Here is a 57,671-nt window from a genome sequence, read left to right as displayed (position 1 = left end):
TTGGCCAAGAGCATGACCTGATTACGATTATGAAGCGTACGTCGGCGCACGAATTGCTCGACAACAGCTACACAATGGAAGTGTTTATTGAGTCTGAAGACCGCCCAGGTCTGACTGAAAAGTTTACTAAGTTCTTCGCGGATCAACAGATTGGTTTGGACTCTCTTAGCGCCCAAACTATCAGTAAGTCGAAAATTCAACTTGATGCCGACCAATTCCACATTGCGATTACCGCATCAGTAAGTGCGGATTGTAACTTAATGCAATTACAAGAAGATTTCGATGAACTTTGTCAGTCGCTCAACGTACAAGGTTCTCTGAATTTCATTAAAAACACACTATAAAGTAAAGGAAATCACCATGAATACGCTGACAGCAGGCTCGCCAGCGCCAGCCTTCTCTTTGCTCGACCAAGACGGAAATACCGTTTCTCTTGAAGACTTTAAAGGCAAGAAAGTACTTTTCTACTTTTACCCTAAGGCGATGACGCCGGGTTGTACTACACAAGCAAAAGGTCTTCGTGACATCAAAGCTGAACTCGATGCACACAACGTGGTGGTACTTGGCGTAAGCATCGACCCTGTAAAACGCCTAGGCAAATTCATCGAGCGTGATGATTTAAACTTCACCCTGCTTTCTGACGAAGATCATGCCGTTGCAGACCAATTTGGCGTTTGGGGCGAAAAGAAATTCATGGGTAAAGTATACGATGGTCTTCACCGCATTAGCTTCCTGATCAATGAAGAAGGCGTGATTGAACACGTGTTCAACAAGTTCAAAACCAAAGATCACCACGAAGTCGTATTAAATTACCTGAACGAAAACGCATAAGCGCGATCCGTTCTCAAATAACAAAAAGCCCAGCCAACTGCTGGGCTTTCTTTTGAGCATTGTACTTTGGTAACGCCTACTCTTGTTCGACTGGTTCGTTTTCTTCCGTACTTGGTAAGGCATGCCATACGGCTTTAACTAGTGTCGCCAACGGAATGGCGAAGAATACGCCCCAAAAACCCCACAAGCCACCGAAGACTAACACTGCCACAATGATGGCAACTGGGTGTAGATTTACCGCCTCAGAAAACAGAACAGGAACCAACACATTACCATCCAGCGCTTGGATAATACCGTAAGCAAGCAGCAACCAATAAAACGGAGGCGCAAGACCCCATTGGAACAGACCAACGATGGCGACAGGCACAGTTACAGCTGCCGCGCCGATATAAGGAATTAACACAGATAGACCGACAGCTACGGCAAGCAGCGCCGAATAGCGAAGATCTAAAATGGCAAAAGTCACGTAACTCACGCCACCCACGATTAAAATCTCTAACACTTTACCGCGAATGTAATTTGATATCTGCTCGTTCATTTCATGCCAAACTTTATTCGCCAATTTACGGTTTTTCGGCAGAATACCGCTTGCGATTCTCAGCATTTCTTCTTTGTCTTTAAGCAAAAAGAAGATAAGTAGTGGCACTAAAATCAGGTATACCGCTAGCGTCGCAATACTGACTAATGACGCAAGTGAGCCTTTTACTACACTCTCACCAAGTCCCAACGCTTGGTTTTTGGCATTTGTCACCACGGTTTCTACAATTTCTAAGTTTGCTAACTCAGGATGACGTTCTGGTAACGTGACAATAAACTTTTGTAACCCGTTGTACATGTTTGGAATATCGTTAATTAGATTACCGACCTGAGTCCAAATCGTCGGAACCAAACCAAACAAAGCGATCAACATCAATCCGACGAACATTAAGATCACGATGATGACCGACAAAGTGCGCGGCACGCCCATGCGACACATTTTTACGACTGGCCATTCAAGTAAATAAGCCAAAACGATCGCGACAAGCAATGGCGCAATCAAATGCCCAAAGAAGTAAATGGTGATAAAACCAAACAGCAAGATCGCGACGAGACTTACTGCATGAGGGTCTGAGAAACGTCGTTTATACCAACGACTAACCATTTCAAACATCTTATGCGGATTCCTTATTGAATACAGTCAATGTGTAGTGCTCTGATGTAGATTGGCAATCAACTGAGTACCCTTGGGCACTGAGATAGTACACAATGTCTCGTTTAGAGCTCTTATCCACCACTTGAATAACAAGTTGATGATACTGCTGCGTTTCTCCTTGAAAGACTTCAGCAGCGTGACGCTTTGCAAGTAACAGTGCCATAGGGCAACGTTGTTCACGCAAATCAAGTAACATGGATTCCATTGTATTGCTCTGCACTTATGATAGGGTTGTATTGTAACGGCTTTTTGAGCTGGTGCTAGCACTTCTGACATGATTTAACCACATGCTGAAATGACTCGGATATAAAATAATTTACGAAACCAATTCATTTATTTCCGGTCTTATTGCTAGCTTATATCCTCGCGGATAACCAAAACGCATGTGGCGCTGTTAAGAGGTTCTCAGCCTCTAACCACATGCTTATGTATTTTGGAGAACCTTTTAAACGTATGTTAAAACGCACTCGCTCGCTAGTTTGCTTATGTCTTGCAGCTGCAATCAGTTCGCCGACAACTTATGCCAATAGCATTGACTTGCCAGACATTGGCACGGCTGCTGGTGGCACGCTCTCAATAGACCAAGAGTTGATTTACGGCGACGCCTATATGCGTATGCTCAGAGCCAGTAAACCTATCGTTAATGATCCTGTTATCAATGAGTATATTGACGCTCTCGGGCACAGATTAGTAGCCAATGCGAACGATGTAAAAACGCCGTTTCACTTCTTTATGATTCGCGACCGCAATATTAACGCGTTCGCGTTTTTTGGTGGTTACGTAGCGTTGCACTCTGGGTTGTTTCTTCATGCGCGTTCAGAAAGTGAGTTGGCCTCTGTTGTTGCTCACGAGATTGCGCACGTCACACAACGCCACCTTGCGCGCAGCATGGAAGAGCAAGCACGTCGCTCTCCGGCCACATTAGCTGCACTCGCTGGCGCATTACTGCTTTCGATTGCCTCACCAGAAGCGGGGATGGCTGCAATTACGGCGGCAACCGCAGGTAACATGCAAAGCCAAATCAACTACACTCGCGCAAATGAGAAAGAAGCGGACCGCTTTGGTATTTCGACACTGGCAAAAGCTGGTTTTGATGTTCAAGCAATGCCACGTTTTTTTGGCCGTCTTGCAGATGAATATCGTTATGCGAGTAAACCGCCGCCAATGCTACTGACTCACCCACTACCTGAAGATCGAATTACCGATAGCCGTGCACGAGCAAGGACCTATCCACCAATGCGTGTTGTGCCTTCAATAGACTATCACCTAGCGCGTGCGCGCATTGTGGCTCGTTACGCTGGCATTGATGGACAAGCTGCTTTGGGCTGGTTTGAACGAACTCAAAAGAAAGCCTCTGCGGACATCACACCTGCTTTTGACTATGGGCGAGCACTCGTACATTTAGACAGCAAACGCTTGTCTCAAGCGGAACCTATTTTGAAAAAGTTGCTGGAGCAGGACCCAAGTAACCCGTTCTACCTGGATGCTATGACGGATTTATATATCGAGAAGAAGCAGCCAGAAAAAGCAACCGAGATGCTCCGTAAAGCGTTATCTCGGAACCCTCAAAATAAAGTATTGACCATTAACTATGCCAATGCACTACTTGAGGACAATAAAAACGATCAAGCCACGCGAGTTCTTCAAAGATACACTCATGATTATCCTGAAGATACAAATGGCTGGCACCTAATATCGAAGAGCTACCACGCGCTAGGACGTAGTGATGAAGAGTTGGCTGCGCGAGCGGAAATTTTGGCGTTGCGAGCAAACTGGAATAAAGCGATTCAATATTATAGTGAAGCAAGTAAAATGGCCAAGTTGGGCAGCTTAGAGCAAGCTCGATACGATGCCCGTATTGACCAACTCATGATCCAAAGAGATCGATTCATGGCATTACAATAACGAAATGGAGAAAACCATGTCAGTCGTGATTTATCACAACCCTCGTTGCTCAAAGAGCCGTCAAACACTTGAACTGCTTGAGCAAAATGGTGTTACACCGGAAGTCGTCAAATACCTAGACACACCACTTAACGTAGATGAGCTAAAAGCGCTGTACGCACAACTTGGCTTTTCATCTGTACGTGAAATGATGCGCACCAAAGAAAGCGAATACAAAGAACTTGGCCTAGGCGAAGACTCTGTTAGCGATGAGCAATTGTTCGAAGCAATGGCGAAAAATCCAAAATTATTTGAGCGTCCGGTGGTAGTTGCCAACGGCAAAGCGAAAATTGGTCGACCACCAGAGCAAGTGTTGGATATTCTATAAATGGATTGCCAGATCCTTATTTTGTATTTCAGCCGTCACGGCTCGACAAAACAACTGGCAAGACAGATAGCAAGAGGAGTCGAATCGACTCCTCAATGCCAAGCAATTTTGCGTACAGTTGAAGAATTGTCACCTCACTCACACTCCCCTTCTGATCCAATTGTTACTCTAGAGGAACTGAAAACGTGCGACGGTCTAGCGTTTGGCAGTCCCGTCTGGTTTGGCAACATGGCTGCGCCTTTAAAGCACTTCTGGGATCAGACTACATCTTTATGGGTCAGTGGTGACTTAATCGATAAGCCAGCTTGTGTCTTTACCTCTTCCTCTTCGATGCATGGTGGTCAAGAAACAACGTTACAAAGCATGATGACCCCTTTATTGCATCACGGGATGATGGTTTTGGGCATTCCTTATGCCGAACCAGAGCTACACACTACGCAGTCCGGAGGCACTCCGTATGGCGCCAGCAGTGTAGGCCATGAGGCAACCCTCAGCAGTGAAGAGATTCGTCTGGCACAACAATTAGGCAAAAGGCTGGCAACTGCAGCGTTAAAACTAAAAGTCTGTTAGTAAAATCAAGGATAGTTAATCGATGTCTGACTCTTTAGACCAAACACCACTCGGTACACAGGCTAAAACCTATCGTTACCTAGCTTTATTTGGCAACTTAGCCTTATTAGCCTGGGTCGCAATTTGGCAGCTTGCGTTGTCCCCTCACCCTCACCTTAGCAGCACAACACTTGCTATTGCTTGGTGTATTCCGCTATTACTTCCGTTGCCTGGTATTTTGGCTGGTAAGCCTTACACTCATGCTTGGGCTAACTTTGTTCTTATGCTGTATTTCTTGCATGCGCTGACCATCCTTTATGTGGATGGTGGAGAACGTTGGCTTGCGGCAGTAGAGTTGCTCCTGACTTCACTCGGTTTCGCTGGCAATATTTTGTTTGCTAGAGCGAGAGGCAAAGAGCTAGGTCTTAAGTTGAAGCGCCTCTCTCAAGTAGAAAAAGAAGAAAAAGCGAAATTCAATAAATAACGCCAATCGCAATCAATCACTGAGCATTGGTTCGAATACGAATTTAGAAAACAAAAAGAGTCGCTATTGCGACTCTTTTTTACGCTTACCACATTGGTGTTTGATCCTTGCGCTTTACGCCTGGAAAGCTATCAATGCGATTACGATGCCGAGCGCCACTCGTAGATCAAGTCATACTGTTCTCGGACAGGCTCCACAATCATCGGCTGAGTTGGGTGCGTTTCGTCCTTTGCTTCCGCCGCGATATCCGCAGGCACTTCAGACTGCACTTTTTCTACCATAGCTGTATCTTTAGCTTCATTCATCGGAGCAATTGGCTCTGCTTCTTGAGTTAAAGCTGGGGCATCAACTTCACCCAAAGGATCTTCAAAAACCATTAATTGAGAAATAGAAGAAGCTTCTTTCTCAAAAGCTTGTTGAGATGCCAAAAGATGGATGTTGAGCGTCAGCTCATCACCTTGGACACGCTTAATTTCCGTACCCGCAACCGAATTAAGTTGTTTTAACGCATTCTCTAAACGGAAGAAGTCCGTGGCAGACGTTACATTAAGGACTTTCACCGCCAACGCTTTTGAAGATTTTCCAGATACTACCACTGCGCTCTTACTCGCGTAGTAGTCAGCGATGCCATCAACCATCTCAGCAATGGCATTGGCGCCTGATGCGGAACCGTTACGCGGAGAGCGCTGTGCTTCAACAATTCTCATTGGTGATTGATCGTATAACGTCCAGCGAATTTGTTCACCTTGAGCGCGCACAACTAAAACGGCATCCGCTGGGTAGCGCTGGCTCGCTTGGCCAATTGGCTCAATAAAGCCGCCCCAAAGATCAGAAACATTAACACCAGTTACATCATCAAAATCACCAACCGGGATCGTGATCGGCAAGCCTCTCGATTTCGCAGCACTGCGAAGTGCTACAACGTTTGAAGAGTCGGAATGCTCCCAAGCAATATTACGATCGTAGCTCTGCTCTTCCACCATCCAAACCAAAATATTGGCGCGATTTGGCGACCAAGATGGCAATTGTGCTTGTGTTAAAAGCGAGCTGATTTGGTCACTGTTAAACAACATTTTTAAGCTCGCTTTTCCATCAACCTGCCCATAGCTCAGTTGGGAAATGTAACGCGCACTTGAACCAAGTGCCTTTTTAATCACTGGATTGCTTAAAGAGGATTGAGAACCGGTCGCTCGAACAATCACATCCTGCATACCTTGTTGACGAGCCAGAGACTCACCGTCGTTCTGCTCACTGTCGATAACCACTTCGGCACGATAGATATCCACCTGAGTTAATGCATATACTGGTAGGGACAACCAACCTATCAGTAAGAGAGCTAAATAGCGCATAGTTTTTATAATCCTCTGAACAAGAACCCGAATAATAAGCAACTATCAAATCTTGAGCAAGGTAAGTACTGAGTAAATTGTCTGTATTATGACCAGCTTTGTTAACTCGGGTCTCAACGAGCACTCTAGCGTTGTTTTTCATCGTCACGCAAGACTCGTAAAAGAGGCCAATTTGCAAGCAACTAACTCGCAAAAACGCTATTTATGGGAAAGATTCAATCGAAAGTTTGATCCATGCAACGTTGCAAACGATTGCTGGATGATAGTATTCGCCGGATTTGTCTGCGTATCTTGAAAATAGGGAATTATTATGAAAAACGCGTTACAAGGCGCTCAAATGCTCTTTGTCGCTTTTGGTGCTTTGGTGCTTGTGCCGCTGCTAACTGGCCTTGATCCAAATGTCGCCCTCTTTGGTGCCGGTGTCGGTACTCTCCTCTTCCAATTAATGACTAAACGTTCTGTTCCCATCTTCCTTGCCTCTTCTTTTGCGTTTATTGCTCCTATTATGTTCGGTATCCAAACTTGGGGTATCGGCGCAACGATGGGCGGCTTAATGGCAGCGGGCCTGGTTTATGTGGCTCTAGGGGCGATGATCAAAGTGCGTGGTGTTGGATTTATCCATAAAATTCTCCCGCCTGTTGTCGTTGGTCCTGTGATCATGGTGATTGGTCTTGGCCTTGCTCCAACAGCAGTGAACATGGCGGTAGGGAAAACCGGTGATGGTGCTGCACAGCTTGTTAATGGTGATGCTGCGATCATCATCTCGGCGGTCTCACTGCTCACAACCATTGTACTAAGCGTGTTTGCAAAAGGCTTTTTGAAGCTCGTTCCAATTGTCGGTGGTATTCTTGCAGGTTACTCTGTTTCTCTATTCTACGGGGTGGTTGATTTCACTCCAGTAGCACAAGCGGCTTGGCTAGCTATGCCAAACTTCACCGCGCCAGAGTTCAACATAAACGCAATCTTGTTCATGATTCCTGTCGCTATCGCACCTGCGGTAGAGCACGTAGGTGACATGCTTGCTATCTCAAACGTCACAGGTAAAAACTACCTGAAAAAACCTGGCCTTCATCGCACAATCGCAGGTGACGGGGTGGCAACTATCGTAGCCTCGATGGTGGGTGCTCCACCAAACACCACTTACAGTGAAGTTACAGGAGCGGTAATGCTAACCAAAGCATTTAACCCTGTGATCATGACTTGGGCTGCGATCACTGCAATCGTACTTGCATTGGTAGGTAAGCTAGGCGCGGTTCTTCAAACGATTCCAGTACCTGTCATGGGCGGTATCATGATTCTGTTGTTCGGCTCTATCGCCACAGTAGGCCTCAACACACTGATCAAGAATAACGTTGATTTACATAAGTCTCGCAACCTAGTGATCGTTGCCGTAACACTTGTATTTGGTATTGGCGGTATGGCTTTCGGTATTGGTGAGTTCAGCCTACAAGGTGTGAGCCTATGCGGTATCGTGGCAATTATTCTTAACCTTGTGTTACCAAACGATTTAGGTGAAAACCACGTTGTAGATAACGCACAAATGGAAGAAGAGAACGCGAAATAGTGCGTCTGCGCTGCTTTACTGAGTGGCGCATTTTATTCTTCTCGTATTATAGATATAAAAAAAGGCTTGGTTTTCACCAAGCCTTTGTTTTTTCTGTTCAGTCGTAGTAATACATTAAAGAATTACTTAGTACCGAAGATCTTATCACCTGCATCACCTAGACCCGGTACGATGTAGCCTTTGTCATTTAGCTTCTCATCGATTGCCGCAGTGTATAGCTCCACATCTGGGTGTGCTTTTTCTAGCGCTTCAATACCTTCTGGTGCAGCAACAAGTACCAACACTTTGATTTGGTTACAACCTTTCTCTTTTAGAAGATCAATCGTAGCAATCATAGAACCACCCGTTGCAAGCATTGGGTCAACAACAAGCGCAATACGCTCATCGATGTTAGAAGCAAGCTTGTTGAAGTAAGGAACTGGCTCAAGTGTTTCTTCATCACGGTAAATACCAACAACACTGATACGTGCGCTTGGCATGTGCTCAAGAACACCGTCCATCATGCCTAGACCTGCACGTAGGATTGGTACTACGGTTACTTTTTTACCTTTAATTTGGTCTACTTCTACCGGACCGTTCCAACCATCAATGGTCACTTTTTCTGTTTCAAAGTCTGACGTTGCTTCGTAAGTAAGTAGGCTACCGACCTCAGTCGCTAACTCACGAAAACGTTTTGTGCTGATGTCACCTTCTCTCATTAGACCAATTTTATGTTTTACTAGAGGGTGCTTTACTTCAACAACTTTCATGTCCATCTCCGGCTATAGTTGGCAATATTTAAACAAACCTTCAGATTATACATGATTTTTACAGGGATATCAGGATAAATCACTAAAGAAAAAAACAGACGCAAACGTTTGCTATCTATGTTTAAGCACTGTTAGAATAGCGCCGTTTTCATATCCAACTTAATACCGAGGACTTCCCTGTGAGTGGTAACAACTCTTCTCTTAGCTATAAAGACGCTGGTGTAGATATTGATGCAGGCAACGCGCTTGTGGATCGTATTAAGGGTGCGGTAAAACGTACTCGTCGCCCTGAAGTTATGGGTGGTATCGGTGGTTTTGGCGCGCTATGCGAATTGCCAACCAAATACAAACAACCTGTACTGGTTTCTGGTACTGATGGCGTAGGTACTAAGCTTCGCCTAGCACTGGATATGAACAAGCACGACACTATCGGCATCGACCTTGTTGCGATGTGTGTAAATGATCTTATCGTGCAAGGCGCAGAGCCACTGTTCTTCCTAGATTATTACGCAACAGGCAAACTAGACGTTGATACCGCAGCGGATGTTGTTTCAGGTATCGCTGAAGGGTGTGTTCAAGCAGGTTGCGCCCTAATTGGTGGCGAAACTGCGGAGATGCCTGGCATGTATGAAGGCGAAGACTACGACGTTGCTGGTTTCTGTGTTGGCGTAGTCGAAAAAGAAGACGTGATCGACGGCACGAAAGTCGCTGCTGGTGATGCACTTATCGCTGTTGGCTCAAGCGGCCCACACTCAAACGGTTACTCCCTTATCCGTAAAATCCTAGAAGTATCTGGTGCAGATAAGAACGAAGAACTAGCAGGTCGCACTATCGGTGAGCACCTACTAGAACCAACTAAGATTTACATCAAATCAGCACTTAAGATGATTGAGAAACACGACATCCATGCGATTTCTCATATCACTGGTGGTGGTTTCTGGGAAAACATCCCACGTGTGCTGCCTGAAGGCACAAAAGCAGTTATCGATGGTAACAGCTGGGAATGGCCAGTGATCTTCAAGTGGCTACAAGAGAAAGGCAACGTCGACACACACGAAATGTACCGTACGTTCAACTGTGGTGTGGGTCTAATCGTTGCACTACCTAAAGACCAAGCGGAAGCCGCGGTTGCTCTTCTTCAAGAAGAAGGTGAAAACGCATGGGTGATTGGTCAAATCGCGCAAGCAGACGCGAATGAAGAGCAAGTTGAAATCCAATAATTTGCAAATCGAGCCCACAAGATAAAAAGAATGAGGACACTAGATGACTAGGTCCTCATTTTGCTATCTAGAACAATAAAAACCATTCTATTAGTAGGTAGTTTAGAAGCTACATAACTCTAACCTACAATACCAAGGCACTCTCGACATCATGAAAAACCATACCCTAAAAAACATTGTGGTCCTCATCTCGGGTAACGGAAGTAACCTGCAAGCTATCTTGGAAGCTTGCGAAAACAGCATGCCAAACGCACGAGTAGCAGCCGTGTTCTCTAACAAAGCCGATGCTTTTGGTTTAGAACGTGCAAAAAACTTTGATGTAGACGGTCACTTTGTCGACCCTAAAGCATTCGACTCGCGTGAAAGCTTTGATGCAGAGCTAATGAGTCAAATCGATGAATACCAACCAGACGTGATTATTCTGGCGGGCTACATGCGTATTCTGAGCAGCGAGTTTGTTTCTCATTACATGGGTAAGATGATCAATATCCACCCTTCTCTTCTACCAAAATATCCTGGGCTACACACACACCAGAGAGCAATTGATGCTGGCGACAAAGAACATGGTACGAGTGTGCACTTTGTAACGGAAGAGCTTGATGGTGGCCCTGTCATACTGCAAGCAAAAGTTCCGGTGTTCGAAGACGATAATGCTAGTGTACTTGCAGCACGTGTTCAGGCTCAGGAGCACCGAATCTACCCTATGGTGGCTAAGTGGCTGGTAGACGAGCGGTTGATCATGAAGGATGGTAAAGCCTATTTAGATGGCGCAGAACTTGGCGCACACGGTTACGCCTCCGATGAGTAGTCCTGAAACCAAACTCCAAACACAAAAGAGCAGCCTGAGAGCTGCCTTTTGTTGTTTTGAAACTTATAAACTTGATTCAAGAAAGCCGCAGTGCGACTAGAAACCTAAAACCCAACATTCTAAAAAATCCCATAACCACTTGAGTAACACAACACTCGGAAAGTAAATTCTGAATCTGGTTCGTTCCTCACCGTTCAGAATGACGTGGTGTTTTATGAGAAATTTCTATCCATTTACGTCTTTCCGGCAAGCCTTAGCAAGACTAGGAAGCTAGAAAGTATGAGAGTTCACCAGTATCCGCATTCGGTTGAAAACGTATAAAAATAAAGCTCGCGATTAAGCGAGCTTTACGAGTTGTTCCGAATTAACCGCTATTCTAACGGCTCAGTTGGCGCCTGATTGCCCGGTTTCGCCGCTGCAAACGGCACATTCACCAGTTCAGAGGCATTGTTTTTCACTAGTTCACCTAGGTGAAACAAGCCGTACTCGCCAGGTTTCATCCGCTGCCAAGCTTCGTTACCCGTTAAAGGTTGAGTCGCGATCACAGAAACAATGTCATGTGGCGTTGTTTCTTCTTGGAAGTTAATTTCCACATCTTCATCAAGCAAAGCGGCTTTACCAAACGGTGCGCGTCTCGTGATCCAATACAAGTGATTGGTGCAATACGTCATTACATACTCACCATCACTCAGAAGCATGTTAAATACACCCTTCTCTCTTAGCTCATCACAACATTTAGCAACATATAAGAATACCGATTCCATGTCCTTTGGCGGCTCAGGATATCGATCTTCCATTTGCTTCAGTAACCAACAAAAGGCCAGTTCGCTATCTGTCTCGCCGACAGGTCGGTGTCGACCCGTATGTAAGTCTTGATAACCTGAGAGCTGACCGTTGTGCGCAAACGTCCAATACCTCCCCCACAGCTCACGTGTAAAAGGGTGAGTATTTTCTAAATTAACGCCGCCACGATTCGCCTGTCGGATATGGCTAACGACAGCGCGACTTTTGATAGGATAATTTTGCACTAACTCTGCAATTTGCGACTCACAACTTGGCTTGGGATCTTTGAAAGTTCGAAAACCTTTCCCTTCGTAGAAGGTAATTCCCCATCCGTCACGATGTGGGCCAGTTCGACCTCCACGCTGCATGAGCCCGGTAAAACTGAAACAAATATCCGTCGGAACATTAGCGCTCATACCGAGCAATTCACACATGATTTAAAAAACTCCCTAACAACACAGCTCGAAAAGGTGGCCGTGAAACGACTATTCCATCTCTTTTTCAATCAACTGAATGATGATATGAATAATCTTAATATGAATTTCCTGAATGCGGTCCGCATAACCAAAGTGTGGCACGCGGATTTCAATATCGGCAAGCCCTGCCATTTTGCCGCCATCTTTGCCTGTTAGTGCAATCGTCTTCATGCCTTTCGCTTGCGCCGCTTCAATCGCTTTCAGGATGTTACCTGAGTTACCTGAAGTCGACAGACCAAACAGTACGTCACCTTTTCGACCAACGGCTTCTACATAACGGGAAAACACGAAGTCATAACCAAAGTCATTACTCACGCAAGAAAGGTGACTTGGATCTGAAATAGCAATACCAGCATAGCCAGGACGGTTTTCTCGGTAACGGCCTGTTAANTNTTCGGCAAAGTGCATCGAATCACAGTGANAACCACCGTTACCACATTGACAGTACTTTACCATCTTGCTTGAATGAGTCAGCAATCATTTTCGCCGCTGCTTCGATTTGCGCAATGTTATGGTCATCGCTTAAAAATTTGTTGAGCACTTCAGCAGCTTCGTTTAATTCACTTCTAATCAGATCATGGTACATAAGACGTTCTCTTTATTATTTCGGCTTCAGTCAGTCCTAGATTCACTGAGCAAATTGTTCTGATACCAATTTGGTATCGGACATTTCATAAACCTGAACTCGGGTTTGATTACTCTGAGTTTACCCACAAACGAGAATTAGTGTCGATAGTGAACCAACAGATTTAGATTGGTGATGGTAATAAACTTGTCAACTTGCTCATGAAACCATCACTCAAATCGCAACTTTAGAACTTTAACTCTACTTAGATCACTTTTTATCCAATCTTATGTTTTACATTTCCTTAATATTTTGATTACACTTAAACCAACTGGTTAGACCTCTTACCTAACATACAGACGTACAACACTTATAAAGTCTGAAAAGGAAAATACATATGGACATCTTGCTCACAATCATCACGATGACGGTCGTGCTAGGCATTACGCTCTACCACCGCATGTCTCTCGTGAAATCTATTAGTTTACTCACAGCAGCTATGTTAGCGCTCACAGTAATAGGCGCGGTTGGCGTTACTGGTTGGACGATTTACATTCTTACTGCCGCTGTATTCGCGGTTCCTGGCGTACGTCAGTCTTTGATAAGCCGCAAAGCATTAACGCTTTTCAAGAAAGTGCTGCCAGCTATGTCTCAAACCGAAAAAGAAGCGTTAGACGCAGGTACCGTCTGGTGGGAAGCCGAGCTATTTAAAGGCAAACCAGAGTGGCAAAAGCTTCACGCAATTCAAGCACCTAAATTAAGTGCAGAAGAACAAGCCTTTTTAGACGGTCCAGTGAATGAAGTGTGTGCCATGGTGAGCGATTTCCAAGTGACTCACGAACTCGCAGACTTACCGCCAGAAGTATGGCAATACCTGAAAGATCACAAATTCTTCGCCATGATCATTAAGAAAAAGTACGGTGGTCTTGAGTTCTCAGCATACGCTCAATCACTAGTACTACAAAAACTAACGGGTGTTTCTGGCGTTCTATCGTCTACCGTTGGTGTTCCTAACTCTTTGGGCCCTGGTGAGCTACTGCAACACTACGGTACTGAAGATCAGAAAAATCATTACTTACCGCGCCTAGCTGAAGGTAAGGAAATCCCTTGTTTCGCCCTAACGAGTCCAGAAGCAGGCTCTGACGCTGGCTCTATTCCAGATTACGGTGTGGTTTGTAAAGGCGAATGGGAAGGAAAAGAAGTACTGGGTATGCGCCTGACTTGGAACAAGCGCTACATCACCCTAGCGCCAGTCGCAACGGTACTAGGCTTAGCATTTAAACTTCGAGATCCTGAAGGTTTGCTAGGCGACAAAGAAGATCTTGGCATCACTTGTGCGCTTATCCCAACTGATGTCAAAGGTGTTGAGATTGGTAACCGACACTTCCCGCTCAATGTGCCTTTCCAAAATGGCCCAACGCGCGGTAAAGACATCTTTGTTCCTATCGATTTCATTATCGGTGGTGAAAAAATGGCGGGCCAAGGTTGGCGTATGCTGGTTGAGTGTCTATCGGTTGGTCGTGGTATCACGCTACCTTCAAACTCAACAGGTGGCATCAAAACTGCGGCAATGGCAACGGGCGCTTACTCACGCATTCGTCGCCAGTTCAAACAACCTATCGGTCACATGGAAGGCGTAGAAGAGCCATTGGCACGTCTTGGTGGTAATGCTTACGTGATGGATGCAGCAAGCAACTTAACCGTGGCAGGTATCGACTTAGGTGAAAAGCCATCAGTAATCTCAGCTATCGTGAAGTACCACTGTACTCATCGCGGTCAGCAAAGCATCATCGACGCAATGGACATCGTAGGCGGTAAAGGTATCTGTATGGGACCTTCTAACTTCCTAGCGCGTGGTTACCAAGGTGCGCCAATCGCGGTAACGGTTGAGGGTGCAAACATTTTAACACGCTCAATGATCATCTTTGGTCAAGGTGCGATTCGCTGTCATCCATACGTTCTTGAAGAAATGAACGCCGCGTACTCTGATGCCAGTGATGCTGTAGAGAAGTTCGATAAAGCGCTTGCTGGTCACGTGAGCTTTACCATGAGTAACCTCGTGCGCAGTATCTGGTTTGGTTTGAGCGACGGTTTAGGTTCTTCATCACCAACCAAAGATGCAACCAAGCGTTACTACCAACAATTGAACCGTTACAGCGCAAACCTTGCTCTGCTATCGGATATCTCAATGGCAGTGCTAGGTGGCTCTTTGAAGCGTAAAGAGCGTCTATCAGCGCGTCTTGGTGACATTCTAAGCCAGCTATATTTGAGCTCTGCGACGTTGAAACGTTTTGAGCAAGATGGCCGCCCAGTCGAAGATTTACCATTAGTACACTGGGGTCTACAAGACAGTTTGAAACAAGCGGAAGTGGCGGTAGACGAATTCTTAGCAAACTTCCCGAACAAAGTGATTGGTCGTGCACTGCGCGTGTTAATCATGCCATTCGGTCGTGTACGCAAAGCGCCAAGCGATAAACTAGACAGCAAAGTGGCGCGCATTCTACAAACGCCTAGTGCAACGCGCTCACGCATTGGTCGCGGTCAGTACCTTGAACCAACCGAGCACAACGCAGCAGGTAAGATTGAGCTTGCCCTGTCAGTCATTCTTCAAGCTGAGCCAGTGTTCGACAAAGTATGTAAAGCGCAAGGCAAACGTCGTCCATTCCTACGTTTGGATATGATTGCTCAGGAAGGGCTAGAGCAAGGCTTGATCACGCAAGAAGAAGCCGACCTACTAAGAGAAGCTGAACAGCATCGTCTGGATACAATCAACGTTGACGACTTCGAGCCGGAATTGCTCGCCGCAAAGCCGCTATACCCTCAGATGGATAGCGTTGCTTAACTCTCTAATCTGAAACCATACAACGGGAGTGACAACTCCCGTTTTTTATTGCTACCAGAATAGCCTTCATAACACCTCACACCACGAAGAACCTCTGCGCAAGCGCAATAAAATCCACGCACTCCGACCCTTCCCCCGATTTCCAGTGATAACTAACTCACAGACGTTCCAAGCAAGCGGTGTATACTTTTAAGTAACTCACTCACATATATGGTAAATCCGTTGGCTAAAATATTATTCGCACAGTGGTTCCCAGGGCTTGTTCAGCTTAAGCATTATCAAAAAGAATGGTTTGTTAACGACTTTAGAGCCGCCTTTTCTGTTGTCGCGGTTGCCCTGCCAGTTGCCATAGCTTATGCACAGCTAACCGGTGTATCCGCAATTGTCGGTCTGTACTCGTGTGTACTGCCAATGTTGGTATACGCCATGATGGGCACATCTCGACAACTCATTGTCGGACCTGATGCAGCAACCTGTGCAGTGATTGCCGCCGTTGTTACGCCGCTTGCCGCGGGTGATCCTACAAAACATTGGCAGTTAGTTATGACCATGACAGCGATGACTGGTATTTGGTGTGTACTGGCCAGTCGTTTCAAGTTAGGGGTGTTTGCAGACTTCCTTTCTCGCCCGATTCTTTTGGGTCTACTCAACGGTGTCGCTCTCACAATTATCGTTGGTCAGTTTGCCAAAGTGGTCGGTTTGAAATACGAACAACGTTATTTGCTGGAACGCTTATGGGAGGCTCCACAACGATTAACCGAGCTTCATTGGCCTACCGTAACTCTGAGTATCGTGACGGTTGTCGTTTATTTACTCACCAAACGCTACCGACCAACTTGGCCTGCTGCCATGCTGGCGATACTCGTGACTACCGCGTCAGTTTGGTTTTTCCATTTACAAGAGATGGGCGTATCCGTAGTTGGGCTCACTCAAGGTGGTTTCCCTCAGTTTCAAACGCCGGAGTTTGAGCTAGGTGAAGTTCGTGAGCTAGTGGTCCCGGCGCTCAACCTTGCGATTGTCAGCTTTGTTAGCATGATGCTCACCGCGCGCAGTTTCGCCGCTAAAAACGGTTATGATATTGATGCAAATAAAGAGTTTCAGGCGTTGGGCTTTGCCAACATTGCCTCAGCGTTTTCGCAAGGTTTCGCGATAAGCGGAGCTGACTCACGCACAGCGGTAAATGATGCAAATGGCGGTAAATCTCAATTAGTTTCGATTGTTGCCGCAATCACCATTGCCATTATTGCGGTATTTATTTATGAGCCTTTACAGTTTATTCCCATCGCATCACTTGGTGTCGTGTTGATCATCGCATCCTTGTCTCTGCTCGATCTCAAAGCCATTTGGAAATTAAAATCTCGTGACAAAGATGCGTTCTATCTAGCAATCATCACTTTTATTTCTGTTTTGATCGTAGGCGTAATACCGGGGATCACTTTAGCGGTACTGCTAGGGCTATTTCAATTTTTACGTATTGTCATGCGACCGAGTGATCAGCTACTTGGCTTGGATGAAAAAGGCACCATTCGGACCATCGACGACTCAGGAAAAGCTTCGCCTATTCCTGGAATGGTGATTTACCGCTTTAACTCGCCGCTGACTTACTTCAACGCACCTTACTTTAAACGCCGAGTGTTAGAGCAAGTAGAACATCACAAAGACGCAAGTTGCGTTGTCATCGACGCCGTATCGAGCTTTACTCACTTAGATCTCAGTGTGATGGCAACACTGTCAGATATTCACAATACTTTAAAAAAGAGAGGCGTACGCTTAATCCTCGCAGGAAGGAAACGACGCTTACGTCAATGGTGTGAGCTTACTGGTATCAGCACCAGTGAAGGAGGCATCTTACTGCGAGCCGATATGTACCTTGCCATTAAACTTAGTGGCTGTTACATCAGTGCTGTGGGTGAGGGACAAATTCCTACTGTTCAAAAAGAGCCTGATTTAGAGCAGCCACCCAAACCAATTCCAGAAGTGGCTTAAGTAGAAGTTTAATATAGAAAACAGGAAATTAAACTCCTGTTTTCTATTGCTTATTTGCACAGCTGAATACGTGTTACGCCTTCGGCTTAAACTTTTTTGTCATCCCTTGGCTTTTAGGAGCCACCAGCCTATAACCAAGCTTTTCGTAAAAGACCGGTTCATCAGCAATCATAGAAACGTAAGAGCCTTCAAGTGCAACAGAAGAAAGATAACCGTCAATGTATTCCATGACTTTTCTACCTAAACCGTTACCTTGATAATCAGAATCAACGGCAACGTCGACAATTTCGAAGTTACACGCCCCGTCACCAACAACCCGACCCATTGCAATGAGCTTTCCCTCATCCCGAACAGATACACCATATAACGAATTGGGTAGACCAATTTCAGCAGCTTTCAACGATTTGGGTGATAGCCCGGCTTTGACACGCATATCACAGTATTCTTTCGGGCTTGGCACATGCTCTTCATATCTTATTATCATTATGTACGACTCCTTTGTATCACCTTGGAGCTTACATAACCAAACTGTATAAATAAACAGTTAAAATTGGAAAGATGTTCCCATTAAGCACACAAAGTGTCGGGTCTGGAAAAGAAGCCACCGACAACTCTGACGCCATAATAGATATAAGTCGCTCTGAAGCTAGACATTCCTTTTTCTAAACATGTTTCTCTCAGCAACATATCCGCATGCTTTCGAGCACTTTGTGGCAACACCTCTTCCCTCATGAGTTGGTAAAGAGCATCATGCACTAAAGAAGCTTTCATAATGTTTTTTGTGTCTAATGCTGGCCCACTCGCTCCATCCCAAGCATAGCCCTTTTTAATCGTTAACATACCTTGTTTGGACAAACTAAGAAAAGGGCTGTCATACGCCTGACTCACTGAAATGCGAGTCTCAATCTTTTCTTCAGAATGGAGAGTGTATTTGTACTTCTGACGCTTTTTGTATTTCATAACCTAACCGCCTAACTAACTTGAGTGGGAGGAACGGGGATAACTCTCAAATTAGAGTTTCTCAGAGAGTTTTTTCAAGTAGGACTTAGCAAGATCATGGTTATCTCTGCTCAACCACTTAATGCAATCAAAGAGTTCCCAAATCAGGCCTTGATCACCACTGGTATAAACTGGGAAATCTTCATGCTTTGGCGCAGGTTCATCAGTAACCATGCCAGCAATCACATCAGCTTTATCAAATAAAACCTGAAATGGCTTAGAAAGTTTGAAAGGCTCACAGAGATCTAAACAATGAATCTCTGTACTGGTTAGGTCATTAAAAATGTATTTTTTGAAGCACGTATTTTCGTTGTGCTCTCCCTCAAGGCGATAAAAAATGTCTTTATTAGCTTCAAACTGGGTAAAGCAAGGCTCTGAGGCTTTATGGAAGTTGTTTTGAGTAAAGACAACAACATCAGCGTCCGAAATACGGTCACCTTTTCCTGATGACAATGAACCAAGCAATACCGCAGCAACAACGTCTTTTTCATGTACAAAGGCATTATATGCTGATTCCACTAGCGCACCTTGTAAAGGTAAACGATCTAGGTTTAATAATTCCATTGCCACCGGTAAAGTCCTTAATTTTAATATTTCAAAAGATTGGAAACAATCCAAAAGTAAAGAAGTGAAATTATGAAAAAATAAAACATAACCTAAACTCAATATTTATTTAAACCCTAAACTTTTTATTCTATTTGATAGGGAAAGGAATGAGCTTTCGACAATCTTCAGCTCATTCTCCGAGAAAGAGAGAAAATCATAAATAATAGCCAAATCTTGATACATGCATGAAGCAAGGCGTCTAGGTTTTTCATCGTAACTAAGCTTATCCATATCAAGCGTTTGACACTCGGGACAATCATAACCAATTGAGTGGCAAAGCTTTAATAGAGTATCCAAATCGTTTATTGCTAAATCCGATACTGAAAATGACTTCTGTTGAACTATTTTCTGCAAAGACCCACAACACTCAATAAAGTCATGGATAATGTTATTATTTAGAGTTAAATCTCCACCTAAAGATTTAGGAAACAAGTGCCTGTATATTATAATTAATCGTCCTGTCTTTGTATTAAACCTTTCAGGATAGAGCTCCTTTGCATATTCAATGAAGTATTCTCTATGCTTGAAGTGATTAGAGAATATATTTTGTCCACGAGTTTCAGCAATTTGAACTCTCGTTTGTTCTGAACGATGATTGAGCGCTATCAACCCTATAACAGAAATATAAACCGCAGATATTGATACGGGCACTTTTAGGACAACAAGTACAAACTCATTCAGGCCATTGATTGAAGGCGAAAATGTGTAGTTCGTTATAAGATCTGCTGTAACTAAAGTGATTACAACTAACATTACAAAAGCATATAATTTTGTAATGTCCCTAAAAACTCCTAAAGACGAAGTATTTGCAGTAGGGTCACATAGATACTTAGAAGACAAGCTCTTATTCATTCTGTTTTTACTACTTTAAAAGAATAACACATGTAGTTGCATATGGAGTCAATCGACCCAAAAAACAAGTTGTTGCGTAGCAATATGGCTAACAAAAAACGGAGCCGATTGGCTCCGTTTCTAGGTTTACGTGTTACTGCTATTTCTTTGGCACTTCTAACTGCATCTCTGGCATGGCATCGCGCTTCGCTTTAATTTTGCGCCAGACTATCCATGCAATGATCACAATCAGCAGCATTATCACGTTACCCACCGCGATAATAATCATGCTGCGCTTACGCTCAGCCTCCCGCTCAGCAATAATTTGCTTTTCCATTTCAATACGGCGCTGCTCGGCTAATTCAGCTTCTTTTGCAATTCGAGCGGCTTCTAGATCAACGTCATCAACAACACTGAAGGTTTGCTCTGGAATAGGAAACACCAGTGGACGTTGCGTCGCAAAATCAGTGGCAAAGATCTCGCCGCGCCATGCGTATTTACCAAGCTCAGCGTCGTTATTGAGGTTCAGCGTGGTTCTCATTCCATCTTTAGAAACCTGGCCTTGGCTGTAGCTAACAAAGCCATCGGGTGCATCTTGTTCCACCGTGACTGCGATTGAGCCTGGCGCGATCATACCTTGCTCACCACTCACCACCAATTGGTGTGGTTTGTCAGGATTGCGCGCCTGAATAAAAGTACGAGAAATGGGGTTCGGATAAACCAAGATGACTTGCTCTTGCGCTCGTAAGAATACGCCATTACCAGAGGTGATTCGCGCACGGTACTTACCGGGCTCAACATCTATTGGTAGTTGGACAGTGAACACACCATCCCCTGCTTTTTCATCCAAGCCGCGGCCATCATCAGCAAACTCACCCACAACCATCGGCACTGGACGTGCTTCTTTGATCAACTCATCTTCATTTTCGACAAACTTGGTAAATGTCACGCGCAAATTCACGCGGTCAAGGAAGTCGCGCAGTACAAGAGGTTTGTCGTCGGAGGTTAGGCGAGCTGTAAACTTAAGCGCTTCCCCATTATATAATCGGTTTGGGAACACATCCGTGCTGAGCTTTAAGTGAGAAATTAAGCGGATGTTATTTTTAGGAGTGACTTTCCCCACAGCCTGCCATGGGCCTGGCATAGGGTTGTCAACGGAGATAATATCGAGTGAGGCATCTTGGTACCAACGTACATTGTCGTAGGCGTCCCAAGCATAGTACTTTTTACCGTCAGGGCGGACTAAAACAACTGGCTGAGAACTTTGCTCACGATAAACTAAAAAAGTGATCTGCTCGATGGTTGGATCCACTCGAAAGCGATTGTCTAACAAAGACATAGCAGATTCACTCGATGCACTCGAGAGACTACTCCATATCGCTAAAAACGCGACCAACAAAGCCCTCAGCATAGCTTCTCCTATTGATGCCAAATACAGTCGTTCACCAACTCTAATCTTTTTTGGTGAGCTTCTAGTTCATCGGCACTTGCGCGCAAAACCTTTAGCGCTTTTCTTCCTTCAATACGGCGAATGGTTTCTACCCCACCCTCTTGTTTATTCGCGTTAAACTCTAGACTCGTTTGACCACCCGTCATAAAGAGGTAAACGTCGGCTAGAATCTCCGCATCGAGCAAAGCTCCGTGGAGTGTACGGTGCGAGTTATCAATACCGTAACGTTCACATAAGATATCAAGGTTGTTTCGCTTACCTGGGAAGATTTTCTTCGCCATAGCAAGGGTGTCGGTCACCTTGCAGTAGTCGTCCGTTTTGCCGATGTTAGGATCGAGCATGCCAAACTCGTAATCCATAAAGCCCGTATCGAAGGGCGCATTGTGGGCAACAAGTTCGGCGCCTTTAATAAACTCAAGAAACTCTTGGTGCACGCTCGCGTATTCCGGTTTATCAACCAAGAATTCATCCGTAATACCGTGAACTTCAACCGCTTCTGGTTGGATTTCACGATCGGGTTTTAAATAAACGTGGAAGTGACGACCAGTCAGCTTACGGTTGATGATCTCCACGGCACCGATTTCAATAATGCGGTGTCCCATGTAGTGAGGACCACCCTCGCGGTTCATACCTGTGGTTTCGGTATCGAGAACGACAATGCGGTTATATTCAGAATTGCTGCTGGTATTCATAAGGTTATGTATGTCAGACTATGCTTTATTAAATGTTTCGGCTAATAGTACCAAAAAATATGACCAAACACGTTGAGATTTTCACTGACGGTTCTTGTTTAGGTAACCCAGGACCAGGTGGTTACGGCATTGTATTGCGTTACAAAGACGTAGAAAAGACGCTTTCCAAAGGCTACACGTTAACCACCAACAACCGTATGGAAATGTTGGCGGCTGTCGTCGCGCTGCAGACGTTAAAACAACCTTGCAAAGTCACTTTAACGACTGACAGCCAATATGTGCGCCAAGGTATTACTCAGTGGATCCATAACTGGAAGAAGCGTGGCTGGAAAACAGCGGATAAAAAACCCGTGAAGAATGCCGATCTATGGCAAGCTCTAGACAAAGAAACTGCACGCCATCAAGTTGAATGGCACTGGGTAAAAGGCCACGCTGGTCATCGTGAGAATGAAATTTGTGATGAGCTAGCCCGTACCGCCGCAGAAAACCCAACCGAGGAAGATACTGGTTACCAACCCTCTTAACGAGATTCTTTCCTCATAGTATTGCCCTCTCGATTCATCACCCCTAGTGGTGTGAGCTTTTTCTTCAAACGCCAATGCGGTTTGATAGGCTTGAGAGGGTATGTTCGTTTCCTTGCCACAATGTAATACAAACTCCCTGCAGGTGACGCCCAATCACCGAGACTGTTTTCCAACCATGTCCACATCGTGCGGTAACGCTTCATCGGAAACAGCGCGTAACGATCGCAATGAATCACTTGATAATTAAGTAACCCTAACCAGTCGTTGATGCGGTTCGACGTAAACATTCGTCCACTCCAAGGCAAATTATGTTTACGCCATGGAAGCAAACTCGCTAATCCAGTCAAACTTAGTGGGTTAAATCCAGTGATTATCAAATAACCATCATCCATCATCACTCTATCGACTTCCCGTAGCAAACGGTGTGGATCGCTTGCATAGTCGAGCTGATGAGCGAGTATCACAACATCAAAGCTTTTTTCCAAAAAGGGCAATTCGTAACCATCTGCAATCACATTATGCAACGGGTTCTGGATATCTACGTTGACTTGGTGTTGAATGTTACAATTACAGCTGGTTAGCTCACAGCTCAACCCGCCCAGTTTGAGCATATGGTAACCGAAGAGTTTCGGACACCATTCATCAAGTCGGGTCTGGATTGACTCAAGCACCCACGGACCGTTGTTCATTGCTGACCAAGTCGACGGGTGTGGTATAGTTTTGTTGCTGAGTGCTGGTTTCATTAACCACCTGACTAAAATGGGTGACGGAGAACGAATCGTGTTAGAGATCAAAAGCATACCCGCATTTAATGATAATTACATCTGGCTGATACAAAATAGCGATAAGCGTTGCGCAGTCGTTGATCCGGGCGATGCGAAGCCAGTGTTAGAATACTTGCAGGCTAACGAATTAACTTTAGAAGCGATTTTAATTACGCACCACCACAACGATCACATTGGTGGCGTTCCAGACTTAGTGCGTGCCTTTCCTGAAGTCGCCGTTGTGGGCCCGAAATCTGAGCCAATTCCAACCCTAACCACCCCCATGGAAGAAGGCGACAAACTGGAGTTATTTGGCGAAATCTTTTTGGTGCTAGGTTTACCAGGCCATACCTTAGGTCATATCGGTTACGTTGGAGACGGAAAACTGTTTTGCGGTGACGTGTTGTTTTCCGCAGGCTGCGGTCGTATTTTTGAAGGTACGCCAGAGCAAATGTTTGAGTCACTAAACAAGCTAACGTCTCTACCAGAAGAAACTCAAGTCTTCTGCGCGCATGAATACACCGCGAGTAACGTGGCGTTTGCTTTAGCGGTTGAGCCTGATAATGAGCAGCTCCGTCAATATCGCGATGATGTAAACCGACTGCGAGCTCTAAACATTCCGACACTTCCAACAACAATACGCAAAGAAAAGTGGATTAATCCGTTCTTGCGAACCACCAATCCTGACGTGGTTCAATCTGTTGCTAGTCGCATTAAAAATAGCGATCCATGCTCGGTTTTTACGGCTTTGCGTGAGTGGAAGAACGAATTTTAACCATTTTCTGCTTGTAAGTTTGCAAGACCCCAGTATTATCAGGGGCTGATTTTTCGAGAAGCGCCACTGGCGCTTCTCTTACGTTTGGGGTTGATATAAATCTATTTGAATTTCTCCCCATTGCATAATTTAGAAGCTCTTTGCCTCTATTAATTAGTTAGTGTTTAAAAGATGTCTATTATCTTGCGACTGCCACGCACATTGTGTTGCGCGACAGGCAGGTGAAGATAAAAAGGCCCTAAATAGGCTGAATCCATGCGTTTGAAGTATACCTGGGCGTTGGCGTTGTTATTATCTGGCTGTCAATTGACTCAGTCAGACTCAACGTCTTCTACACCAGAAACCAATAAATCTGAGCAGACTGCAAAACAAAATGCAGCGAAGGCTCAACCGGGCAACACATCGTCTTTAGCAAAAAAATCCGCTAACGACGCGCCTAAAGTTCTTTCCCCTCAGGAACAAGAAGATGTATGGCAACGTATCGCCATGCAACTTGAAATGGATATCCCAAACCATAAGAAAGTGGACTACTACCGTACGTGGTATCTAAAGCACCCGAATCACCTTTACACGGTGTCTAAGCGTGCGACTCCTTTTCTATACATGATCACAAAACGTATCGAAGAGCGTGGACTTCCAATGGAGCTTGCTTTGCTTCCTGTGGTGGAAAGCTCATTCGATGCCTTTGCCTACTCACACGGTAGTGCAGCTGGATTGTGGCAATTTGTCCCTGGCACCGGAAAGATGATGGGACTAGAGCAAAACTACTGGTATGACGGTCGCCGAGATGTGGCAGCAGCAACGGATGCCGCGCTGGACTACCTTGTACAACTAAACGAGCGTTTTGATGGTAGCTGGGAGCATGCAATTGCCGCTTACAATAGTGGTGGTGGCCGTGTTTCTAGCGCAATTCGTAAGAATAAAAAGCTCGGTAAACCTATCGATTTCTTCTCATTGGACTTACCAAAAGAGACCAGCAGTTACGTTCCTAAGCTGCTAGCTTTGGCTGACGTCATCGCAAACCAAGACAAGTACGGACTTAATATTCCTGCGATTCCAAACAAACCTGTTCTAACGCTTGTCGATCCGAAAGAACAGCTTGATCTGGCCATTGCAGCAGATTATGCCGGCATTGGTGTGAAAGAGTTACAAAGTTACAACCCTGCATACAACCAATGGTCAACGGCGCCTGAAGGTCCGCACCAACTTTTGATTCCGGTAGAGAAAAAAGAGGCTTTTCTCACTAAGGTGGAGAAAAACCGTGGTAAAGGTATGAAGGTCGCTCGCTACAAGGTGAAGTCTGGTGACTCTTTAAGTGTGCTAGCTAATAAATACGGCACAACCACAAAAGTGATTCGACGTGCAAACGGTCTGTCGAATAACAATATTCGTATTGGCCAATACCTACTGATTCCGACGTCAACAAAAGACGATGCGAAATACGCACTAACGGCACAAAATCGATTAAGCAAGACTCAATCACGTGCTCGTGGACAACTCAAGCTCACTCACGTCGTTCAGTCTGGAGAAAGTTTGTGGTCAATCGCACGTGAAAATAAAGTGTCGTATAAATCGTTAGCAAAATGGAATGGCATGGGCCCTAAAGATCCATTGCGTGTGGGTCAAAAGCTCGTGATTTGGAAGGACTCAGACAAAGGTGCTGTGATCCGTACCGTTTTCTACAACGTTCGCTCCGGTGACACCATTAGCGGCATTGCAAGCAAGTTCAAAGTAAAAACAAACGACATCGTAAAATGGAACTCGCTACACAACAAAAAATACTTACAACCAGGTCAAAAACTTAAGTTGTACGTTGACGTAACGAAGGTAAGTGTATGAACCCATCAAGCAACCCACTTGTGATGCTGTTGGACATTTTTCGTTCTCCAACATCTTGCTTTCTAGCGCTTTACCAACGCGGCGGATGGGGATGGCAACCGTTCATCTTCTTGATGCTTAGTCCGTTTTTATTCTGGGGCGCTTACTTTTCGAATGTCGATTTCACGTGGCTTAGTGACCAACTAGCCGCGCAGTTTCAGCAAATCGACCCAAAGCAGATTGAGCTATTAGAGCCAAACACGCTAATGGCAAGTGCGATCATCAATGATGTATTCAACCGCTTTGCCACCTTACTGTTGCTTGCGCTTTGGTTCTTTCTTGCAACGAAGGCAAGCAAGCAACAATATGGTTACTGGAAGTGGTTTGCCGCGTCGTGTGCAATCTTATTCCCAGCAGTATTGGGCGATATCGCAAGCTACGCGAGCCTATTGCTCAAGCATGGCCAGGTGATGACTTACGCAGCAGATTTAAACAGCCTCAATGGTCTATTAAAACTGCCGCTTACCAGTGAGTGGTCTCAGTTCGCTAGCTCACTACCACTACTGCTGCCTTGGTATATTGTATTGGGCTACGGTGTTGTGCTTACTTGGACTGAGTTTGAACGTGGGCAAGCCTTGGTGATTGCAAGCCTGCCATGGGTATTCTTCTACGTTATTTGGGCGCTTTATATTGTGGTGACCTAAGCTAATCATCTAACGTAAATGACAGTAACAATGGGTTATGATCGGAAGCGTCGCTCTGCGGCGCTTTCGCGTATTTGAGGGTCAGTCCTCGGTAAAATACGTGATCCAACGGTAATCCCGTTATAAATTGGACTCGATGATCAGGCGAGAACGTCACTTCTTGCAAGTCCGCGGCTTTTAAGGCCTGTCGCATCGCATTAACGCGAGATTCACTCCAACTATTGAAGTCTCCAGCGAATAGGATCGGCCCTGTATGATGCTTTAAAAGCATTTCAAGAGCCGTTAACTGAGAGACATACTCTTGCGTGCCAACCGTGAAGTTAATTGCATGTACATTCACCACAGCGAGTCTCTCGCCATTGCTTAATTGATATTGGCTGTATAGTGCAGACTTGGGTAAACGCAGCCAAGGCTCTTTAGACGTATAAGCACAGGCTTTTTCTGGTTGCCCTTGAGCGATACTAATCACACCCGCACCGCTGCCCAGCGCCTTAAAGGCACTCACTTGGTTGCTGACCCAGTTGCCATCCACCAACCATTGCTTAAAAGATGGTGTCATGCTGGCTTCTTGCAATAACAGCAGCTGCTTATCAGCAGAGAATTCATTGAGTGCGCTTTGCCAATTATTCCGGTTCTGTTTGTAGATATTCCAGACAAGTACATTGATTTCACCGCCCTGATCCAGAGCTTTTGAGCCGCTAAATTCGATACACCTAATATCCTGCGTCAGCTCTGAACCTGTTTGAGTAATGATTTGCGGCTGATCTGGTACGGTGAAAATAACCTGGAAGCCGACCAATACCGCCATAATAAGAAAAGCTAACGCCAGAAAAAAACGCTTAAACATACGACAAACCTGAATATACGCACCCTAAAACTGGAACAACCAACCTCGGGTTATTTGATTTCACTGAAAGTAAAAAACAAAAAAGGAGCCACTTGGCTCCCTTTTAGCATAATAAATACGAGACAGGTAACAAGAAACCTTAGATCGCGTCTTCGTCTTCTTCACCAGTACGGATACGAACCACACGCTCAACATCAGTAACAAAGATTTTACCATCACCAATTTTGCCGGTTTGCGCGGTTTCAATGATCGTCTCTACGCATTTATCAGCCACATCTTCCGTTACAACGATTTCGAGCTTCACTTTAGGCAGAAAGTCCACCATGTACTCTGCACCACGGTAAAGCTCGGTGTGACCTTTTTGGCGACCAAAGCCTTTCACTTCAGAGACGGTCATCCCTGTAATGCCAACTTCAGCTAGCGCTTCTCGAACATCATCCAATTTAAATGGCTTGATAATCGCTTCAATTTTTTTCATGTTCATCCCTTAAGCTTCAATCGATTGCGCTTATTATCGTTTAGCGTTTCGCAACATTCAATGTTTGTCTCTGATCCACCAGCGAAAATCCAGATTGAGCAAATTAACATAGCGAATATCGTGAGTTGATAAAACCCCAGTGAGGACTGCTCAATGCCCAATCGTCCAAGCTTTTTCAGACTCGCGTTTACTTCAAACTTGCGTAGTAAGCCGCTAGATTAGCGATGTCTTCATCAGACAACAGTGAAGCTTGAGCTTGCATAACAGCAGCAAGACCACCTGTTCGCTCTTTGTTTTTATAGGCTTTAATTGAACTGATAATGTATTGCTCGTTTTGCCCTTTCAGGTTTGGGTAACCCGGAATGACAGCAATGCCGTCGGCGCCATGACATGCTGCGCATACTCCTGCCTTTGCTTGACCAGCTGTGGCATCTCCCGCTGCTAGAGCATGACCACAGAATATGGTTAGCGCCACCATTGCGCCCATGATTGTTTTTTTCATTGCTTCACCTAATCAATTATTATTTAAGGATTTTTATATTTTATAATCGACATTGTGGCATGAATTTTCATTACCTGCGCCAAATAAGTTCACAATCTTGACCATTAAACGCCTGATCAACGAACAGATCTGCCACTGCAACGACTCGGTCTTGATACATCAAAATCGGAATTTGACGACGCAGCCAGCTTGGCACATTGTATTCTTGGAACAACTTCTTCAGCTTTCGACTGTGATTACGCGTGGTTGGATGCGCTGATAAGCCTTCCGGATTGAAGGTCACGCGAAGCAATTCTGGCTGACTCGGAAGCGCAATCGTTGCGTTGCTAGAACTCGTCGTTAAGGTCAGCTCCCCTAGCCGCTCTGGAAGCGATAAAACGGTATCGACTTGAATCCTACTTTGCCACTCAGTGACGTCAGCTATTTCCGTTACCCAATAGAGACGATTTCGAAAACGGCGCACTTCACCTTGTTTAAGTTGTAGTTTGGGGTTGGCATCTTGCTGAGCTAATGCGACTTCATTCCAGATAAGATTGAGTTGTACCTGAGTCGGCATACTAGTATTAAGCTTAGCCAGCCACATACGAATCAAGCGCGCACGCGCTAATTCACTGTGCTTAGCCAGTTCTTTAATACTTAAACTTAGATCCGTTTGTAAAGCGTGTTCAAACACCGCGCTCAATAGTTCATCCAATAGCGCTTCTTGTTGAGCACATAAGCTTGCACTGCGCTGAACCGCTTGATGGATACTCGGCCAGCGACCAGACAATTCAGGAATAACACAATGACGAAGAAAGTTACGATCATAACGGGTATCTTGGTTGCTTTCGTCTTCCACCCACTCCAAGCCTAATTTAGTAGCCGCGTCTTCGATGGTCTTCCGCTTGATAGTAAGCAATGGTCGAACTAGGGAGCCGCCAGAAAACGGCATACTCTCCGCCATCGAAGATAACCCTTTTGGCCCGCTGCCTCGCTTAAGAGCAAGGAGAAAAGTCTCTAGTTGATCATCAGCATGTTGGCCGGTCAACAGTATATCGCCTTCTTGAATGTACTTAGTTAAGGCTTGATAGCGAGCTTCACGAGCAAGAAGTTCAATACTTTCACCATTGCTGATGTCTAAGCTCACTCGCTCAATCGAGCATGATATGCCCACTTGTTTTGCCCAAAGTAAGCATTTATCGGCCCAATCATCGGCATTCGAGCTCAAACCATGGTGCACATATACGGCGTGGCACTCTATCGAATGCGCTTGTTGATAGCGACTGAGTAATTCGAGTAAAAGACGTGAATCCACTCCTCCGCTAAACGCCAAGACAACCTTAGTGCCTGATTGATAGTAGCGGCCGAGAACTTGAGCAAAATGCGGGTAAAGCGATTCCATAAGCGATCCGATAGGTACAAAAAAGGGCTGGACTCTCATCCAACCCTTTCTATTTTAACTGTTATCACTTGAGATATCAGCTAACGCTTAATTGCAATCACCGAAATTAACAGTAACCGTAGCTCATTAGGCGCTGGTAACGACGTTCACGTAGCGTCTCTTCATCCAATTGTTCTAGATCTTCTAGCTGACGAAGTAGTGTCGCTTTCATATTCGCTGCCATTTGAACATGATCGCGATGAGCGCCGCCTAGTGGCTCTTCAATGATTTCGTCGATCAGTTCAAGCTCTTTAAGACGAGGAGCAGTTAGACCCATCGCTTCTGCCGCTTGCGGCGCTTTGTCAGAATCACGCCATAGGATTGAAGCACAACCTTCAGGAGAGATTACTGAGTACGTAGAATACTGAAGCATGTTCACGTAGTCACCTACACCAATTGCTAGTGCGCCGCCTGAACCACCTTCACCAACAACGTTACAGATTACTGGCACTTTAAGACCAGACATCACTTTTAGGTTTTTCGCGATAGCTTCAGATTGACCACGCTCTTCTGCGCCCACACCTGGATACGCACCAGCCGTATCGATAAATGTGATGATCGGCATGTTGAAACGCTCAGCCATTTCCATCAAACGTAGCGCTTTACGGTAACCTTCTGGTTTTGGCATACCAAAGTTACGTTTCACTTTCTCTTTGGTTTCACGACCTTTTTGATGACCGATGATCATCACAGGACGGCCTTCAAGGCGAGCCATGCCACCCACAATCGCTTTGTCGTCTGCAAACGCGCGGTCACCCGCTAATTCATCAAACTCCTCAAAAGCGTGTTGGATGTAATCCAGCGTGTAAGGACGTAGTGGGTGACGAGCCAGTTGAGCTGTTTCCCATGCGCCTAGGTCGCTGAAGGTTTTTTTCTTCAGCTCTAAGCTTTTCTTCTCAAGCTGTTCGATTTCTTTATCCAGGTCAATCGCAGAATCACCACCGTGACGAGAGACATCACGTAATGCTTCAATTTTCGCTTCTAGTTCTGCAATTGGCTTTTCAAATTCAAGAAAGTTTAGGCTCATCTATGAATCCTTGTTTACTCAGCGTCTAACACATTGCGCTGAATTTTTAGTTAAATTCGAGTTCTACCTGGCTTTTGCCAAGTAACTGTTTTAAATCGTCGAGTAATGTATCACTTGGCGTTACTCGCCACTCGGTGCCCAATGTTAACCGCGCTCTGGCGTCGGCACGCTGGTAGTATACATTGACGGGTACGGTTCCAGCTTTGTGCGGTTCTAAAATACGGCTGAACTGCTCAAAAAACTGATCGTTGATCTGATTTGCATCTATCGATACCGACAAACCACGAGCGTATTTCTCGCGCGCACTGCCGAGATCCATAACTTCACGCGCCGACATTTTAAGGCCACCGTTGAAGTCATCAAAGCTGACCTGTCCAGAAACGACCAAAATTCTGTCTTTTTCGAGAAGTTCAGCGTATCGATCCAGCGCATCGGAGAACAACATCACTTCCATACGACCACTTCGGTCATCCAGTGTCATAATACCAATTCGTGTACCACGCTTGGTCGTCATTACACGAGCGGCAATAACCAGGCCGGCTACCGTGACAGATTGATCGCGGCGAGTGGGCGTTGCGTCTTTTAGTCGACAACTGGTGTATTTGTTTAGTTCCTTTACGTAGGCGTTAATTGGGTGCCCTGTCAAATATAGACCTAGGGTATCACGCTCGCCCTCTAACCACACTTTTTCTGGCCAAGGCGGAACCTGCGTATACTTATGCTCTACTTCTTCAGGCGCATCCGTTAGCACACCAAACATATCCGTTTGACCAAACGCCTCAGCTTGGTGATGTTGACTTGCTGCTTTTACCGCATCATTGAGTGACGCCATCATCGCCGCGCGGTGTGGGCCTAGTCGATCCAACGCGCCCGCGTAAATCAGCTTCTCTATCACTCGTTTATTGACGCGTTTTAGATCAACTCGAGCACAGAAATCAAATAGGTCTTTAAAGTGACCACCTTTATTTCTTGCCTCAAGAATCGCATCGATAGGGCCCTCACCTACCCCTTTTATCGCACCAATACCGTAAACAATTGCGCCATTTTCATCAACATTAAAGCGATATAGGCCAGAGTTGATGTCTGGTGGCAGCACGGTGAGCTTCATACGGAAACACTCATCGACCAAGCCAACGACTTTTTCCGTGTTATCCATATCAGCTGTCATTACCGCGGCCATAAATTCGGCAGGATAATGGGTTTTCAGCCAAAGAGTCTGATAAGAAACCAATGCATAAGCAGCAGAGTGCGATTTGTTAAAACCATAACCAGCGAACTTCTCTACCAAGTCGAAGATTTTCATCGCCAACTCGCCATCGATACCGTTCTTTATCGCACCTTCTTCAAAGATAGCACGTTGTTTTGCCATCTCTTCTGGCTTTTTCTTACCCATTGCACGACGGAGCATGTCCGCACCACCTAGCGTGTAACCCGCTAAGATCTGCGCAATCTGCATTACCTGCTCTTGGTACAGGATGATGCCGTAGGTTGGATCAAGCGTCTCTTTTAGCGACTCGTGTTGCCACTTTTCATCTGGATAAGAGATCGCTTCTCGACCATGTTTACGGTCGATAAAGTTATCTACCATGCCCGATTGCAAAGGACCCGGACGGAAGAGTGCTACCAATGCGATAATGTCTTCGAAACAGTCAGGCTGAAGTCGTTTGATCAGCTCTTTCATGCCCCGAGATTCAAGCTGGAATACTGCTGTCGTTTCAGAGTTTTGCAACAAACGGAAAGAGGCAGGGTCTTCTAACGGTATGGATTCAATTTGAACTGGTTCTTTACCTTCTCGCTCTAGACGTGGGTTAATCAGCCCTAACGCCCAGTCAATAATGGTTAAGGTACGTAAACCCAAGAAGTCAAACTTAACTAGGCCAGCGGTCTCAACATCGTTTTTATCAAATTGAGTAACCGGGAAGTGACCTTCAGCGTCTGCATAAATTGGCGCAAAATCGGTAATTGTTGTAGGTGAAATTACAACACCACCAGCGTGTTTACCGGCGTTTCGCGTACAGCCTTCCAAAATATGACACATGTCGATGAGTTCTTTAACTTCCTCATCGGCCTCATACAATTCAGGTAGCGCAGGTTCAGCTTTAAACGCCTTATCTAGCGTCATGCCTGGATCAGGCGGGATCAGCTTTGAAATACGATCAACAAAACCAAATGGATGACCCAATACGCGGCCAACGTCACGGATTACCGCTTTTGCCGCCATCGTACCAAACGTGATGATCTGAGATACCGCGTCGCGACCGTACATTTCCGCAACGTGGTCAATAACCTGGTCACGTTTATCCATACAGAAATCGACGTCGAAATCGGGCATCGAAACACGTTCTGGGTTCAAGAAACGTTCGAATAGCAAATCGTATTCTAATGGATCCAGATCGGTGATTTTTAGTGCGTAAGCCACCAAAGAACCAGCACCGGAACCACGTCCAGGACCTACAGGAATTCCATTATCTTTTGACCACTGGATGAACTCCATTACGATCAAGAAGTAACCAGGAAATCCCATTTGGTTGATAACATCTAGCTCTATCTGAAGACGTTCATCATATTCAGGGCGGCGACGTTTCCTCTCTTCCTCATCTGGAAATAGGAACTCTAAACGCTCTTCCAAGCCCTCTCGGGATTTCATGACTAAGAACTCAGTCTCTTTCATCCCTTCAGTTGGGAAGGCTGGTAGGAAGTACTCCCCTAAGCGCACAGTCACGTTACAACGCTTCGCTATCTCGACACTGTTTTCTAACGCTTCAGGAATATCAGCAAACAGCTCGCACATTTCTTCTTCTGTACGAAGATATTGCTGCGGACTGTAGTTTTTTGGCCTGCGCGGATCTTCTAATGTGTAACCATCGTGAATCGCTACGCGTATTTCATGAGCATCAAATAGGTCTGGACTCAGGAATACAACTTCATTGGTCGCCACTACTGGCAAGTCTTGCTGCTCTGCCAATTCAACTGCAAAGTGAAGATAAGTTTCTTCATCTGGACGACCGGTACGAAGTAACTCAAGATAAAAGCGATCTGGAAAATGCTGTTTATAAAAATCAACACACCCTTGCACTATTTGACGGTTGCCTTTCAAAAGGCCGCGACCAATTTCCCCGCTTTTACCGCCGGATAATACAATCAGGCCTTCAGACATTTCAGCCAACCAGGCTTTATCAATCACAGGGTGGTGTTGAACATGTCCACGTAAGTACGCTTTTGATATCAATAACGTCAGGTTCTTATAACCCACATTATCCGCCGCAAGCAAAGTCACTTGAGTCAGCTCTTCACCAAACTCGTCCGACTGCATTTTAAAGTCAGCACCAATGATCGGTTTAACACCACTGCCATGTGCTGTACCGTAAAACTTCACCAAACCACATAGGTTGGTAAAGTCGGTCAACGCCATTGCGGGCATACCGAGTTCAGCAACTTTCTTTACGATTGGCGGAACTTTGTTGAGGCCATCCACCATCGAGAAGTCACTATGAACACGCAGGTGGATGAATTTGGGATCTGACATTAACAGGTACCGTGTAACTCTATTTTATTGGGGATTCTAACCTAAAGAGGTTGGGTTTATAACACCAATTAGATCGTTTGATTATTCTATGCCTAACGCTTTTTTTACTGGCTTGAAACTCTTGCGGTGTTCACTAATCACTCCGTGTTGCTCAATCGCTTCAAAGTGCGCTTTAGTTGGGTAACCTTTGTGCTTCGCGAAGCCAAATTGTGGATGAAGTTTATCCAACTCTTCCATCTCTTGGTCACGCACGACTTTGGCAATAATGGAAGCCGCACTGATTTCGGCAACACGTAGATCGCCTTTTACTACAGCTTGAGCATCCATTGGCAGCTCCGGACAACGGTTACCGTCAATCAACACCAAATCAGGTTGAACCTGTAACCCCGCCACTGCGCGCTGCATCGCAACCATAGTCGCCTGCAAAATATTCAGTTGATCGATTTCTTCAGGAGAACAACGTCCGACCGCCCACGCCAAAGCTTTTTCTTTGATTTCAGGAAGCAGCGCCATGCGTTTCTTTTCGGTCAATTTTTTCGAATCGTTCAAACCTTCAATAGGATTGTTAGGATCAAGGATAACCGCAGCGGTGACGACGTCTCCCACCAAAGGGCCACGTCCTACCTCGTCGACTCCGGCCACAAACTGATAACCTTGTGGATATTCAAACGGAGGGAGTTCAACTTTGGTTTTGGTCGCTTTTGGTTTAACAGCCATGATAAATCTCTATTTTTCAATCAGTTTTAGAACCGCGTTTGCGGCTTGTTGATCCGCATCTTTACGGATCCAATGATGCATTTCCGTAAACTTATCTAACATCGGTTTATTGTCGCTTTCCAATAAGCGAGAAACCTCAGTAAACAAATTGTCTGGTGTGCACTCATCTTGTAGATATTCTTTGACGAGCTCATCATCCGCCAAGATATTCGGCAATGACACATACTTCGTTTTCAATAGACGTTTAGCTAAGAAAGCGGTAAATGCATTCACACGATAACCCACCACCATTGGACGCTTGAGAAGCATACACTCCAACGCTACGGTACCAGAGGCCAGCATCACTGCATCGGATGCGGTGATGACGTTACGTGCGGTGTCATCAACTAACTTGAAGTCCAACTCTGGTGCGAGCTCTTTCCATGCTTGTTCAAACTGCTCACGGCGTTTTTGATTAACAAGTGCGACAACAAACCCCAGTTCTGGAAATTTTTTATGAAGTAACTTGCAGGTTTCAATAAATGGCTCAGAGAGCATTTTTAACTCGCTACCACGACTGCCTGGCAGGACAGCAAGCCACTTTTTATCTTGTTCTAAACCAAGCAACTCACGTGCAGGCACTTGTTCTGATTCAAGTGGGATGGAATCAGCCAAGGTATGACCAATGAACTCGCAAGGCACATTAAATTTGTCGTAGAACGCTTTTTCAAAAGGAAGAAATGCTAACACCAAGTTCGTTGCCGCTTCTATTTTAAAGATGCGCTTCTGACGCCAAGCCCAAACAGACGGACTCACGTAATGAACGGTTTTAATGCCCGCTTGCTTGAGGTCAAGTTCTAGACGTAAGTTGAAGTCAGGAGCATCGATCCCGATGAAAACATCAGGCGGATTCTGAGTAAAATACTGAACGAGCTCAGCTTTCACTTTAAGAAGTCTCGGTAAGCGGCCTAAAACCTCGACTAACCCCATCACCGCAAGCTCTTCCATATCAAACAGAGACTCGCAACCTTGGGCTATCATTTTCGGACCGCCAATGCCTACAAACTCTGCGTCTGGATATTGTTGCTTTACTGCTTTGATAAAGCCTTCACCTAGCGTATCGCCAGACAATTCTCCGGCAATGATGCCAATACGTAATGGTCTTTCCATATCTACTTCGCTATTTTTCCTGTGCGCTATGGATAACGGTTTGCCTTATCCATAAAACACAAAAAGATCGTAACCTCAAATTCGGTCACGATCTTTTTATTTATTGGTTCATTCGCCAATTAACGAATAATACCACGTTCCGTCGTTTCCAGAATATCTGAGAAACGCTTCACAGCCGGCCAATCTTGAGCCATTTCAGCCAGAATAGGCTTCACTTCTTCTAGCGTCTTACCTGAACGGTAGATTTCTTTATACGCTTTTTGCAGCGCACGAATCTCTGGTTTCTCAAAACCATTACGCTTCAAGCCAACAAGGTTCAAGCCGAAAGGAGTCGCGTGGTTACCTTGCGCGAGTACGTAAGCTGGGACATCTTGCACCACTGCTGAGCAGCCGCCAATGTACGCGTAAGCGCCCACTGTACAAAACGGGTGAATCGCAGACAGTGCCATCACACCAGCATAATCATCAACAGTAACGTGACCACCAAGAATCGAGTTATTACCGATATGAGTGTGGTTACCAATAACAACATCATGCGCAACGTGTGCATTCACACACAATAAGTTGTCATCACCAATGATCGTGGTTGCTTTGTCCTGCACTGTGCCGCGGTGAACTTGGACCGCTTCACGAATGACGTTACGATCACCGATAACCACAGTTGTGTCTTCACCACCGTATTTTTTGTCTTGGTTTTCTTCGCCAATGACAGCATGCGGGAAAATACGGTTATCTTTGCCAATAGTCGTGTGACCTTTGATCACAACGTGAGACATCACTTCTGTGCCTTCACCAATTTCAACCGTAGAGGTGATGTACGTAAAAGGACCTACTGTTACGTTAGCACCAATTTTGGCGCCCTCTTCTACCACCGCAGCCGGGTGGATTTTAGCGGTTTCATGAATCATATTAAAACTCTCGACGAGCACACTTCAGTTCTGCAGAACATACCACTTCGCCGTCAACTTTTGCTACACCGCTAAATGCAGCAATGCCGCGACGTTCTTTCAGAAATTCTACCTCAATAACCAATTGGTCGCCCGGAACCACTGGTTTACGGAATTTCGCGCCGTCTACGCTTGCAAAGTAGTACAGTTCATTTTCTGTTGGTGCACCAAATGATTTAAATGCAAGTAAGCCTGTTGCCTGAGCCATTGCTTCTAAAATCAAAACACCTGGGAATACTGGTAGTTGAGGAAAGTGACCTGTGAACTGAGGTTCGTTAACCGACACGTTTTTAATCGCGTGAAGGTACTTCTCTTCTTGGAAGTCTATCACTCGGTCGATCAATAAGAATGGGTAGCGATGAGGTAGTAGCTCTTGAATTTCAGAGATGTTCATCGTTTTCTTTTCAGTAGTCAAAGTCGTCTTCCTATATCAATTTTTTGCCGCCAAGATGGCAAACGTGGCAATAGGTCGTAAAGCCGAATCGCTTTGCAATATACTAGCAAAATACGCACCATCTTGGAGTTAAATCTACTTAGAGCGCGTCATTATAGAAGAAAAAGACCCGCATTTCGCGAGTCTTCGTACAGAATATGGAACTAGAGCCTGTTAGCTTTCACGTTAAATACAGAGCGAAAGATAACTTGTTCTAAATTTCTTCTTTCTGTTCCAGCTGTTTTTCAACCGCTTTCAGGCGCTTATTCATCTCATCAATACGGTGAACTCGAGTTGCAGTTTTACGCCACTCTCTGTTCGTTTGTAGTGGAATACCTGATGAGTAAAGGCCTTTTTCTTCGATACTGCGCATTACCATGCCCATACCTGTAATCGCCACACCATCTGCGATAGTGATATGGCCATTCAGAACAGACGCGCCGCCAATCTGGCAGTACTTACCAATTTTTGTACTGCCCGCGACAATAGTACCACCAGGCATCACGGTACCATATCCGATCTGCACGTTGTGCGCGATTTGAAGTTGGTTATCCAGAATGACATTGTCTTCAATGATAGTATCTTCGAGTGCACCGCGGTCAATCGTAGTACAAGCACCAATCTCAACGCGGTTACCGATACGCACTGAACCAAGCTGAGGGATTTTGATCCACTCGCCTTTGTCATTCGCATAACCGAAGCCATCAGAGCCAATGACGGTGCCCGATTGAACAAGACAGTCATCACCCAATGACACTTCATGATAGATAGTGACATTAGCCCAAAGCTTGGTGTTATTCCCTAGCTTGGCGTTCTTACCGATAAAACAACCAGCGCCAACGCTTACGTTGTCGCCGAGTTCCACGCCCGTTTCAATCACGGCGTTAGCGCCGATTGTAACGTTCTCACCCATCTTAACGTCAGCGGCAATCACAGCACTTGGTGCAATATCGTCTGCCGGTTTTGGTGTGGTATCCATCGCTTGGACCACACGAGCAAATGCGACATAAGGGTCCGAAACCACTAGCGCGTTTCCAACGCATTGCTCTTTATGCTCAGCCTTTACCATAACAACGGTAGCTTGGCACTCAGAAAGGTGTTTTGCGTATTTTGGGTTAGACAAGAAGGTTACATCACCTTCTTGTGCTTTATCCATTGGGGCAACACGGCTTACAACGAGAGACTCGTCACCAAACAGCTCACCCCCGGTAATTGTCGCCAATTCGGCTAATGTTAATGTCTTCATAACTTCTTATTTTAGAGCTTTAATTACGTCTTCAGAGATATTGTATTCTGGCTTGCCGTACTGCAAAGCAGAGATATCAATCACAAGATCGTAACCATTTTTGTCTGCGACTTTCTTAACTGCATCTTGAATCGTTTTGAAAAGCTTCGCTTTTTCTTCAGCTTCACGACGCGCACTTGCTTTTTCAAGTGCTTGTGCTTTCACTTTGTACTCGCTGTCTAGCTTCGCGATATCGATACGTAGCTTTTCAACTTCGTCTTGACCCAAAAGCTCGCCGTCACGTTGTAGCTTTTCGATCTTTGTTTTAGCTTGTGCTTGAATTGACTTCAGTTCATCAGCTTTGCTTTTGAAGTCTTTCTGCATTTTTTGTAGTACAACTTCACGTTGAGGAAGAGCTTGGAAAACTTGAGCTGTATTTACGTAAGCAATTTTCTGTGCAGCTTCTGCCGCATTTGCAAACATTGAAGAGCTCAGTACAAGAAGGCCAATCCCAGCCGCTTTGATCATTTTATTCAAAATATTTTCCTCTTTAGAAAGTTCTACCGATAGTGAATGTGAAGAACTCTTCATCATCGCCATCAAATTTCTTAATTGGTTTCGCTAGTGAGAAGACTAGTGGCCCCATTGGAGACATCCACTGCAACGCCGCACCGTAAGAAGAGCGGTAGTTGGTTGGATCTGAGTAATCGTAGTAGTAACGGTCACCATATTCCGCACCTGAATCGCGGTAGTCAAACTCCGTATCCCAAACACTTGCCATATCAAAGAAGATACTGGTACGAATTTGGTTTTGTACTTCTTCTGATGCAAATGGTGTTGGGACAATCAACTCAACACTTGCTAGCGCTACGGCGTTACCACCAACAGAGTCATCTGTTGCTGTATCTGCGCCATTGTTTGAACCAGATGTATCACGGTAAACCGCTTTAGGACCAACAGAGTTTGAGCCAAAGCCACGAAGCGATGTAAAGCCACCTGCGTAGTAGTTTTCGTAGAATGGGAACAAGTTATCGTTACCATCCGTTTGACCGTAACCATTACCGTAACCTAAGCGGCCACGGAACAAGAGGGTAAACTCGTGCTTTTTAGTCAATGGCACATACTGACGAACATCGTACTGCATTTTGAAATATTGAACGTCAGAGCCAGGTACGGTCATTTTATAGAATGCACGTTGATGGTTACCTGCTGTTGGGAAATAGCCACGGTTTAAGTTATTACGTGTCCAAGAGATATTGAAGTCGAAGTCGTTTGTGTTCAACGCTCCACTAGAATCAATGTTGTCTGCTTGTGCTCGTAAGAACTGCTCTACCTGCAAGTAAGGCGATAAGTTACCGATCTTGTTGTGCGTATAACCGACACCGAATTCAAAACGGTTCAACTCATCGAATGGGAAGCCCCATGTTAAGCTCGCGCCATAGCTTTCGTTGGTATAGTCAACGATATTGGCTTCTTTCGCTTCAAATTCGTTATAGAAAACCTTACCACCCAAGCTTACACCGTCTAAGTTCCAGTACGGATCACGGTAATCAAGACTGATGTTTTTCTGGTAGTCATTCATCATCGCGTTGATACCAACACGGTTACCACTACCAATGAAGTTATCTTGTTGCAGGCCAACCTGGAAGCTCACACCCGATTCTGTGCCGTAGCCAACACCGAAGTTAACGCTACCAGAGTTTGCTTCTTTGACAGAGTAAACTAGGTCAACTTGATCATCACTACCAGGAACTCGAACCGTCTGTACTTCAACATTTTCAAAGTAGCCCAAACGATTTAGACGAGTTTTACCCGTTTCAATCGATTTCGAGTTTAACCAACTGCCTTCCATCTGACGCATTTCACGGCGAAGTACTTCATCTTTGGTTGAGTTGTTACCCGTGAAGCGGATATCACGAACGTAAATTCGGTTACCTGGATCGACGTTAACGACCAAAGAAACTTCTTGATTCTCGTCGTCAAACTCAGGAATGGTATTCACTTGAGGATAAGCGTAGCCGGACTCACCAAGCACACGTTTAATACCCTCTTCCATTGAAGTGACCAACGAGCCGTTGTACGTCTCATTGTCTTCAAATGGTACAAGTCGTTCGAACGTCGCTTCCTCACCAATCAAATCACCACGGAACTTTACGTCCTTGACGGTGTAAACCTCGCCCTCTTCTAAGCCAAGAGTAATGTATACCCCTTTCTTGTCAGGAGAGATTGCAACTTGTGTCGAATCAACGTTAAATTTTAGGTAACCGCGGTCCAGATAGAATGATTTGAGCGCTTCAATATCACCTGCAAGCACTTGTTTTTGGTACTTTTCGTCAGACAGAAAATTCCACCACGGCACATCAACATTCAAGTTAAAACGAGAAAGAAGGTCCTCATCGCTGAAAACTTCATTGCCGATAAAATTGATTTGCTGAATTTTTGCCGACACGCCTTCAGTAAAGACAAACTTTAGGTCAGAACGGTTACGTGGCAGTGGAGTCACCACCGCTTTTACTGTTGCGTTGTATTTACCTACGCTGTAGTAAAAGTCTTCTAAGCCTTTTTCAATGTTGCTTAGCGTGGTGCGGTCAAGCGCTTCGCCTTCACGAACACCAGATGCGTTCAGGTTTTCTTGTAGCTGCTCGTCCTTGATTGCTTTGTTACCAGAAAATGAGATGCTGGCAATGGTAGGACGCTCTTTGACTTGAACCATCAGAACGCCGCCGTCACGTAACACTTTCACATCTTCAAAGTTACCAGATGCATACAGTGCACGGATAATCTCTGCAACATCGCCTTGGCCAATGGTATCACCGACACGTACAGGCATTTTCAACAACGCAGCACCCAGTGCTACACGCTGCAATCCATCGATTTCAATATCTTGAACTACGAAGTTCTCTGCTCCATTTGCAGATACACTGGTCGCCAGTAAACTTGCAAATAGAATTCGCTTAATCGCCATACTTGTTCTAATTATTCCTTGCTACTGCTTTTGTCTCTGAACTATCACAGACGAGTAAAATCATTAAATAGCGCTAACGCCATGAGCGAGAAGATGATCGCACCACCAATTCTAAAACCCATTTCCTGCACTCTCTCAGGAACGGGACGTCGAATGACTGCTTCAATTGCAAAAAACAACAAATGACCGCCATCCAACATTGGTAAAGGAACGAGATTAATAATACCTAGGTTAACACTAATTAGAGCGAGAAAACCTAAAAAGTAGACCAAGCCATAATCAGCCGTCGCACCTGCGCCTTTGGCTATTGATATTGGACCACTCAGATTATTCAGACCAACGTCACCAACAATCAGTTTCTTAAGCATGCTGATTGTCAAGCCAATGACTTGGCCGGTTTTGTCTACCGCCTTACCTACTGACTCGAATACACCAAACTGAAGGTCGAAGCGATAACTTTCTGGCCATTCTGCGACTTTAGGTGCAATACCTGCAAAACCAACGACTTCTTTGTTAGCTAGCTCACGGCTACCAGGCGTCAGCGTTAATGTTTGCTCATAGCCCTGACGCAATACCGTTAATTCAATCGGTGTATCAGGATTAGAGCGAACCGCTTCAACAACCTGCTTCCACTCCGTGACGCGTTGTTCATCAATAGCGACAATCTCATCACCTGGAAGCACACCTGCTTTTTCCGCCGCTCCACCTTGCGAAACCTGTTCGATAACGCGATACACCTCCGGTGTATACGGCGCAAAACCCAAGGACTGCATCGCAGACTGAGTTTCAGGGTCGAACTCCCATTCGCGCAGATCGAGCGTTTTCGTTACTTCTGAACCAACTTCATTCGCTGACGTCAGTGTTACTGTCATCAAATCATCGCCAATATGAGAAATCAATCCCATATTTACCGATTCCCAATCCGGAGTTTTGATACCAGATATCGATTTAAGTTCCATTCCAGATTCAATTCCGGCTTCTGCGACGATCGAATTGGGCGTAACTTCACCAATTACTGGCTTAACTGCTGGGATACCAATAAGAAATACGAGCCAATAGGCGAAAATTGCGAAAAGGAAATTAAAGATAGGGCCTGCCGCAACAATAGACGTTCGCTTCCATAGCGGCTTCTTATCAAACGCTAAATGCTTCTCATGTTCTGGCACCTCATCAACACGGCTATCAACCATTTTTACATAGCCGCCGAGAGGTATCATTGAGATGCTGTACTCCGTTCCGTCTTTGCCTACCTTACTCCAGATAGACTTGCCGAAACCGATTGAAAACTTTTCAACTTTCACGCCGCAACGGCGAGCAACCCAAAAGTGCCCAAACTCGTGCACAGCGACAAGAATGCCCAGTGCGACGATAAAAGAAATGAGATTCCACAATATACCTGTCATCAGCTACGCTCGCGTATGGTTTCTAGGGCAATAGTTCGTGCCATTCTATCTAGCTCTAACAAGCTTTCCAAGCTATTCACATTCTCAGCTTTGCAGCTTGCATTGATTTTGTTCAACACAGACTCATTGATGCGAGCGATATCCGTAAAACCTAGGCTGTTATTTAAAAATGCATCAACAGCAACTTCATTCGCTGCATTCAGTGCCGTTGTTGCATGTTGACCTTCATAACAAGCGTCAATTGCTAGTTTTAAACATGGGTAACGAGCAAAATCAGGTTGCAAAAACGTCAATTCGCCAATTTGCGTGAAGTCTAGTGGCTTAACCCCAGCTTCAACTCTTGATGGGTATGACATAGTCAGTGCAATAGGGGTCGCCATATCCGGCTCACCCATTTGTGCCAAAACCGAACCATCGCGGTATTGAACCATTGAATGAATAACAGACTGCGGATGAATAATAACCTTTAGTTGCTCGCGAGCCGCATTAAACAACCATTTAGCTTCGATATACTCTAAGCCTTTGTTCATCATCGTGGCTGAGTCAACGGAAATCTTTGGTCCCATCGACCAGTTCGGATGGGCGATCGCCTGCTCAGGAGTCACCTTTTCCAGTTCTGCGGTATCAGTGTAACGGAAAGGACCACCAGAACCAGTCAGCAAAATATGAGAAATGCCATGTTCTTGTAAATTACAACGACCTAAATTGGTTTGTACTTGCTGTGGTAAGCACTGGAAAATAGCATTGTGTTCACTATCGACGGGAAGTAGCTCCGCACCAAACTCTTCTACGGCATCAATAAATAACTGGCCTGACATGACCAGTGCTTCTTTATTTGCCAACAATACTCGCTTACCAGCTTTCACGGCAGCCATGGTAGGCAGTAGACCAGCCGCTCCGACAATAGCGGCCATCACACTGTCAACTTCGTCCAATGAAGCAATATGGCATAGAGCATCCACACCACCTAATACTTCGGTGTTTGGAGAAACCAAATGTAACTCAGATTGGAGTTGAACCGCTGCGGCTTTGTCCGCCATGACCGCGTATTTAGGTTGCCACTGACGACATAGCCCGATCATCTTTTCAACGTTGGTGCTTGCCGCTAAGGCAACGACAGAAAACAGCTCTGGGTTTTGTTCGACCACTTTAAGCGTGCTTGCACCAATGGATCCAGTAGCACCAAGAATCGTTAACTTTTGCATGTTGTAAGACCGTTAGAAAGCTCAGGAGCGACAATGCCGCTCCTGATAAATTAGAATACGTAGTAAAGAAGAGCAAAAACTGGGAATGCTGCGGTTAGGCTGTCAATACGATCGAGCACACCGCCATGTCCTGGGATAATGTTGCTGCTGTCTTTAATGCCTGAGACACGCTTGAACATACTTTCCACCAGATCGCCGAGCACTGATATAACGACAGTAACCAACGTAATCAACACCATATGGACGGGACTGGTGAACTGAATATCGAACCAATCAGCAAATGCCCACGCCACGATCAATGCCGTGATAATGCCGCCAATAAGCCCTTCAATGGTTTTATTCGGACTGACATGTGGCGCCATCTTACGTTTGCCTAAGCTTTTGCCTGCAAAGTAAGCACCGCTATCTGCAGCCCATACCAAGAAACAAACGTATAGCACGAGCTTTGCTCCGTGGTATGGATCTACCGTAATGTCATGAGCTCTAAGAATAACTACACTCCAAAGGAATGGAATTAATGTCAGAAAACCAAACACATGGCGTAAAACAAAATTATTTTGCCAAGATTTCGTCGTTTTGGGATAAGTAATCGCCATTAAGCTAGCAATAATCCACCAAACAAAACCAAGGCCCAGCACAACATAATGAGGCGTTGCTAAATGGTTGAGGCTATGTGCGTCAGGCGAAATATATAGAAAACTAAGTCCGGTAACAATGACTGCCGGAACGAGGGCAGCAAAGCGAGAGTTGCTTCCTGTAAATTGAGTCCACTCCCAAAAACCTAATAGGGTAATTGCAGTTAAAGCGGCAATAAAGCCCATTAGGGGTAATTTAAAAATGCCTAAAATAACCAGGGGAGCTAAAATTAGTGCTGTTATTATTCTCTGTTTCAAACTAACTAGTCCTTATTGAGCTGCCATCAATGCCTTTATTTGTTCACCTGTACAGCCAAAACGACGTTCTCGATTGATAAACCAAGTTACAGCTTCAACTAAGCTGTCTTCGTCGAATTCCGGCCAATACTCGGGTGTAAAGTACATTTCTGCATAAGCCATTTGCCACAACATAAAGTTGCTGATGCGACACTCTCCACTGGTACGAATCAAAAGATCCACTTCAGGTAAGTCTGCCATGGTCAAATGCTCAGTGATTAGCTGCTCATTGATATCCTCTACACGAATCTCACCGTTACGTGCTTTTAACGCTAACGTTTTGGCCGCTTCTGTGATGTCCCACTTACCGCCATAATTGGCTGCAATATTGATCACCATCCCCGTGTTACCTGCCGTTAGATTTTCAGCTTCTACAATCTTCTTTTGTAGACGCTCACTAAATCGACTGGTGTCACCGATCACGCGCAACCGTAAATTATTTTTGTGTAGTTTTTTTACTTCACTAGACAGGACCGTGATAAACAGTTCCATCAAAAGACCCACTTCTTCCTCCGGACGACGCCAGTTTTCACTACTAAAAGCAAATAGCGTCATGGCTTTAATGCCAAGCTTTGAAGCAGCAGCCACGGTCTTACGAACGGCATTAACGCCTTTTTTGTGACCAAATACGCGAGGTTTTCCTTTGGACTTAGCCCAACGGCCATTACCGTCCATAATGATGGCAATATGCTTAGGAAGGGAATCAGAGAAGGCTTGAGAATTTTGCATAGGGAGTTAATTGAGTTCCATCAGTTGGATAGACTAACATAAAAAAACGCTGAGCTGTGAGCACAGCGTTTTCCAACAGTGATGTGTGTGGGAGTATTAAACTTCCATCAACTCTTTTTCTTTTGCAGCAAGAACTTCATCGATCTTCTTAACTGCAACGTCAGTTAGTTTTTGAATTTCGTCTTGTGCTTTACGATCTTCATCTTCAGAGATTTCTTTATCTTTTAGAAGCGCTTTTAGATCGTTGTTTGCGTCACGACGGATGTTACGAACAGCAACACGACCACCTTCAGCTTCACCACGAACAATCTTAACTAGGTCTTTACGACGCTCTTCCGTTAGTGGTGGAAGTGGAACACGGATGATAGTACCAGCAGACATAGGATTTAGACCAAGATCAGACGTCATGATCGCTTTTTCTACTTTCGGAGTCAGCTCTTTATCGAAAACCGTGATTGCAAGTGTACGCGCATCTTCAGCAATAACGTTTGCTACTTGGTTTAGAGGTGTTGCTGCACCGTAGTATTCTACAGAAATACCAGATAGTAGGCTTGGGTGTGCACGACCTGTACGAATTTTAGAAAGGTTGTTCTTAAGCGCTTCAACGCTTTTATCCATGCGCTCTTGCGCGTCTTTTTTGATTTCGTTAATCACAGTTTCACCTTAAAAATGTCATCTTTCCTGAAGAAAGCCTAAAACGGTTGAGCAAAGCAAACGCCACCCTAACGCTTTGGGTGGCACCTTGGGACAAGCTTATTCGTTGATTAGCGTGCCTTCTGCTTCGCCCATAACCACGCGACGTAGTGCGCCTGGCTTGTTCATGTTAAATACGCGGATTGGCATTTTGTGGTCACGAGCTAGCGTAAACGCCGCCAAGTCCATCACTTTCAGCTCTTTATCCAGAACTTCTGCGTAAGATAGCTTATCATACAGCTCTGCGTCTGGGTTTGCTACAGGGTCAGCAGTAAATACACCATCAACTTTCGTCGCTTTTAGTACAACATCCGCTTCGATTTCAATACCACGTAGGCAAGCAGCAGAATCCGTTGTAAAGAACGGGTTACCCGTACCAGCAGAGAAGATGACAACACGGCCTTGGCGAAGCTCACGGATCGCATCAGCCCAATTATAATCGTCACATACGCCTTTTAGAGGAATGGCAGACATAACGCGCGCATTCACGTATGCACGGTGAAGAGCATCGCGCATCGCTAGGCCATTCATTACTGTAGCAAGCATACCCATGTGGTCACCAACTACGCGGTTCATACCAGCTTCAGCAAGGCCTGCACCACGGAACAAGTTACCGCCACCGATAACTACACCAACCTGAACACCCAGTTCAACCAGTTCTTTAACTTCTTGTGCCATGCGATCAAGGACCGCAGGATCAATACCAAAACCGTCTTCACCTTGAAGAGCTTCACCACTCAGTTTTAATAGAATACGTTGATACGCTGGTTTAGGGTTCGTAGTCATGGAGTTTACCTTCCAAAGAGAGTTGTTGATTAACAGTCATGAATAGACACAAATTCAGTTATGGCTATTCATCACGGCTAATCGTTCACTGCTCATAAAAAGACCGCAGCCAAGGCTACGGTCTAATCTTTATACAGTCTCTAAGGATTAACCTTTTTGAGCTGCAGCAACTTCTTCAGCGAAGCTCATTTCTTCTTTCTTCTCGATACCTTCACCTACTTCTAGGCGAACGAATGTAGAAACTGAAGCGCCTTTTTCTTTCAGCATTTCACCTACAGTTTTCTTAGGTTCCATGATGAAAGCTTGACCTGTTAGAGAGATCTCGCCAGTGAATTTCTTCATGCGGCCAACAACCATCTTCTCAGCGATTTCAGCAGGCTTGCCTTCGTTCATTGCGATTTCAACTTGAACCGCTTTCTCTTTTTCTACTACGTCAGCTGGTACGTCTTCTGGGTTAACGAACTCAGGCTTAGAAGCAGCAACGTGCATTGCAACGTGCTTAAGAGTTTCTGCGTCGCCTTCACCAGCAACAACAACACCGATTTTCTCACCGTGACGGTAAGAAGCAATTGCAGTGCCTTGAACGTATTCTACGCGACGGATAGTGATGTTTTCACCGATTTTAGCTACAAGAGCTACACGTGCGTCTTCGAATTGTGCTTGTAGCTCTTCAACAGTCGCTTTTGAAGCTAGAGCTGCAGCTGCAACTTCTTCTGCGAATGCAGTGAAGTTACCGTCTTTAGCAACGAAGTCAGTTTGGCAGTTAACTTCAAGAAGAACAGCAACGCCGTTTTCTTCTTTGATGATGATTGCGCCTTCAGCTGCAACGTTACCAGCTTTCTTAGCTGCTTTCGCTGCGCCAGATTTACGCATGTTTTCAATTGCTAGTTCGATGTCAGCGTTTGCTTCTACAAGCGCTTTCTTACATTCCATCATGCCAGCGCCAGTACGCTCGCGAAGTTCTTTAACTAGAGCAGCAGTTACAGTTGCCATTCTGTATTCCTCGTTTGATTCGAAATAAGGTAAAAAACAGGGGCCTAACATTGTCGGCCCCCATTGCTAACTATAACTTAGTTTATGCTACACAAAGGTTTCACATAGACCAAGTGTGACACAGAGCCGCTATTATTCAGCTTCTACGAAACCGTCTTTTTCAGCAACTGCAGCTACGTCTTTGTTACGACCTTCAGATACTGCTGAAGCAGCAGCGTTCAGGTATAGCTGTACAGCGCGGATCGCGTCGTCGTTACCTGGGATTACGTAGTCAACGCCGTCTGGGTTAGAGTTAGTATCTACCACAGCGTATACTGGAATACCTAGGTTGTTAGCTTCTTTAATTGCAATGTGTTCGTGATCAGCGTCGATTACGAATAGAGCGTCTGGTAGGCCGCCCATGTCTTTGATACCACCAAGAGATTTCTCTAGCTTCTCCATTTCGCGAGTACGCATTAGAGCTTCTTTCTTAGTTAGTTTGTCAAAAGTACCGTCTTGAGATTGAGTCTCTAGATCTTTTAGACGCTTGATAGACTGACGAACTGTTTTGTAGTTTGTAAGCATACCGCCTAACCAGCGGTTGTTTACGTAAAACTGGTTGCTTGCGATTGCAGCTTCTTTAACAGCTTCAGATGCAGCGCGCTTAGTACCTACGAATAGAACTTTACCTTTCTTCTCGCCAACTTTAGCTAGTTCAGCTAGAGCGTCGTTGAACATTGGTACAGTTTTTTCTAGGTTGATGATATGAACTTTGTTACGAGCGCCAAAGATGAATGGCTTCATTTTTGGGTTCCAGTAACGAGTCTGGTGACCGAAGTGAACACCAGCTTTTAGCATATCGCGCATTGATACAGTTGCCATTTTAAATTCCTCTATGGGGTTAGGCCTCCACATTCCCCATAACTCCGACCAAGCTTCTGCTCAGCACCCCGGAATATGTGACGGAATGTGTGTGATTTAAAGATAAAAGGTTATTCGGATGAAGCTTGCTTCGCCGCTTAGCTTTGCTAAACGAAGAGAACAGTCCTCTATTCCGGCGCGCTTTATACCATATTTTAGCTCACTGTGGCTAGTAAAAATTATTTCTTCACCGTGCCACTTTCTCCTATTTATAAGCAAAACTTTAAACATACGATCGAATTAAGAATGATGCATATTCCTATCTAACTTGGGTTAACGCCCCGATGTCTGATAGAATGCGGCCATTCGCACGTTTACGTGCTTAGGAATAAGTAGAGAAAGCCAATGTCAATCAAGATTAAAACTGCTGAAGAAATAGAACGCATGCGCATTGCGGGCAAGCTGGCCGCAGAGATTCTAGAAATGATCGAACCCCACATCAAAGTTGGTGTGACGACAGAAGAGTTGAACAAAATCTGTCATGAGTACGCTCTAGAAAAAGGCGCATACTCTGCTCCGCTTGATTACCATGGTTTCCCTAAGTCGATCTGTACTTCAATCAACCATATCGTATGCCACGGTATTCCAGCAGAAAAAGACGAAATCGGTAGCAACGGTCAAATGAAGCCAGCGGTACTAAAAGATGGCGACATCTTAAACGTTGATATTACCGTAATCGTTCCAAATGACGAAAATGCGGATCTGAGCGTGCGTCCTCAGGGTTACCATGGTGACACTTCTAAGATGTTCCTAGTCGGTGATGTTTCACCTGCAAACAAACGTCTGTGCATGGTAGCTCAAGAAGCACTGTATGTTGGTATGCGTACCGTTAAGCCAGGTTCAACGGTTGGTGACATCGGTACAGCTATCGAGAAATACATCAAAGAGAACAACAAAAACAACCCTCGCAACAAGTTTTCTATTGTGAAAGACTTCTGTGGCCACGGTATCGGCGATGAGTTCCATGAAGAACCACAAGTGGTTCATTACAAGAACAAAGACCGCCGCGTACTAAAAGAAGGCATGTGCTTTACTATTGAGCCGATGATTAACGCAGGTAAATTTGGTTGCTCTGTTGACGCTCAAGACGATTGGACCGTTTACACAGGCGACGGCAAGAACTCTGCGCAATGGGAACATACCATTGTTGTAACAAAAGAAGGTTGTGAAGTCCTGACGCTTCGTAGCGACGATACGATTCCTCGCCTAATGAAAAACGCGTAAAGCTAACGACCACTCGTTGTTTACTATATCCCTGCTTCGGCGGGGATATTTTTTATCTGCCACAAATTTGTTAGATTGTAACTAGATTAGCTTGCACGGATGGCAAATATGACACTTCAGTCCCCTCTTACCTTTTCCGATGAACAAATCAATATCGGAGAACTCAAACAAGAGTTAGAGAAATTTAGCTCCGATCAAAACCAAGAGTTTCTCAATCATCATCCGGTAACAAGCTTGGTTTTAGCCAGAGCAGAATACATGGATCTGCTTCTGAATCGTTTGTGGCAACATTTTGGCTTCAAAGATATTTACAACATTTCCCTAGTTGCTGTGGGTGGCTATGGACGTGGCGAGCTGCATCCGCTCTCCGATATCGATATTTTGATTCTGTCGAACAATAAGCTGCCGACCGCGCTAGAAGCAAAAATCAGCGAATTCATTACGCTGTTGTGGGATTTAAAACTCGAGGTCGGACACGCAGTTCGCACCGTTAACGAATGTGCGGAAATTGGTAAAGCCGATCTGACCGTCGCGACAAATCTTCAAGAAGCGCGTCTGCTGTGTGGCAGCGAGGATACCTTTCAGGCACTGAAGAAAGTCGTATTGTCAGACTCCTTTTGGCCAAGTGAAACGTTTTACCGCGCGAAAATTCAAGAGCAGCGCGAACGCCATGCCCGTTACCACGATACGACCTACAACTTAGAACCAGACATTAAGTCGACCCCTGGCGGGCTGCGCGATATTCATACATTAAGCTGGGTCGCCCGACGTCACTTTGGTGCCACGTCATTGCTGGAAATGAGCCGATACGGATTTTTAACTGACGCAGAATACCGAGAATTGGTTGAATGTCAGGACTTCCTTTGGCGAGTGCGTTTCGCTCTGCACATGGAGCTTCGCCGCTATGACAACCGCTTAACCTTTGCCCATCAAGCACAAGTTGCGGAAAATCTAGGCTACGTCGGTGAAGGCAACCGAGGCGTAGAAATGATGATGAAAGAGTTCTATCGCACACTTCGTCGTGTGGCAGAGCTCAATAAAATGCTACTCAAACTTTTTGATCAAGCGATCATTAATGGTGGTGCGACAGAAAGTGCCGAGATTCTCGATGCCGACTTCCAACGTCGTGGCTCTTTGATTGAAGCGCGGAAACCCGCATTGTTTCAAGCTCGCCCAGAAACTATTCTGGATATGTTCTTACATATCGCGAACGACTCAACCATTGAAGGGGTGAGCCCACCAACACTACGTCAGCTGCGCACCGCGCGCCGTCGACTCAACAGATTTTTGCACACCATTCCTGCTGCGCGTGAAAAGTTCATGGCGTTATGTCGTCACCCTAATGCTCTGCATAAAGCATTCAGCCTAATGCACCGATTAGGGGTTATGGCGGCCTATTTACCGCAATGGAGCCAAATTGTTGGTCAAATGCAGTTTGACTTATTCCACGCCTACACGGTTGATGAGCACAGTATTCGCTTACTGAAACACATTAATACCTTTAGTGACCCAGACAATCATGCGAAGCACCCTATTTGTTGTGACGTCTACCCACGGATGCAAAAGAAAGAACTGCTGATTATTGCCGCTATTTTCCACGATATCGGTAAAGGACGTGGCGGCGATCACTCTGTTATAGGCGAAGGTGAGGCTTACGACTTCTGTATTGAGCATGGCTTATCAAAGCCCGAGGCCAAACTTGTCGCTTGGTTGGTAAGGCATCATCTATTAATGTCCGTCACCGCACAGCGCCGAGACATTTATGATCCCGATGTAATTACCGAATTTGCCAAAAAAGTCAGAGACGAAGAATCTCTCGATTATCTTGTGTGCCTGACAGTTGCAGATATTTGTGCAACCAACCCAGAACTTTGGAATGCTTGGAAACGAACCTTACTCGCAGAGCTGTATTACTCTACACAACGTGCTTTACGTAGAGGGCTAGAGAACCCTGTCGATGTGCGTGAGCGAATTCGCCACAACCAACAAATGGCCTCTGCAATGCTGCGCAAAGAGGGGTTTGCCGCGCGCGAAATTGAAGTATTGTGGCAACGCTTCAAAGCTGACTATTTCCTTCGTCATACCCATACGCAAATCGCGTGGCACTGCGAACACTTACTTCGCATGGAAGATCCAACTAAGCCTTTGGTGTTGATCAGTAAAAAAGCCACTCGTGGCGGCACTGAGGTGTTTGTATATACGAAAGACCAGCCAGCTTTATTTGCGACGGTCGTGGCGGAGTTAGATAGGCGTAATTTTAATGTACACGACGCGCAAATCATGACCAGCAAAGATGGGCACGTGATTGATACCTTTATGGTTCTCGATCAACATGGCGAAGCGATTGATGAGTCTCGTCACGCCGCGGTGATTAAACACCTCACCCATGTACTGGAGGCGGGCCGACCAACCAAGATTAAAACGCGCCGTACTCCGAACAAACTTCAGCACTTTAATGTGAAAACCAAAGTCGACTTCTTACCAACCAAAGGTAAAAAACACACTTTAATGGAGTTTGTCGCGCTAGACACACCAGGGCTGTTGGCCAAAGTAGGCCGTACGTTTGCTGATTTAAATATCAACCTTCATGGTGCAAAAATCACCACCATTGGTGAGCGAGCAGAAGACTTGTTTATTTTAACCAGTGATGCAGGGGGAAGATTAAGTGAAGAACAGCAAGATGAGCTAAGAGAGAGATTGATCGAAAAGTTATCTGATGAGGTCGCAGCTTAGATCAAACCTGCCAATCTTTTTGGTTCAGGGCAAGAGCGATCTTGCCCACAAGTTAAGCATTTTGGCTAAATATCAGCTATCTAGCTCATACATAGGCTGCTACAGTTATATCAATATCAATTCGATGTAATAGAGGTAGCCTATGTATCCCCACCTCACTGGTTTGGGTATTCACGACCCTAAGCAGATTGAACGTTATTCCCTACGCCAAGAAGCACACAAAGACGTGCTCAAGATCTATTTCCACAAGCAAAAAGGCGAGCTGTTCGCCAAAAGCGTTAAATTCAAATACCCGCGCCAAATCAAAAATGTTCTTGTGGACAGTGGCAGTCACAAATATAAAGAAGTAACGGAAATCAACCGTAACCTCACATTGGTCATTGATGAACTGAATAAAATCACTAAGCCAACGAAACAACCTGAGGTTGATGTCAAAGAGAAAATTCTCTCAGACCTTCGTCATTTAGAAAAAGTTGTTTCGAGCAAGATCGCAGAGATCGAAGCAGATCTCGAAAAACTAAAGTAAAACGTTAAGTCTTAAATATTAAAACGGAACCCCCAGCCTAGCTGGGGGTTTTCTCTATACAAAAAAGGGTTAGCATTGATGCTAACCCTTTTTATTTGTACTCAATCATTATCTAGATCTAACTGCGCCGATTATCGGTTGATCATCGATTCATCCCACTCAAATCGAGTAAACAATTGCTGCCAAGTCTCATCAATATTGGCCGTCATGACAATCTCTTGATCGGTAAATGGATGGACGAACCGTAACTCTGAAGCATGCAGTAGCAAACGATGAGAATCAAACTCTGTGCGATACAGCTTGTTGTGCTTTCCATCTCCGTGCGTTGTATCACCCACGATCGGATGGCGTAGATGTGCCATATGACGACGAAGTTGGTGCTTACGCCCCGTTTTAGGTTTCATCTCAACTAAGCAATAACGCGTTGTAGGAAATTTACCCGTCGAATAGGGAACTTCCACTTTAGCCAACGGTTTATATTCCGTCACCGCTTCTTGCGCTTCTTTTTCTTGTGAAGCGAACTTATCCGCAATCTTGTCTAACTCGACTTTGAGCGCGTAATCTAAGACGCCCTCTTCCTCAATCCAACCGCGTACTATCGCGTGGTATGTCTTTTCCATTTTATGTTCAGCAAACATCGGCATGACTTGTGATGCGACTTCACTCGACAACGCAAACACGAGCACACCAGATGTTGGACGATCCAGACGATGCAATGGGAAAACATGCTGACCAATTTGATCGCGCAAAGTTTGCATGACAAATTGAGTTTCATGCTTATCTAACCAACTGCGGTGCACCAGCATGCCGGCAGGCTTGTTAACCGCAACAAAATATTCATCCTGATAAACGATCTCCAGTTCCACTGGTTCTGAAGATCGCGCTATTTCTTGTTCTAACATTTGGTTACTTACATAGTTCATCAATGGTTCGGATTGTAACAAGCAGCTCTGCGAACTGCGGTTCCTGCTTCCACGCTTCTGAAAAATAGGGCTCGAGAGAAAACCCTCTTGGCAATGGTTGGTTTTTTTCCACTAGCACGTGCATTCTGTCTATAAAGATCCACTGTAACCACTCATGAGGATGCAGTGTATCAATCGCAAATGGCTCCACGCTTTGTAAGGCTTGCTCTGAAGGCCTAGTGTGTTGCCACAACTTATGTTCTTTAAGCTGCGTTTCAAGTTGGTGAAGTAAGTCGACCAATTGAGTATTTGTTACCATTAATTCTATCTCGAACCTTGAATTAGCCGAGAATGATACCATTTCTTGTGAAAAGAACGTTAGGACGTCGTATTTAATGGAAAACATTCAAACCCTCACTCAACTGTTGAACAACAGCCGCTGTGATTATCAAATCTTCGATCTTGGTCGTCGTATCAAAACCATCGCTAAGAAAGAGTTTGCCGATGTAGAAAAAGGTCAAGCACCGTACCCATTTCCAATGCAGCGTAAAGCACACCTTGCCATCGCTTATTGGAATGAACAAAAGCAACCTTGGATTTGGTTTCTAAAGTTTGAATTGGACGAGCGCGGTTTGTTAAAGCAAGCGGATATCGGCAATTTCATTAAATACGTAGTGGAAGCCATGGGAACACGCCTCAATGATGATATCTCTGAAGAGCAACAGCAAAAGCTGTCTAATAACCCATACACTTTCAAACCTTCCGAAGATAAAATGGCCGTGTTTCATAGCCAGGTCCGCGCGAACCTCGATCTTCCTACCAGCCAATATTACGAGCACACTCAACATTACTTTTCAGGCGGTTTAGGCTGGGACAATTGGCAAACCGTAGGTCTGCAAGGGATCACCGACATGGCCGCTCGTTTGGACAAAGAGCAAAACGGGGTAATGATACGCAAAGCGTTGAACCACCTACCGAATGAACCACTTTATGCTCTGTTGGGTGCGCTTGAGCATGTAAAGTTACAAGAGCGTTTAGCTGAGCGTATCGCCGACAAAGCACAACAAGAAATCGCAAGTAGCGAACCGGATCTCTTCCTACTTTCAGCACTTATTCGAGCTTTGGCTGGCGCACCAACAGCCATTGCCTCTCCAGTGTTAGAAGAGATATTACAAAGCCCTCGTTTAAGCCATCAGGAAGTACTGATTGGCGTGGCTGGCCGAGCTTGGCACTTACTAGCCAATGAAAAGGTAGCAGAACAGTTTTTGCTGCGTTTAGCTCAAACCGGTAATCAAGCCCTATTTAATCAGTTATTTGCCGATTTAGTGATGCTACCAGAGTTAAGAATGGTGCTATTGCCCTTGCTACATTCAAATCCATCTGAAGAACTAGCAAACGCGCTAGTAAGCTTACAACAAGCAACAAAGGGATAATAAAGGTTCAGGGATGATTGGTGATCTTTTAGCAATTTTAGGGCTATGCTTTTTCTGTTATCTGTTTTGGCAACAACGTCGTCAAGCCGAACTCGCAAAAGTGGCAATCACGCGTAAATGTGAGCAATTGGATCTCCAATTAATCAGCATCGCCTTTGGTGCCCATAAACTAAAAACGCCAGACGGAGTCTGGCGTTGGCATACGGTGTATCAATTTGAGTTTTCATCGCTTGGTGACGATTGCTACCAAGGAGAGCTAACTATGGTCGGTTTCAGGCCGCAGAACTTTCACCTACCACCGCATCGCTTGTAAATTCCATTTCAAAGTAAGGACCATATAGATCCTTACTTTCTTTTGTTTCAACAAATCCCAGTTTTTTCAGCACCGCCATAGAAGCTTGATGGTTGCTATTCACGTTAGCTTTCACCTTATGTAGCCCCAGCTCACGGCACGCCTTGGGGCAAAACGCTTTTAGAGCTTCTGTCGCTAACCCTTTACCCCAATAAGATTTATCAAAAATAAACCCTAACTCAGGCTCGGAATCGAGATGGGAAATGAACACGTGCCCCATATAGTCACGACTGGTGCTCTCTAGCACCGCCATACTATAAATATTTTCATCATCCAGTATTTTCTCAAACATCTGTTTGGCAGACGCGACAGTATACGGACCGTTCATTTCAGCACGGTTTTTCGCACAGCAATTCAGCATGACGAACTCTAGTTGCAACGACTCATTGTAGGGTAGAAGAAGCATTCTTCTGGTTACTATGGCCACATCTGTTCCTTGATTACAACAAACTTTATTTATCCGCAGATCGCAAACTCGATGAGCTTGAATATGCTCAATAACTGCGGGGCATAACACCTTGTAGAGAAGCCGAAAGTTAAACCAACTGATTGGAAAGGATATTGATCTGGATTGTTTTTTATTAAGTGTTATTAGGAATTTATAAATTTTGTGACACTGATATACCCAAGTCACCTCGAGGTGCTTAATTCAACGAGAACGACTAGGTATCTTTTTTATATAAGAAAGACCCCGACACATAAGTATCGGGGTCATGGTCTTACTCGCAGCAGTCCGGCTACTAAAAGTGCTCCATGCATCATCCATAATAGTGGCTGATTCCGTTAGCTTA

Annotated in this window: 56 protein-coding genes and 1 pseudogene (1 of these 57 cut by a window edge); 20 read left to right on the top strand and 37 right to left on the bottom strand. The window is 45.1% G+C overall.

Annotation, left to right across the window (positions count from 1 at the left end):
• Together FR741_RS04385 and bcp are read left to right on the top strand one after the other, a co-directional pair.
• Positions 1–344, top strand: the 3' portion of a protein-coding gene (locus FR741_RS04385) for a glycine cleavage system protein R (RefSeq protein WP_012841515.1). It extends 199 nt beyond the left edge of the window; the window shows 344 of its 543 coding nt (coding positions 200–543); its start codon lies beyond the left edge, outside the window; it ends in the stop codon at positions 342–344.
• 16 nt (positions 345–360) lie between these two features.
• Positions 361–831: a thioredoxin-dependent thiol peroxidase gene (gene bcp / locus FR741_RS04380; RefSeq protein ID WP_005380418.1), complete on the top strand. Its 471-nt coding sequence runs from the start codon at positions 361–363 to the stop codon at positions 829–831.
• A gap of 76 nt (positions 832–907) precedes the next feature.
• On the opposite strand, the gene FR741_RS04375 is transcribed toward bcp, so the two are convergent.
• Positions 908–1,981 (bottom strand): AI-2E family transporter, encoded by a 1,074-nt coding sequence (locus tag FR741_RS04375; RefSeq protein WP_145532723.1) that lies wholly within the window; start codon positions 1,979–1,981, stop codon positions 908–910.
• Between the two features lies 1 nt (position 1,982).
• Positions 1,983–2,219: a sulfurtransferase TusA family protein gene (locus FR741_RS04370; protein WP_167427068.1), complete on the bottom strand. Its 237-nt coding sequence runs from the start codon at positions 2,217–2,219 to the stop codon at positions 1,983–1,985.
• Positions 2,220–2,476: 257 nt separating this feature from the next.
• On the opposite strand from FR741_RS04370, the gene bepA reads away from it, so the two are divergent.
• Genes bepA through FR741_RS04350 form a run of 4 tightly spaced genes read left to right on the top strand, consistent with a single transcriptional unit; the run spans position 2,477 to position 5,328 of the window.
• A complete protein-coding gene (gene bepA, locus FR741_RS04365; protein WP_012841513.1) occupies positions 2,477–3,928 on the top strand; it encodes a beta-barrel assembly-enhancing protease in 1,452 nt (483 codons plus the stop codon).
• Between the two features lie 16 nt (positions 3,929–3,944).
• Complete coding sequence (gene arsC, locus FR741_RS04360; protein WP_005380410.1) at positions 3,945–4,295, top strand: arsenate reductase (glutaredoxin); 351 nt, start codon at positions 3,945–3,947, stop codon at positions 4,293–4,295.
• A complete protein-coding gene (gene wrbA, locus FR741_RS04355; protein WP_012841512.1) occupies positions 4,296–4,865 on the top strand; it encodes an NAD(P)H:quinone oxidoreductase in 570 nt (189 codons plus the stop codon).
• 22 nt (positions 4,866–4,887) lie between these two features.
• Positions 4,888–5,328 (top strand): DUF2069 domain-containing protein, encoded by a 441-nt coding sequence (locus FR741_RS04350; protein ID WP_012841511.1) that lies wholly within the window; start codon positions 4,888–4,890, stop codon positions 5,326–5,328.
• A gap of 140 nt (positions 5,329–5,468) precedes the next feature.
• On the opposite strand, the gene FR741_RS04345 is transcribed toward FR741_RS04350, so the two are convergent.
• The gene (locus FR741_RS04345) at positions 5,469–6,677 is read right to left on the bottom strand and encodes a DUF2066 domain-containing protein (protein ID WP_167426326.1); all 1,209 of its coding nucleotides are present in this window, start codon (positions 6,675–6,677) and stop codon (positions 5,469–5,471) included.
• Positions 6,678–6,987: 310 nt separating this feature from the next.
• On the opposite strand from FR741_RS04345, the gene FR741_RS04340 reads away from it, so the two are divergent.
• Positions 6,988–8,241, top strand: a complete 1,254-nt coding sequence (locus FR741_RS04340) for a uracil-xanthine permease family protein (RefSeq protein WP_167426325.1) — start codon at positions 6,988–6,990, stop codon at positions 8,239–8,241.
• A 122-nt stretch (positions 8,242–8,363) separates the two neighbouring features.
• On the opposite strand, the gene upp is transcribed toward FR741_RS04340, so the two are convergent.
• Positions 8,364–8,990, bottom strand: a complete 627-nt coding sequence (gene upp, locus FR741_RS04335) for a uracil phosphoribosyltransferase (protein ID WP_041852906.1) — start codon at positions 8,988–8,990, stop codon at positions 8,364–8,366.
• A gap of 179 nt (positions 8,991–9,169) precedes the next feature.
• On the opposite strand from upp, the gene purM reads away from it, so the two are divergent.
• Both purM and purN read left to right on the top strand, forming a co-directional pair.
• Positions 9,170–10,210, top strand: coding sequence for a phosphoribosylformylglycinamidine cyclo-ligase (purM, locus tag FR741_RS04330; protein WP_167426324.1), 1,041 nt, complete (start codon positions 9,170–9,172; stop codon positions 10,208–10,210).
• A gap of 151 nt (positions 10,211–10,361) precedes the next feature.
• The gene (gene purN / locus FR741_RS04325; protein ID WP_145473579.1) at positions 10,362–11,018 is read left to right on the top strand and encodes a phosphoribosylglycinamide formyltransferase; all 657 of its coding nucleotides are present in this window, start codon (positions 10,362–10,364) and stop codon (positions 11,016–11,018) included.
• 371 nt (positions 11,019–11,389) lie between these two features.
• Here purN and FR741_RS04320 read toward each other — a convergent pair whose 3' ends face one another.
• Both FR741_RS04320 and lpcA read right to left on the bottom strand, forming a co-directional pair.
• Positions 11,390–12,235, bottom strand: a complete 846-nt coding sequence (locus FR741_RS04320) for a class II glutamine amidotransferase (protein ID WP_006741678.1) — start codon at positions 12,233–12,235, stop codon at positions 11,390–11,392.
• A 51-nt stretch (positions 12,236–12,286) separates the two neighbouring features.
• Positions 12,287–12,863: pseudogene (gene lpcA, locus FR741_RS04315) on the bottom strand (D-sedoheptulose 7-phosphate isomerase).
• A 376-nt stretch (positions 12,864–13,239) separates the two neighbouring features.
• Here lpcA and fadE point away from each other — a divergent pair.
• Positions 13,240–15,684: an acyl-CoA dehydrogenase FadE gene (gene fadE / locus FR741_RS04310; protein WP_167426323.1), complete on the top strand. Its 2,445-nt coding sequence runs from the start codon at positions 13,240–13,242 to the stop codon at positions 15,682–15,684.
• Between the two features lie 210 nt (positions 15,685–15,894).
• Positions 15,895–17,670, top strand: coding sequence for a SulP family inorganic anion transporter (locus tag FR741_RS04305; RefSeq protein WP_006741676.1), 1,776 nt, complete (start codon positions 15,895–15,897; stop codon positions 17,668–17,670).
• Positions 17,671–17,743: 73 nt separating this feature from the next.
• On the opposite strand, the gene FR741_RS04300 is transcribed toward FR741_RS04305, so the two are convergent.
• The 6 genes from FR741_RS04300 to dnaQ form a co-directional block, all read right to left on the bottom strand.
• On the bottom strand, positions 17,744–18,154 hold the full coding sequence (locus FR741_RS04300; RefSeq protein WP_167426322.1) for a GNAT family N-acetyltransferase: 411 nt from the start codon (positions 18,152–18,154) through the stop codon (positions 17,744–17,746).
• 83 nt (positions 18,155–18,237) lie between these two features.
• Positions 18,238–18,630, bottom strand: a complete 393-nt coding sequence (locus tag FR741_RS04295) for a DUF1353 domain-containing protein (protein ID WP_167426321.1) — start codon at positions 18,628–18,630, stop codon at positions 18,238–18,240.
• 51 nt (positions 18,631–18,681) lie between these two features.
• Entirely contained in the window at positions 18,682–19,233 is a 552-nt protein-coding gene (locus tag FR741_RS04290) for a hypothetical protein (protein ID WP_167427067.1), read from the bottom strand.
• A 105-nt stretch (positions 19,234–19,338) separates the two neighbouring features.
• Positions 19,339–20,127 (bottom strand): hypothetical protein, encoded by a 789-nt coding sequence (locus FR741_RS04285; RefSeq protein WP_167426320.1) that lies wholly within the window; start codon positions 20,125–20,127, stop codon positions 19,339–19,341.
• A gap of 139 nt (positions 20,128–20,266) precedes the next feature.
• Positions 20,267–21,517 (bottom strand): TIGR03503 family protein, encoded by a 1,251-nt coding sequence (locus tag FR741_RS04280; protein ID WP_167426319.1) that lies wholly within the window; start codon positions 21,515–21,517, stop codon positions 20,267–20,269.
• An 8-nt stretch (positions 21,518–21,525) separates the two neighbouring features.
• Positions 21,526–22,248: a DNA polymerase III subunit epsilon gene (gene dnaQ / locus FR741_RS04275; protein ID WP_005380385.1), complete on the bottom strand. Its 723-nt coding sequence runs from the start codon at positions 22,246–22,248 to the stop codon at positions 21,526–21,528.
• A gap of 59 nt (positions 22,249–22,307) precedes the next feature.
• Between dnaQ and rnhA the strand changes: the two genes are divergently transcribed.
• On the top strand, positions 22,308–22,772 hold the full coding sequence (gene rnhA, locus FR741_RS04270; protein ID WP_012841509.1) for a ribonuclease HI: 465 nt from the start codon (positions 22,308–22,310) through the stop codon (positions 22,770–22,772).
• Here rnhA and FR741_RS04265 read toward each other — a convergent pair.
• Entirely contained in the window at positions 22,769–23,515 is a 747-nt protein-coding gene (locus tag FR741_RS04265; protein ID WP_012841508.1) for a class I SAM-dependent methyltransferase, read from the bottom strand. The two genes, rnhA and FR741_RS04265, sit on opposite strands and share 4 nt — an antisense overlap.
• Before the next feature lie 37 nt (positions 23,516–23,552).
• Here FR741_RS04265 and gloB point away from each other — a divergent pair, with 37 nt between their 5' ends.
• From gloB to FR741_RS04250, 3 genes are all read left to right on the top strand, one after another.
• Complete coding sequence (gene gloB / locus FR741_RS04260) at positions 23,553–24,311, top strand: hydroxyacylglutathione hydrolase (RefSeq protein WP_006741673.1); 759 nt, start codon at positions 23,553–23,555, stop codon at positions 24,309–24,311.
• Between the two features lie 255 nt (positions 24,312–24,566).
• On the top strand, positions 24,567–26,150 hold the full coding sequence (locus tag FR741_RS04255) for a lytic transglycosylase (protein WP_167426318.1): 1,584 nt from the start codon (positions 24,567–24,569) through the stop codon (positions 26,148–26,150).
• On the top strand, positions 26,147–26,833 hold the full coding sequence (locus FR741_RS04250; RefSeq protein WP_053809793.1) for a YIP1 family protein: 687 nt from the start codon (positions 26,147–26,149) through the stop codon (positions 26,831–26,833). The genes FR741_RS04255 and FR741_RS04250 overlap by 4 nt, the downstream gene beginning before the upstream one ends.
• A 1-nt stretch (position 26,834) precedes the next feature.
• On the opposite strand, the gene FR741_RS04245 is transcribed toward FR741_RS04250, so the two are convergent.
• The 21 genes from FR741_RS04245 to rpsB all read right to left on the bottom strand — a co-directional run bounded on the left by FR741_RS04245 (position 26,835) and on the right by rpsB (position 49,671).
• Positions 26,835–27,680, bottom strand: coding sequence for an endonuclease/exonuclease/phosphatase family protein (locus FR741_RS04245; RefSeq protein ID WP_006741670.1), 846 nt, complete (start codon positions 27,678–27,680; stop codon positions 26,835–26,837).
• Positions 27,681–27,819: 139 nt separating this feature from the next.
• Complete coding sequence (glnB, locus tag FR741_RS04240) at positions 27,820–28,158, bottom strand: nitrogen regulatory protein P-II (protein ID WP_005436810.1); 339 nt, start codon at positions 28,156–28,158, stop codon at positions 27,820–27,822.
• Between the two features lie 187 nt (positions 28,159–28,345).
• Positions 28,346–28,660 (bottom strand): c-type cytochrome, encoded by a 315-nt coding sequence (locus FR741_RS04235; protein ID WP_167426317.1) that lies wholly within the window; start codon positions 28,658–28,660, stop codon positions 28,346–28,348.
• Between the two features lie 70 nt (positions 28,661–28,730).
• Positions 28,731–30,041, bottom strand: coding sequence for a tRNA lysidine(34) synthetase TilS (gene tilS / locus FR741_RS04230; RefSeq protein WP_167426316.1), 1,311 nt, complete (start codon positions 30,039–30,041; stop codon positions 28,731–28,733).
• A 106-nt stretch (positions 30,042–30,147) separates the two neighbouring features.
• On the bottom strand, positions 30,148–31,107 hold the full coding sequence (accA, locus tag FR741_RS04225) for an acetyl-CoA carboxylase carboxyl transferase subunit alpha (RefSeq protein WP_005380365.1): 960 nt from the start codon (positions 31,105–31,107) through the stop codon (positions 30,148–30,150).
• Between the two features lie 46 nt (positions 31,108–31,153).
• Complete coding sequence (gene dnaE, locus FR741_RS04220) at positions 31,154–34,633, bottom strand: DNA polymerase III subunit alpha (protein WP_005385364.1); 3,480 nt, start codon at positions 34,631–34,633, stop codon at positions 31,154–31,156.
• An 81-nt stretch (positions 34,634–34,714) separates the two neighbouring features.
• Positions 34,715–35,350, bottom strand: a complete 636-nt coding sequence (gene rnhB, locus FR741_RS04215) for a ribonuclease HII (RefSeq protein WP_167426315.1) — start codon at positions 35,348–35,350, stop codon at positions 34,715–34,717.
• 9 nt (positions 35,351–35,359) lie between these two features.
• Positions 35,360–36,499: a lipid-A-disaccharide synthase gene (gene lpxB / locus FR741_RS04210; protein WP_104970852.1), complete on the bottom strand. Its 1,140-nt coding sequence runs from the start codon at positions 36,497–36,499 to the stop codon at positions 35,360–35,362.
• A 119-nt stretch (positions 36,500–36,618) separates the two neighbouring features.
• Complete coding sequence (lpxA, locus tag FR741_RS04205) at positions 36,619–37,407, bottom strand: acyl-ACP--UDP-N-acetylglucosamine O-acyltransferase (protein ID WP_167426314.1); 789 nt, start codon at positions 37,405–37,407, stop codon at positions 36,619–36,621.
• 1 nt (position 37,408) lies between these two features.
• The gene (gene fabZ / locus FR741_RS04200; RefSeq protein ID WP_005380349.1) at positions 37,409–37,861 is read right to left on the bottom strand and encodes a 3-hydroxyacyl-ACP dehydratase FabZ; all 453 of its coding nucleotides are present in this window, start codon (positions 37,859–37,861) and stop codon (positions 37,409–37,411) included.
• 232 nt (positions 37,862–38,093) lie between these two features.
• Positions 38,094–39,125, bottom strand: a complete 1,032-nt coding sequence (lpxD, locus tag FR741_RS04195) for a UDP-3-O-(3-hydroxymyristoyl)glucosamine N-acyltransferase (protein ID WP_065645509.1) — start codon at positions 39,123–39,125, stop codon at positions 38,094–38,096.
• Between the two features lie 6 nt (positions 39,126–39,131).
• A complete protein-coding gene (locus FR741_RS04190) occupies positions 39,132–39,641 on the bottom strand; it encodes an OmpH family outer membrane protein (protein ID WP_005391804.1) in 510 nt (169 codons plus the stop codon).
• 13 nt (positions 39,642–39,654) lie between these two features.
• A complete protein-coding gene (bamA, locus tag FR741_RS04185) occupies positions 39,655–42,069 on the bottom strand; it encodes an outer membrane protein assembly factor BamA (protein ID WP_006741664.1) in 2,415 nt (804 codons plus the stop codon).
• 44 nt (positions 42,070–42,113) lie between these two features.
• Positions 42,114–43,472, bottom strand: coding sequence for a sigma E protease regulator RseP (rseP, locus tag FR741_RS04180; RefSeq protein ID WP_012841504.1), 1,359 nt, complete (start codon positions 43,470–43,472; stop codon positions 42,114–42,116).
• A complete protein-coding gene (ispC, locus tag FR741_RS04175) occupies positions 43,472–44,677 on the bottom strand; it encodes a 1-deoxy-D-xylulose-5-phosphate reductoisomerase (protein ID WP_167426313.1) in 1,206 nt (401 codons plus the stop codon). The genes rseP and ispC overlap by 1 nt, the downstream gene beginning before the upstream one ends.
• Positions 44,678–44,727: 50 nt before the next feature.
• Positions 44,728–45,570: a phosphatidate cytidylyltransferase gene (locus FR741_RS04170; protein ID WP_046875500.1), complete on the bottom strand. Its 843-nt coding sequence runs from the start codon at positions 45,568–45,570 to the stop codon at positions 44,728–44,730.
• 12 nt (positions 45,571–45,582) lie between these two features.
• The gene (locus tag FR741_RS04165; RefSeq protein ID WP_006741661.1) at positions 45,583–46,338 is read right to left on the bottom strand and encodes an isoprenyl transferase; all 756 of its coding nucleotides are present in this window, start codon (positions 46,336–46,338) and stop codon (positions 45,583–45,585) included.
• A 96-nt stretch (positions 46,339–46,434) separates the two neighbouring features.
• Positions 46,435–46,992 carry a ribosome recycling factor gene (frr, locus tag FR741_RS04160; RefSeq protein WP_005380330.1) on the bottom strand — a complete coding sequence of 186 codons (558 nt, stop codon included), beginning with the start codon at positions 46,990–46,992 and terminating at the stop codon, positions 46,435–46,437.
• 99 nt (positions 46,993–47,091) lie between these two features.
• Positions 47,092–47,817, bottom strand: coding sequence for a UMP kinase (gene pyrH, locus FR741_RS04155; RefSeq protein ID WP_005380329.1), 726 nt, complete (start codon positions 47,815–47,817; stop codon positions 47,092–47,094).
• Positions 47,818–47,964: 147 nt separating this feature from the next.
• A complete protein-coding gene (gene tsf / locus FR741_RS04150; RefSeq protein WP_012841502.1) occupies positions 47,965–48,810 on the bottom strand; it encodes a translation elongation factor Ts in 846 nt (281 codons plus the stop codon).
• A gap of 132 nt (positions 48,811–48,942) precedes the next feature.
• The gene (gene rpsB / locus FR741_RS04145; protein ID WP_012841501.1) at positions 48,943–49,671 is read right to left on the bottom strand and encodes a 30S ribosomal protein S2; all 729 of its coding nucleotides are present in this window, start codon (positions 49,669–49,671) and stop codon (positions 48,943–48,945) included.
• A 384-nt stretch (positions 49,672–50,055) separates the two neighbouring features.
• Between rpsB and map the strand changes: the two genes are divergently transcribed.
• From map to FR741_RS04130, 3 genes are all read left to right on the top strand, one after another.
• Entirely contained in the window at positions 50,056–50,934 is an 879-nt protein-coding gene (gene map, locus FR741_RS04140) for a type I methionyl aminopeptidase (RefSeq protein ID WP_005380326.1), read from the top strand.
• A gap of 108 nt (positions 50,935–51,042) precedes the next feature.
• Entirely contained in the window at positions 51,043–53,667 is a 2,625-nt protein-coding gene (glnD, locus tag FR741_RS04135; protein ID WP_167426312.1) for a bifunctional uridylyltransferase/uridylyl-removing protein GlnD, read from the top strand.
• Between the two features lie 142 nt (positions 53,668–53,809).
• On the top strand, positions 53,810–54,193 hold the full coding sequence (locus FR741_RS04130) for a DUF3461 family protein (protein ID WP_005380322.1): 384 nt from the start codon (positions 53,810–53,812) through the stop codon (positions 54,191–54,193).
• Positions 54,194–54,324: 131 nt separating this feature from the next.
• On the opposite strand, the gene truC is transcribed toward FR741_RS04130, so the two are convergent.
• Both truC and FR741_RS04120 read right to left on the bottom strand, forming a co-directional pair.
• The gene (gene truC / locus FR741_RS04125) at positions 54,325–55,095 is read right to left on the bottom strand and encodes a tRNA pseudouridine(65) synthase TruC (RefSeq protein WP_046874970.1); all 771 of its coding nucleotides are present in this window, start codon (positions 55,093–55,095) and stop codon (positions 54,325–54,327) included.
• A gap of 4 nt (positions 55,096–55,099) precedes the next feature.
• Positions 55,100–55,414, bottom strand: coding sequence for a YqcC family protein (locus tag FR741_RS04120; RefSeq protein ID WP_167426311.1), 315 nt, complete (start codon positions 55,412–55,414; stop codon positions 55,100–55,102).
• A 76-nt stretch (positions 55,415–55,490) separates the two neighbouring features.
• On the opposite strand from FR741_RS04120, the gene FR741_RS04115 reads away from it, so the two are divergent.
• Both FR741_RS04115 and FR741_RS04110 read left to right on the top strand, forming a co-directional pair.
• Positions 55,491–56,528: a DUF3549 family protein gene (locus FR741_RS04115; protein WP_167426310.1), complete on the top strand. Its 1,038-nt coding sequence runs from the start codon at positions 55,491–55,493 to the stop codon at positions 56,526–56,528.
• A gap of 13 nt (positions 56,529–56,541) precedes the next feature.
• Positions 56,542–56,841 carry a DUF3301 domain-containing protein gene (locus tag FR741_RS04110; RefSeq protein ID WP_012841498.1) on the top strand — a complete coding sequence of 100 codons (300 nt, stop codon included), beginning with the start codon at positions 56,542–56,544 and terminating at the stop codon, positions 56,839–56,841.
• Here the strand turns inward: FR741_RS04110 and FR741_RS04105 are convergent.
• Positions 56,801–57,286, bottom strand: a complete 486-nt coding sequence (locus tag FR741_RS04105; RefSeq protein WP_167427066.1) for a GNAT family N-acetyltransferase — start codon at positions 57,284–57,286, stop codon at positions 56,801–56,803. The two genes, FR741_RS04110 and FR741_RS04105, sit on opposite strands and share 41 nt — an antisense overlap.
• Positions 57,287–57,671: the final 385 nt, after the last annotated feature.

Origin of the sequence: Vibrio diabolicus (assembly GCF_011801455.1) — a bacterium.
Taxonomy (GTDB): Bacteria; Pseudomonadota; Gammaproteobacteria; order Enterobacterales; family Vibrionaceae; genus Vibrio; species Vibrio diabolicus.
This window is presented reverse-complemented; position numbering and strand designations above follow the sequence as displayed.

Bases quoted from the DNA above. Each gene is read 5' to 3' on its own strand.
- FR741_RS04280 (WP_167426319.1), bottom strand. From the start codon at position 21,517: ATGCTGAGGGCTTTGTTGGTCGCGTTTTTAGCGATATGGAGTAGTCTC.
- FR741_RS04290 (WP_167427067.1), bottom strand. From the start codon at position 19,233: ATGGAATTATTAAACCTAGATCGTTTACCTTTACAAGGTGCGCTAGTG.
- FR741_RS04165 (WP_006741661.1), bottom strand. From the start codon at position 46,338: ATGCAAAATTCTCAAGCCTTCTCTGATTCCCTTCCTAAGCATATTGCC.
- bcp (WP_005380418.1), top strand. From the start codon at position 361: ATGAATACGCTGACAGCAGGCTCGCCAGCGCCAGCCTTCTCTTTGCTC.
- FR741_RS04110 (WP_012841498.1), top strand. From the start codon at position 56,542: ATGATTGGTGATCTTTTAGCAATTTTAGGGCTATGCTTTTTCTGTTAT.
- tsf (WP_012841502.1), bottom strand. From the start codon at position 48,810: ATGGCAACTGTAACTGCTGCTCTAGTTAAAGAACTTCGCGAGCGTACT.
- fadE (WP_167426323.1), top strand. From the start codon at position 13,240: ATGGACATCTTGCTCACAATCATCACGATGACGGTCGTGCTAGGCATT.
- dnaE (WP_005385364.1), bottom strand. From the start codon at position 34,633: ATGTCAGATCCCAAATTCATCCACCTGCGTGTTCATAGTGACTTCTCG.
- map (WP_005380326.1), top strand. From the start codon at position 50,056: ATGTCAATCAAGATTAAAACTGCTGAAGAAATAGAACGCATGCGCATT.
- lpxB (WP_104970852.1), bottom strand. From the start codon at position 36,499: ATGGAAAGACCATTACGTATTGGCATCATTGCCGGAGAATTGTCTGGC.
- FR741_RS04265 (WP_012841508.1), bottom strand. From the start codon at position 23,515: ATGAAACCAGCACTCAGCAACAAAACTATACCACACCCGTCGACTTGG.
- rnhB (WP_167426315.1), bottom strand. From the start codon at position 35,350: ATGGCTGTTAAACCAAAAGCGACCAAAACCAAAGTTGAACTCCCTCCG.
- glnB (WP_005436810.1), bottom strand. From the start codon at position 28,158: ATGAAAAAAATTGAAGCGATTATCAAGCCATTTAAATTGGATGATGTT.
- bamA (WP_006741664.1), bottom strand. From the start codon at position 42,069: ATGGCGATTAAGCGAATTCTATTTGCAAGTTTACTGGCGACCAGTGTA.
- lpxA (WP_167426314.1), bottom strand. From the start codon at position 37,407: ATGATTCATGAAACCGCTAAAATCCACCCGGCTGCGGTGGTAGAAGAG.
- FR741_RS04120 (WP_167426311.1), bottom strand. From the start codon at position 55,414: ATGGTAACAAATACTCAATTGGTCGACTTACTTCACCAACTTGAAACG.
- purN (WP_145473579.1), top strand. From the start codon at position 10,362: ATGAAAAACCATACCCTAAAAAACATTGTGGTCCTCATCTCGGGTAAC.
- upp (WP_041852906.1), bottom strand. From the start codon at position 8,990: ATGAAAGTTGTTGAAGTAAAGCACCCTCTAGTAAAACATAAAATTGGT.
- bepA (WP_012841513.1), top strand. From the start codon at position 2,477: ATGTTAAAACGCACTCGCTCGCTAGTTTGCTTATGTCTTGCAGCTGCA.
- FR741_RS04375 (WP_145532723.1), bottom strand. From the start codon at position 1,981: ATGTTTGAAATGGTTAGTCGTTGGTATAAACGACGTTTCTCAGACCCT.
- truC (WP_046874970.1), bottom strand. From the start codon at position 55,095: ATGTTAGAACAAGAAATAGCGCGATCTTCAGAACCAGTGGAACTGGAG.
- rnhA (WP_012841509.1), top strand. From the start codon at position 22,308: ATGACCAAACACGTTGAGATTTTCACTGACGGTTCTTGTTTAGGTAAC.
- FR741_RS04305 (WP_006741676.1), top strand. From the start codon at position 15,895: ATGGTAAATCCGTTGGCTAAAATATTATTCGCACAGTGGTTCCCAGGG.
- FR741_RS04130 (WP_005380322.1), top strand. From the start codon at position 53,810: ATGTATCCCCACCTCACTGGTTTGGGTATTCACGACCCTAAGCAGATT.
- FR741_RS04350 (WP_012841511.1), top strand. From the start codon at position 4,888: ATGTCTGACTCTTTAGACCAAACACCACTCGGTACACAGGCTAAAACC.
- tilS (WP_167426316.1), bottom strand. From the start codon at position 30,041: ATGGAATCGCTTTACCCGCATTTTGCTCAAGTTCTCGGCCGCTACTAT.
- FR741_RS04245 (WP_006741670.1), bottom strand. From the start codon at position 27,680: ATGTTTAAGCGTTTTTTTCTGGCGTTAGCTTTTCTTATTATGGCGGTA.
- FR741_RS04250 (WP_053809793.1), top strand. From the start codon at position 26,147: ATGAACCCATCAAGCAACCCACTTGTGATGCTGTTGGACATTTTTCGT.
- accA (WP_005380365.1), bottom strand. From the start codon at position 31,107: ATGAGCCTAAACTTTCTTGAATTTGAAAAGCCAATTGCAGAACTAGAA.
- rseP (WP_012841504.1), bottom strand. From the start codon at position 43,472: ATGACAGGTATATTGTGGAATCTCATTTCTTTTATCGTCGCACTGGGC.
- ispC (WP_167426313.1), bottom strand. From the start codon at position 44,677: ATGCAAAAGTTAACGATTCTTGGTGCTACTGGATCCATTGGTGCAAGC.
- rpsB (WP_012841501.1), bottom strand. From the start codon at position 49,671: ATGGCAACTGTATCAATGCGCGATATGCTAAAAGCTGGTGTTCACTTC.
- FR741_RS04300 (WP_167426322.1), bottom strand. From the start codon at position 18,154: ATGATAATAAGATATGAAGAGCATGTGCCAAGCCCGAAAGAATACTGT.
- pyrH (WP_005380329.1), bottom strand. From the start codon at position 47,817: ATGACTACGAACCCTAAACCAGCGTATCAACGTATTCTATTAAAACTG.
- wrbA (WP_012841512.1), top strand. From the start codon at position 4,296: ATGGATTGCCAGATCCTTATTTTGTATTTCAGCCGTCACGGCTCGACA.
- FR741_RS04340 (WP_167426325.1), top strand. From the start codon at position 6,988: ATGAAAAACGCGTTACAAGGCGCTCAAATGCTCTTTGTCGCTTTTGGT.
- FR741_RS04105 (WP_167427066.1), bottom strand. From the start codon at position 57,286: ATGCTTCTTCTACCCTACAATGAGTCGTTGCAACTAGAGTTCGTCATG.
- FR741_RS04235 (WP_167426317.1), bottom strand. From the start codon at position 28,660: ATGAAAAAAACAATCATGGGCGCAATGGTGGCGCTAACCATATTCTGT.
- FR741_RS04295 (WP_167426321.1), bottom strand. From the start codon at position 18,630: ATGAAATACAAAAAGCGTCAGAAGTACAAATACACTCTCCATTCTGAA.
- lpxD (WP_065645509.1), bottom strand. From the start codon at position 39,125: ATGAAGACATTAACATTAGCCGAATTGGCGACAATTACCGGGGGTGAG.
- FR741_RS04320 (WP_006741678.1), bottom strand. From the start codon at position 12,235: ATGTGTGAATTGCTCGGTATGAGCGCTAATGTTCCGACGGATATTTGT.
- FR741_RS04285 (WP_167426320.1), bottom strand. From the start codon at position 20,127: ATGAATAAGAGCTTGTCTTCTAAGTATCTATGTGACCCTACTGCAAAT.
- FR741_RS04370 (WP_167427068.1), bottom strand. From the start codon at position 2,219: ATGTTACTTGATTTGCGTGAACAACGTTGCCCTATGGCACTGTTACTT.
- dnaQ (WP_005380385.1), bottom strand. From the start codon at position 22,248: ATGAATACCAGCAGCAATTCTGAATATAACCGCATTGTCGTTCTCGAT.
- FR741_RS04115 (WP_167426310.1), top strand. From the start codon at position 55,491: ATGGAAAACATTCAAACCCTCACTCAACTGTTGAACAACAGCCGCTGT.
- glnD (WP_167426312.1), top strand. From the start codon at position 51,043: ATGACACTTCAGTCCCCTCTTACCTTTTCCGATGAACAAATCAATATC.
- FR741_RS04255 (WP_167426318.1), top strand. From the start codon at position 24,567: ATGCGTTTGAAGTATACCTGGGCGTTGGCGTTGTTATTATCTGGCTGT.
- FR741_RS04345 (WP_167426326.1), bottom strand. From the start codon at position 6,677: ATGCGCTATTTAGCTCTCTTACTGATAGGTTGGTTGTCCCTACCAGTA.
- arsC (WP_005380410.1), top strand. From the start codon at position 3,945: ATGTCAGTCGTGATTTATCACAACCCTCGTTGCTCAAAGAGCCGTCAA.